The organism is Flavobacterium sp. XS2P24 (genome assembly GCF_030010285.1).
GTDB classification, from domain to species: Bacteria; Bacteroidota; Bacteroidia; order Flavobacteriales; family Flavobacteriaceae; genus Flavobacterium; species Flavobacterium algoritolerans.
Genome location: NZ_JASCRU010000007.1, coordinates 1 through 57,671 on the forward strand (window position 1 = coordinate 1; position 57,671 = coordinate 57,671).

The 57,671-nt window shown below is 33.7% G+C and carries 52 protein-coding genes, 1 tRNA gene, 1 other RNA gene and 1 pseudogene (1 of these 55 running past the window's edge); 21 read left to right on the top strand and 34 right to left on the bottom strand.

All coding sequences use genetic code 11. From position 1 onward, the window contains the following. Positions 1–258 precede the first annotated feature (258 nt). The 5 genes and pseudogenes from QLS31_RS07180 to QLS31_RS07200 all read right to left on the bottom strand — a co-directional run bounded on the left by QLS31_RS07180 (position 259) and on the right by QLS31_RS07200 (position 2,510). Entirely contained in the window at positions 259–732 is a 474-nt protein-coding gene (locus tag QLS31_RS07180) for a hypothetical protein (protein ID WP_282743294.1), read from the bottom strand. 31 nt (positions 733–763) lie between these two features. Further along, on the bottom strand, positions 764–1,075 hold the full coding sequence (locus QLS31_RS07185; RefSeq protein WP_282743295.1) for an ATP-binding protein: 312 nt from the start codon (positions 1,073–1,075) through the stop codon (positions 764–766). Continuing rightward, positions 1,030–1,500, bottom strand: a pseudogene (locus QLS31_RS07190) (ATP-binding protein). The gene QLS31_RS07185 and the pseudogene QLS31_RS07190 overlap by 46 nt, the downstream one beginning before the upstream one ends. Positions 1,501–1,517: 17 nt before the next feature. Next, the gene (locus QLS31_RS07195) at positions 1,518–1,976 is read right to left on the bottom strand and encodes a hypothetical protein (RefSeq protein WP_282743296.1); all 459 of its coding nucleotides are present in this window, start codon (positions 1,974–1,976) and stop codon (positions 1,518–1,520) included. Between the two features lie 30 nt (positions 1,977–2,006). After that, positions 2,007–2,510, bottom strand: a complete 504-nt coding sequence (locus tag QLS31_RS07200) for a hypothetical protein (protein WP_282743297.1) — start codon at positions 2,508–2,510, stop codon at positions 2,007–2,009. Between the two features lie 893 nt (positions 2,511–3,403). On the opposite strand from QLS31_RS07200, the gene QLS31_RS07205 reads away from it, so the two are divergent. The 4 genes from QLS31_RS07205 to QLS31_RS07220 all read left to right on the top strand — a co-directional run bounded on the left by QLS31_RS07205 (position 3,404) and on the right by QLS31_RS07220 (position 7,910). After that, entirely contained in the window at positions 3,404–3,643 is a 240-nt protein-coding gene (locus QLS31_RS07205) for a helix-turn-helix domain-containing protein (RefSeq protein WP_282743298.1), read from the top strand. A gap of 2 nt (positions 3,644–3,645) precedes the next feature. Then, entirely contained in the window at positions 3,646–3,960 is a 315-nt protein-coding gene (locus tag QLS31_RS07210) for a HipA N-terminal domain-containing protein (protein ID WP_282743299.1), read from the top strand. Continuing rightward, the gene (locus QLS31_RS07215) at positions 3,953–4,876 is read left to right on the top strand and encodes a HipA domain-containing protein (RefSeq protein WP_282743300.1); all 924 of its coding nucleotides are present in this window, start codon (positions 3,953–3,955) and stop codon (positions 4,874–4,876) included. Before QLS31_RS07210 ends, QLS31_RS07215 begins: the two co-directional genes overlap by 8 nt. A gap of 148 nt (positions 4,877–5,024) precedes the next feature. Further along, positions 5,025–7,910: a DNA methyltransferase gene (locus tag QLS31_RS07220; protein ID WP_282743301.1), complete on the top strand. Its 2,886-nt coding sequence runs from the start codon at positions 5,025–5,027 to the stop codon at positions 7,908–7,910. A gap of 42 nt (positions 7,911–7,952) precedes the next feature. Here the strand turns inward: QLS31_RS07220 and ssrA are convergent. Both ssrA and QLS31_RS07230 read right to left on the bottom strand, forming a co-directional pair. Next, positions 7,953–8,349: a transfer-messenger RNA gene (ssrA, locus tag QLS31_RS07225) on the bottom strand. Positions 8,350–8,460: 111 nt separating this feature from the next. Beyond that, complete coding sequence (locus tag QLS31_RS07230; RefSeq protein ID WP_282743302.1) at positions 8,461–9,660, bottom strand: serine hydrolase domain-containing protein; 1,200 nt, start codon at positions 9,658–9,660, stop codon at positions 8,461–8,463. Between the two features lie 249 nt (positions 9,661–9,909). Between QLS31_RS07230 and QLS31_RS07235 the strand changes: the two genes are divergently transcribed. Both QLS31_RS07235 and QLS31_RS07240 read left to right on the top strand, forming a co-directional pair. Beyond that, a complete protein-coding gene (locus QLS31_RS07235; RefSeq protein WP_282743303.1) occupies positions 9,910–11,112 on the top strand; it encodes an NAD(P)-dependent oxidoreductase in 1,203 nt (400 codons plus the stop codon). A gap of 172 nt (positions 11,113–11,284) precedes the next feature. Continuing rightward, positions 11,285–12,292: an LLM class flavin-dependent oxidoreductase gene (locus QLS31_RS07240; protein ID WP_282743304.1), complete on the top strand. Its 1,008-nt coding sequence runs from the start codon at positions 11,285–11,287 to the stop codon at positions 12,290–12,292. A gap of 180 nt (positions 12,293–12,472) precedes the next feature. Here the strand turns inward: QLS31_RS07240 and fumC are convergent, their stop codons facing one another. Then, entirely contained in the window at positions 12,473–13,870 is a 1,398-nt protein-coding gene (gene fumC, locus QLS31_RS07245; RefSeq protein ID WP_282743305.1) for a class II fumarate hydratase, read from the bottom strand. A gap of 259 nt (positions 13,871–14,129) precedes the next feature. Here fumC and QLS31_RS07250 point away from each other — a divergent pair, with 259 nt between their 5' ends. Further along, positions 14,130–14,294 (top strand): hypothetical protein, encoded by a 165-nt coding sequence (locus QLS31_RS07250; RefSeq protein ID WP_099716357.1) that lies wholly within the window; start codon positions 14,130–14,132, stop codon positions 14,292–14,294. Between the two features lie 120 nt (positions 14,295–14,414). On the opposite strand, the gene QLS31_RS07255 is transcribed toward QLS31_RS07250, so the two are convergent. Continuing rightward, positions 14,415–16,877, bottom strand: a complete 2,463-nt coding sequence (locus QLS31_RS07255) for a TonB-dependent receptor (protein ID WP_349238931.1) — start codon at positions 16,875–16,877, stop codon at positions 14,415–14,417. A 106-nt stretch (positions 16,878–16,983) separates the two neighbouring features. After that, on the bottom strand, positions 16,984–17,328 hold the full coding sequence (gene arsC / locus QLS31_RS07260) for an arsenate reductase (glutaredoxin) (RefSeq protein ID WP_282712843.1): 345 nt from the start codon (positions 17,326–17,328) through the stop codon (positions 16,984–16,986). A 108-nt stretch (positions 17,329–17,436) separates the two neighbouring features. On the opposite strand from arsC, the gene QLS31_RS07265 reads away from it, so the two are divergent. Both QLS31_RS07265 and QLS31_RS07270 read left to right on the top strand, forming a co-directional pair. Then, a complete protein-coding gene (locus QLS31_RS07265; protein WP_282743307.1) occupies positions 17,437–18,348 on the top strand; it encodes a CPBP family intramembrane glutamic endopeptidase in 912 nt (303 codons plus the stop codon). Between the two features lie 40 nt (positions 18,349–18,388). Beyond that, positions 18,389–19,435 (top strand): AMP-binding protein, encoded by a 1,047-nt coding sequence (locus tag QLS31_RS07270; RefSeq protein WP_282717162.1) that lies wholly within the window; start codon positions 18,389–18,391, stop codon positions 19,433–19,435. Between the two features lie 50 nt (positions 19,436–19,485). On the opposite strand, the gene QLS31_RS07275 is transcribed toward QLS31_RS07270, so the two are convergent. From QLS31_RS07275 to prfB, 6 genes are all read right to left on the bottom strand, one after another. Next, positions 19,486–19,908: a DoxX family protein gene (locus QLS31_RS07275; protein WP_099715723.1), complete on the bottom strand. Its 423-nt coding sequence runs from the start codon at positions 19,906–19,908 to the stop codon at positions 19,486–19,488. Positions 19,909–20,137: 229 nt separating this feature from the next. Further along, positions 20,138–20,770, bottom strand: coding sequence for a hypothetical protein (locus tag QLS31_RS07280; RefSeq protein WP_282743308.1), 633 nt, complete (start codon positions 20,768–20,770; stop codon positions 20,138–20,140). Between the two features lie 138 nt (positions 20,771–20,908). Further along, positions 20,909–22,537: a carboxyl transferase domain-containing protein gene (locus QLS31_RS07285; protein WP_282712840.1), complete on the bottom strand. Its 1,629-nt coding sequence runs from the start codon at positions 22,535–22,537 to the stop codon at positions 20,909–20,911. A 166-nt stretch (positions 22,538–22,703) separates the two neighbouring features. Continuing rightward, the gene (lpxD, locus tag QLS31_RS07290; RefSeq protein WP_282743309.1) at positions 22,704–23,702 is read right to left on the bottom strand and encodes a UDP-3-O-(3-hydroxymyristoyl)glucosamine N-acyltransferase; all 999 of its coding nucleotides are present in this window, start codon (positions 23,700–23,702) and stop codon (positions 22,704–22,706) included. Between the two features lie 66 nt (positions 23,703–23,768). Further along, the gene (locus QLS31_RS07295; protein WP_282743310.1) at positions 23,769–24,515 is read right to left on the bottom strand and encodes a hypothetical protein; all 747 of its coding nucleotides are present in this window, start codon (positions 24,513–24,515) and stop codon (positions 23,769–23,771) included. Positions 24,516–24,607: 92 nt separating this feature from the next. Beyond that, positions 24,608–25,703 (bottom strand): peptide chain release factor 2 gene (prfB, locus tag QLS31_RS07300; RefSeq protein ID WP_282743311.1). Its coding sequence is split into 2 segments (ribosomal slippage): positions 24,608–25,639 and positions 25,641–25,703, totalling 1,095 coding nucleotides; the frame shifts between segments, so codons are not numbered across the junction. Between the two features lie 188 nt (positions 25,704–25,891). Between prfB and QLS31_RS07305 the strand changes: the two genes are divergently transcribed. Next, entirely contained in the window at positions 25,892–26,914 is a 1,023-nt protein-coding gene (locus tag QLS31_RS07305; protein ID WP_282743312.1) for a GntG family PLP-dependent aldolase, read from the top strand. A gap of 85 nt (positions 26,915–26,999) precedes the next feature. On the opposite strand, the gene QLS31_RS07310 is transcribed toward QLS31_RS07305, so the two are convergent. Next, the gene (locus QLS31_RS07310) at positions 27,000–27,320 is read right to left on the bottom strand and encodes a YbaB/EbfC family nucleoid-associated protein (RefSeq protein ID WP_099715715.1); all 321 of its coding nucleotides are present in this window, start codon (positions 27,318–27,320) and stop codon (positions 27,000–27,002) included. Positions 27,321–27,390: 70 nt separating this feature from the next. Between QLS31_RS07310 and QLS31_RS07315 the strand changes: the two genes are divergently transcribed. Together QLS31_RS07315 and QLS31_RS07320 are read left to right on the top strand one after the other, a co-directional pair. Continuing rightward, positions 27,391–29,526 carry a S9 family peptidase gene (locus QLS31_RS07315; protein WP_282743313.1) on the top strand — a complete coding sequence of 712 codons (2,136 nt, stop codon included), beginning with the start codon at positions 27,391–27,393 and terminating at the stop codon, positions 29,524–29,526. A gap of 71 nt (positions 29,527–29,597) precedes the next feature. After that, on the top strand, positions 29,598–30,638 hold the full coding sequence (locus QLS31_RS07320) for a cysteine synthase family protein (RefSeq protein ID WP_282743314.1): 1,041 nt from the start codon (positions 29,598–29,600) through the stop codon (positions 30,636–30,638). A 206-nt stretch (positions 30,639–30,844) separates the two neighbouring features. Here QLS31_RS07320 and QLS31_RS07325 read toward each other — a convergent pair whose 3' ends face one another. The 4 genes from QLS31_RS07325 to gcvT all read right to left on the bottom strand — a co-directional run bounded on the left by QLS31_RS07325 (position 30,845) and on the right by gcvT (position 35,799). Then, a complete protein-coding gene (locus QLS31_RS07325) occupies positions 30,845–31,558 on the bottom strand; it encodes a YebC/PmpR family DNA-binding transcriptional regulator (protein ID WP_099715711.1) in 714 nt (237 codons plus the stop codon). 61 nt (positions 31,559–31,619) lie between these two features. Continuing rightward, the gene (locus QLS31_RS07330; protein ID WP_282743315.1) at positions 31,620–32,654 is read right to left on the bottom strand and encodes a hypothetical protein; all 1,035 of its coding nucleotides are present in this window, start codon (positions 32,652–32,654) and stop codon (positions 31,620–31,622) included. Positions 32,655–32,667: 13 nt separating this feature from the next. After that, positions 32,668–34,710, bottom strand: coding sequence for a S41 family peptidase (locus tag QLS31_RS07335; protein ID WP_282743316.1), 2,043 nt, complete (start codon positions 34,708–34,710; stop codon positions 32,668–32,670). Between the two features lie 6 nt (positions 34,711–34,716). Further along, on the bottom strand, positions 34,717–35,799 hold the full coding sequence (gene gcvT, locus QLS31_RS07340) for a glycine cleavage system aminomethyltransferase GcvT (RefSeq protein ID WP_282743317.1): 1,083 nt from the start codon (positions 35,797–35,799) through the stop codon (positions 34,717–34,719). 301 nt (positions 35,800–36,100) lie between these two features. Between gcvT and QLS31_RS07345 the strand changes: the two genes are divergently transcribed. The 3 genes from QLS31_RS07345 (at position 36,101) to QLS31_RS07355 (ending at position 38,188) form a co-directional block, all read left to right on the top strand. Next, on the top strand, positions 36,101–36,943 hold the full coding sequence (locus QLS31_RS07345) for an NAD(P)H-hydrate dehydratase (RefSeq protein WP_282743318.1): 843 nt from the start codon (positions 36,101–36,103) through the stop codon (positions 36,941–36,943). A gap of 89 nt (positions 36,944–37,032) precedes the next feature. Beyond that, positions 37,033–37,827 (top strand): HipA family kinase, encoded by a 795-nt coding sequence (locus tag QLS31_RS07350; protein WP_282743319.1) that lies wholly within the window; start codon positions 37,033–37,035, stop codon positions 37,825–37,827. After that, on the top strand, positions 37,805–38,188 hold the full coding sequence (locus QLS31_RS07355) for a DUF3037 domain-containing protein (protein ID WP_282716614.1): 384 nt from the start codon (positions 37,805–37,807) through the stop codon (positions 38,186–38,188). Before QLS31_RS07350 ends, QLS31_RS07355 begins: the two co-directional genes overlap by 23 nt. Before the next feature lie 82 nt (positions 38,189–38,270). Here QLS31_RS07355 and QLS31_RS07360 read toward each other — a convergent pair whose 3' ends face one another. From QLS31_RS07360 to QLS31_RS07370, 3 genes are all read right to left on the bottom strand, one after another. Beyond that, on the bottom strand, positions 38,271–39,461 hold the full coding sequence (locus QLS31_RS07360; protein WP_282743320.1) for a TIGR03862 family flavoprotein: 1,191 nt from the start codon (positions 39,459–39,461) through the stop codon (positions 38,271–38,273). A gap of 188 nt (positions 39,462–39,649) precedes the next feature. After that, positions 39,650–40,501 carry an EamA family transporter gene (locus QLS31_RS07365; protein ID WP_282743321.1) on the bottom strand — a complete coding sequence of 284 codons (852 nt, stop codon included), beginning with the start codon at positions 40,499–40,501 and terminating at the stop codon, positions 39,650–39,652. Positions 40,502–40,677: 176 nt separating this feature from the next. Next, a tRNA-Arg gene (locus tag QLS31_RS07370) sits at positions 40,678–40,751 on the bottom strand. 70 nt (positions 40,752–40,821) lie between these two features. Between QLS31_RS07370 and QLS31_RS07375 the strand changes: the two genes are divergently transcribed. Continuing rightward, positions 40,822–41,334 (top strand): adenine phosphoribosyltransferase, encoded by a 513-nt coding sequence (locus QLS31_RS07375; protein WP_099715253.1) that lies wholly within the window; start codon positions 40,822–40,824, stop codon positions 41,332–41,334. Here the strand turns inward: QLS31_RS07375 and QLS31_RS07380 are convergent. From QLS31_RS07380 to QLS31_RS07395, 4 genes are all read right to left on the bottom strand, one after another. Then, positions 41,331–41,471, bottom strand: coding sequence for an SsrA-binding protein (locus QLS31_RS07380; protein ID WP_091170625.1), 141 nt, complete (start codon positions 41,469–41,471; stop codon positions 41,331–41,333). The genes QLS31_RS07375 and QLS31_RS07380 overlap by 4 nt on opposite strands. A gap of 75 nt (positions 41,472–41,546) precedes the next feature. Beyond that, a complete protein-coding gene (locus QLS31_RS07385) occupies positions 41,547–43,325 on the bottom strand; it encodes a M56 family metallopeptidase (RefSeq protein WP_282743322.1) in 1,779 nt (592 codons plus the stop codon). A 43-nt stretch (positions 43,326–43,368) separates the two neighbouring features. Next, positions 43,369–43,737, bottom strand: coding sequence for a BlaI/MecI/CopY family transcriptional regulator (locus QLS31_RS07390; RefSeq protein ID WP_099715255.1), 369 nt, complete (start codon positions 43,735–43,737; stop codon positions 43,369–43,371). 271 nt (positions 43,738–44,008) lie between these two features. After that, complete coding sequence (locus QLS31_RS07395; protein WP_099715256.1) at positions 44,009–45,226, bottom strand: MFS transporter; 1,218 nt, start codon at positions 45,224–45,226, stop codon at positions 44,009–44,011. 281 nt (positions 45,227–45,507) lie between these two features. On the opposite strand from QLS31_RS07395, the gene QLS31_RS07400 reads away from it, so the two are divergent. The 5 genes from QLS31_RS07400 to QLS31_RS07420 all read left to right on the top strand — a co-directional run bounded on the left by QLS31_RS07400 (position 45,508) and on the right by QLS31_RS07420 (position 49,143). Continuing rightward, the gene (locus tag QLS31_RS07400) at positions 45,508–46,110 is read left to right on the top strand and encodes a DUF1684 domain-containing protein (RefSeq protein WP_282743323.1); all 603 of its coding nucleotides are present in this window, start codon (positions 45,508–45,510) and stop codon (positions 46,108–46,110) included. Then, entirely contained in the window at positions 46,110–46,766 is a 657-nt protein-coding gene (locus tag QLS31_RS07405) for a TatD family hydrolase (protein WP_282743324.1), read from the top strand. The genes QLS31_RS07400 and QLS31_RS07405 overlap by 1 nt, the downstream gene beginning before the upstream one ends. A 25-nt stretch (positions 46,767–46,791) precedes the next feature. Then, entirely contained in the window at positions 46,792–47,505 is a 714-nt protein-coding gene (locus QLS31_RS07410) for a tRNA threonylcarbamoyladenosine dehydratase (RefSeq protein WP_099715259.1), read from the top strand. A gap of 66 nt (positions 47,506–47,571) precedes the next feature. Further along, positions 47,572–48,246, top strand: a complete 675-nt coding sequence (locus QLS31_RS07415; protein ID WP_282743325.1) for an HAD family hydrolase — start codon at positions 47,572–47,574, stop codon at positions 48,244–48,246. A gap of 51 nt (positions 48,247–48,297) precedes the next feature. Then, positions 48,298–49,143 (top strand): DUF2911 domain-containing protein, encoded by an 846-nt coding sequence (locus QLS31_RS07420; protein ID WP_099715261.1) that lies wholly within the window; start codon positions 48,298–48,300, stop codon positions 49,141–49,143. 293 nt (positions 49,144–49,436) lie between these two features. Here QLS31_RS07420 and QLS31_RS07425 read toward each other — a convergent pair whose 3' ends face one another. From QLS31_RS07425 to QLS31_RS07450, 6 genes are all read right to left on the bottom strand, one after another. Continuing rightward, a complete protein-coding gene (locus tag QLS31_RS07425) occupies positions 49,437–51,161 on the bottom strand; it encodes a sodium:solute symporter (RefSeq protein WP_282743326.1) in 1,725 nt (574 codons plus the stop codon). Between the two features lie 122 nt (positions 51,162–51,283). Further along, positions 51,284–53,815: a PIG-L family deacetylase gene (locus QLS31_RS07430; RefSeq protein ID WP_282743327.1), complete on the bottom strand. Its 2,532-nt coding sequence runs from the start codon at positions 53,813–53,815 to the stop codon at positions 51,284–51,286. A gap of 139 nt (positions 53,816–53,954) precedes the next feature. Next, a complete protein-coding gene (locus QLS31_RS07435; protein WP_282743328.1) occupies positions 53,955–54,503 on the bottom strand; it encodes a hypothetical protein in 549 nt (182 codons plus the stop codon). A gap of 178 nt (positions 54,504–54,681) precedes the next feature. After that, positions 54,682–55,188, bottom strand: coding sequence for a hypothetical protein (locus QLS31_RS07440; RefSeq protein WP_282716449.1), 507 nt, complete (start codon positions 55,186–55,188; stop codon positions 54,682–54,684). Positions 55,189–55,364: 176 nt separating this feature from the next. Continuing rightward, positions 55,365–55,682, bottom strand: coding sequence for a hypothetical protein (locus QLS31_RS07445; RefSeq protein WP_282712666.1), 318 nt, complete (start codon positions 55,680–55,682; stop codon positions 55,365–55,367). A gap of 191 nt (positions 55,683–55,873) precedes the next feature. Next, a protein-coding gene (locus tag QLS31_RS07450; protein WP_282712667.1) for a hypothetical protein crosses the window boundary here: on the bottom strand, positions 55,874–57,671 show its 3' portion. It continues 23 nt past the right edge of the window; only the last 1,798 of its 1,821 coding nucleotides appear in the window; its start codon lies off the right edge, out of view; it ends in the stop codon at positions 55,874–55,876.

Genomic DNA, 57,671 nt, shown 5'->3' on the forward strand with positions numbered 1-57,671 from the left:
TGAAGTCTACAAGACTCTTCACTCCCAAAATTTGCTGTAAAATTGAATAGATTCATCGCTCTTTTTTTATCAAATATAAGCCTTTTATTTAATTATGGGTAATTGCGGACAATCAAAAAAAAGTATTAGGGTTTATGCAAACCCTAATACTTTTTTTACTTACACACTTTATGGGATACTACCACAAAAAATTCTCTATTTTAAATCACTTGTTTAAAAAAGATATAATCTTAATAATTAATGTTTGATTTTTTTCCTTTAAAACTCAGGCGAATTTTCTAATATGTTTTTTCGATGTACTTCTTTTACCACTTTTGCATATTTTTCCGTCATTAATTTTGACGTATTGCCATATAACTCTCTTAAACTATCTAATTCTAAGCCAGCTAATATCTTCATATTTGCTCCGTGATGTTTTAGGGCATACATATTCATTTGTATTCCCAAACCTTTCTTTACAATTTTTTCCCATCGTTTTGTCGCTGTATCTCTATTTATGTGAGTAGGACCAGGGATGAAATCTTTGTGTTTTCCAATATTGCCTTTACCTGGTTTTCTAAAGCTCCCAAATAAAAAATAATCTTTTGGTAAACGTTCAAAATTCATTTTTTTATAATGTACCATTAAGTGCAAATTCCAGTGATATTGACCACCCAATTCCAATTTAAAGTCAGCACCTGATTCCGGAGCAAAATGACACCTCCATTTTTCATTAAAAACTACTTTTTTCATCTGTTAATTAGTATTCAAATATACTTAAATATTAGCCTTTGTTTATCCCTCTTTTTTTTCTCATAGATTCTCCATGTAATTCGAGTCGATGGGATTGATGTATGAGTCTATCCAAAATGGCATCAACTATTGTTTTTTCCCCAATGATATTGTACCAACCTTGCACTGGGATTTGTGATGTTACAATTATAGAACCATTATTATGCCTGTCTTCAATGATCTCTAAAAGAGTAATTCGGTTATGACTATTTAATGCTTGGAGTCCAAAATCGTCCAATATAATGACATCTTGCCTTTCTATTTTGGCCAATTCTCGCAGATAAGAACCATCTGCTTTGGCCATTTTAATTTAGCAAACAACTTCGAAGTATTAAAATAACTTACTTTAAAACCTTGTATGCAGGCTTGGTAACCCAATGCAGTACCCAAATAACTTTTGCCTACACCTGTACTTTCTGTGATTAAAATGTTTTCATTTTTTTCTACAAATTCACATTCTGCCAGTCGCAGTACAGTGTTTCGGTCCAGATTACGGTTTTGGTCAAAATTGATAGTTTAAATGTTTGATTTGTAATGGAATCGGGCATTGGCGATACTGCGTGCAATACGCCGATTGTGCCTTTCATCCCATTCGGCATCAATAAGCATCGATACAAACTCATCGAGTGTGTAATGGTCTGTTTTTCCGCTTTCAATAGTCGTTTTAAAAGCATTATGCATGCCATAAAGCTTCATTTGTTTCATTTTTATTACTGTGGATTCATTCATGATTATTGGACTTTAATTTAATTATAATACTGTTTTCCTCTGATGTTACCGTGAATAGGGAGTTCTTGCTGGGGTTCTTGTTCAAAATCAATATGGTCTAAGTTGTTTTCTAAAATATTTTGAATGGTCTTAAAATTGTAAATCTTATAATCAAATGCCCGCCTGCAGGCATTTATTAATCGCTCTTTCCCTACCTTTTTCTCGAAGCCCTGTATTCCTAAACAACTCTTATAAGCCTGTTCAGTATGGTTTCTGCTTTCGATGATCTGCATCATATATTCTGCTACTGACTCATCAATGCTACTTGCCCAATCAATAAATCGAACAAGACTCCACTGGGCTACAAATTGATGTGTACTGGCTAAATGCTCTGGGATTGTGGTATAGATATAAGGTTTGTAATTCCTTGGATGAATAGCTATTCGATTGTATTTATAGTATATCTCTACAGTTGATTTGGTATACAATAGTTTCACTTTTTTCTTTATATATTGATACGGAACACTTTAATAATTTTTGTCTTGACTTAATTGAACATGTCCGTTTTGCATGACTGTTGCAAAGGATTGGTATTTAATTTCAAAGCGTTCTTGTGGTAGTGAGCGGAGTTTTTGTTGCTCATCTTCTAAAAATAATTCTACACGATAGTAAGGACGTCCTTTGAGTTTTCGACTATTATGAGCATCTAATATATCCCATATCTGCTGGTTTAATTCTTCCAGAGAAAAGAATTTAGTTTCTTTTAGATTTACATAAATCCTTCGGTACAATATCTTGACAGCTCCTTCAACCAATGTCTTATCTCTTGGTTTATAAGCCCTAGCAGGCAAAATTGTAGTTTGGTAATGCTCGGCTAAATCAGCTAAAGTTTCATTGATAGTAGGTTCAAAACGACTGCTTTTTATTACTGCCGATTTTAAATTATCGGGGACAATTGCCGCAGGAGTGCCTTCAAAAAAACGCATAGCATTTTCTACCGAAGTAACAAAATCTTCTTTTTGCTGGCTCATTGAAGCTTCGGCATAGGTGTATGGCTACAAAAAACTGTACTTCTTTGATTTCTCCCGTGTCTTTATCAATGAACGAGAGTGTTTTTCCAGCATAATCCACATCCATTTTATCACCCGCTTTGTGATTCATTTGCATCACTGGATTGACTCGTTTACCCCATGTTTTGTAATGATGGCCAAATTGTGAGCTCCTATAGCCATCAGGGTTTACAGCAATATATTGCTCCCACATATGTTGTACGGTAACTCCAACTTTTTTTAGTTCCCTTCCATTTTAGGAAAAAAATCATGAAGTTTCTGCAATTTGGGGCTAATGGATTCCACTGTAGTGTGTGAAAACAAAAGTTCTAACTCGGCATCTGTTTTTTTCGTTAATTACTTCAAAACTTAATCCTAGCACTTCAAATAAAGAAATATACTTCTTTACTGTATTTCTAGAAAGAGATAAGTACTTACTTGTGAATAACTTACTTTTCCCGTTACAGTAGAATTTAATTGCTTTTCTAATTTTACTCATGTCTGTTATTTTGTTTGCCATAATCCGTATTTTTTAACGAATGTATGGTGCTTACAACATGAAAAAGTCAGTAGTTTTTAATGTTCAATTTTACCCCAAAATCAGGTGGTCAATTTGAACTGGAATAGGGTGGTCAATTTGACCGGTTTTTCCAATATGGACACAGAAATTATGATAGATTATTCCATGCATTTAATTTCATAGAACTTAAAGGAAAAAGTAATAGAAAATAGATTTCTTAAAATTACCGCTATAGCGGTAAAATAGCTTTTTGTCCTCCTTATTTAGGTCTCTTTATTGTTATTTATATAAAAATTACTGCTATAGCAGTAAAAATATGTGGTTTTAGTTTAATTACTTGTGATTTACATAAAATTTGTTTATTTTTACTGTTAAAGCGGTAAAAATGAATGATTTTAATTTAGGTCTCTTCATAAAAGAGCATCGTAAGCAAGCAGGATTGACACAATTAGAACTGGCTAATCTGTCAGGAGTAGGGAAGACTACCATTTTTGATATTGAGAAAAATAAAGAAACAGTTAGTTGGAATAATCTTTTAGCTGTTCTAAAAGTACTAAATATTGAAGTTCAGTTTAAAAGCCCAATCAATAAATAATTATGAAAAAAGCAATCATATTTGTTCACAACAAAAGAGCAGGAATATTGAGTGAAAATACTACTGGAGGGTATGAATTTATTTATGATGACAAGTATGAGAACGAACCCGTATCATTGACAATGCCATTGAATACTAAAACATATTCATTTGCCAAATTCCCTTCTTTTTTTGAAGGATTATTGCCAGAAGGGATTATGCTGGAAGGGCTTTTAAAAATCGGTAAAATTGACAAAAATGATTATTTCGCACAACTAATTGCAACAGGAAATGATTTGGTAGGAGCAGTAACGGTAAAAGAATGGAAAGATGAATAGATGTCCAATAACTTACGAACTATGTGGCACTGAAAAATATAGTGAAAAGGGACTTCGAATGATTGCTCCTAAACTTACTACATTACATGATTTACCATTTACTGCCGCTGAACAAAGGCAAGAAGCGGCAAATCGTGCCAAAAAGTTGTCCATTCAAGGAGTTCAACCTAAATTAAGTGCTGTTATTTCAGTGGCAAATCAACAATTTGAAATTGTAGATCAGTTTGGTAATTATATTATAAAACCTCAAAATGACATCTTTCCTGAATTACCAGAAAATGAAGATGTAACTATGAAGATGGCAAAAGTGTATGGGCTTGATGTGCCTCTTCATGGATTGGTTTATTCAAAAGATGGGAGTCTTTCTTATTTTATCAAACGATTTGACAGATACAGCAAAGGAAAAAAATACGCTACGGAAGATTTTGCACAACTGACAGGAAGCTCAAGAGATACCAAGTATGATTATACTATGGAAAAGTTAGTCAAAGTAATTGACGAATACTGCACTTTTCCTGCTATAGAGAAAGCAGATTTTTTTAAACGAGTTTTATTCTGTTTCATAACGGGTAATGAAGATATGCATTTAAAGAACTTTTCAGTAATTACAAAAGCGGGAAAAACAACATTGACTCCAGTTTACGACTTTTTAAATTCTTCCATTTCTATTAAAAATCCGCAGGAAGAATTAGCGCTATCTCTCAAAGGTAAAAAGAGCAATTTCAAATCAACGGAATTAATAGAGTATTACGCAAAAGAACGTTTAGGACTTAATGATAAAACGGTTACCACTATTTTATCTGATATGAATAAAAGCCTGTCTAAATGGATTGAACTTGTAGAAGTGTCTTTTTTGTCTGATACTATGAAAGAGAAGTATCTCAAGGTATTGGATAATAGGATGAAGAGATTTTAAATCCTTTATAGTTTTACGGTTTTCCGTAAAATTATAAAGGATTAAGTATCTAAATTTGTTAATAATCAGGTATATCTACGTATAAATAATCGTGTTAAAATCATTTATATTTGGTAGGTTTGATAATTAACAAATTGCAATACGTACTATGGCTTTAAGCTGGAATGAAATAAAAGACCGAGCATTACGATTTTCTAAAGAATGGGAAAATACTACCAACGAAGAAGCAGATGCCAAACCCTTCTTAGATGCCTTTTTTGATGTCTTTGGTATTAGCCGAAAAAAGATTGGAACCTTTGAACATAGAGTAAAAAAACTTTCTGATGCGGATGGTTACATTGACTTACTCTGGAAAGGAACGATACTTGTTGAAATGAAAAGCCGGGGCAAAAACCTGAATAAAGCTTTTCAGCAAGCCATTGATTATACCCATGGATTAAAACAAAACGAATTACCCAAATACGTTTTAGTATGTGACTTCTATTATTTTAGATTGTACGATACAGAAGAACAAACTACAGTAGAATTTACTTTAAATGACTTAGTCCAAAATGTCCAAAGTTTTGGCTATTTGTTGGGTTACCAAAAGAAAACATACAAAGAACAAGACCCTGCCAATATAAAAGCGGCAGAATTGATGGGAAAACTGCATGACCGCTTGGAAGAAATTGGTTATGAAGGACACCCGCTTGAGGTTTATTTGGTTCGAATATTATTCTGCTTGTTTGCAGAGGATACTACCATTTTTGACAAGCAACAATTTCAAGATTTCATAGAAAATAGAACTGCCGATGATGGTAGCGATTTAGCAGGAAAAATTCAAGAACTGTTTCAAGTGTTGAATACACCCAAAGAAAAACGCTTTAAAAATCTGGACGAGCAATTAAATGATTTCCCGTATGTAAATGGGAAGCTGTTTGAAGAAGTATTGCCTTCTGCCAGTTTTGACACTAAAATGCGATTGGCATTATTAGATTGTTGTTATATCGATTGGAGTAAAATTTCGCCCGCTATTTTTGGTTCGATGTTTCAAAGTGTAATGAACCCTAAAGAACGTAGAAACTTAGGAGCGCATTACACCAGTGAAAGCAACATCTTGAAACTCATTAAGCCTTTGTTTTTAGACGAACTTTGGACAGAATTTGAAAGTATAAAAGGAAACAAAAACAAATTACCTGAATTTCATAAAAAAATCAGCCAATTAAAATTTTTAGATCCCGCCTGTGGTTGTGGTAACTTCCTTGTTATTACCTACCGTGAATTGCGGTTGTTGGAGCTAGAAGTATTACGGGCAACTTACAAATCTGGACAAGGTGTTTTGGATATTCGGGAGATTATGTGGCTCGATGTGGATATGATGTGCGGAATCGAGTATGAAGAATTTCCCGCACGTATTGCCGAAGTAGCGATGTGGTTGATGGATCACCAAATGAATATGATGATTAGCAATGAATTTGGACAATACTTTGCGCGTTTGCCATTGAAAAAATCAGCCAAAATTGTTCATGGAAATGCATTGAGATTAGATTGGAATAATCTTAAAAAGAATACGAGTATTGATATAAATGCTAGTGTTACTAACATATTTGAAGTGAATGAACCTGCTGAAAACTATGATGTGCTAAATATTTACTCTAAAAAAGTGAACATTAATCCAATTCATTCGATTCAAAATAATCAAAACCAAAATAGTAAATGTGATTATATAATTGGTAATCCACCTTTTATTGGAAAGAAGGAACAAAACAGTGTACAAAAAAGTGATGTTGAACTCATTTTTAAAGGAATTAAAGGTTTTGGTTTATTGGACTACGTTGCTTGCTGGTATGTAAAAGCTGCTCAATTAATAAAAAACACAAAAACTAAGGTTGCCTTTGTTTCTACTAATTCAATTTCACAAGGAGAACAAGTTAATATATTATGGAATTTATTATTTAATCATTATGGAATTAAAATACATTTTGCACATCAAACATTTAGTTGGAGTAATGAAGCGAAAGGTAATGCAGCAGTGCATTGTGTAATAGTTGGATTTGCAAATTTTGATGTTCCAATTAAGAGATTATTTGAATATGAAAATATAAAAGGAGAAGCTCACGAAATAAAAGCTAAAAATATTAATCCGTATTTAGTTGAAGGGAAAGATATGTTTATTAGCAGTAGAAGAAACCCTATTTGTAATGTTCCCGAAATAAATTATGGAAGTTTTGCTTTAGATGATGGAAATTATACTTTGTCAGAGGATGAAAAAGAAAGTATTATAAAAATCAATAAAGATTCTGAAAACTTAATTCGACCATTTATTGGTGGAAGAGAGTTATTACACTCAGAAAAAAGATATTGTTTATGGTTATTAGATGTTGATCCTAGTGATTTAAAAAAGAATTATTTGATAATTGAAAGAATTAATGCAGTTAAATATTGGAGGTCAAATAGCGATAGAGTTACAACAAAGAGACTTTCTGAAACCCCAACAGTTTTTGCAGAAATAAGACAACCAAAAAGTAATTACTTAGCCTTTCCGACTGTTTCTTCAGAAAATAGAAAGTATATTCCAATAGGGTTTTTAAATCCTACGACAATTCCTTCTAATCAACTTTATATAATTCCGAATGCAAATTTATTTCATTTTGGAATATTAACTTCTATTATGCATATGGCTTGGGTTAAGTTTGTATGTGGAAGACTTAAAAGTGATTACCGATATTCTTCAAGTATTGTATACAACAACTATCCTTGGCCAGAAAATCCAAGTGAAAAGCAAATAAAAAATATTGAAGAAAAAGCCCAAAACGTTTTAGATGTTCGAGCATTATTCCCTGCGAGTTCCTTGGCAGATTTGTACAGTCCGTTGACCATGCCGCCTATATTGGTAAAAGCGCATAATGAATTGGATAAAGCAGTTGATGCTGCTTATAGTAAGCAAACTTTTAGCAGTGAAGCCAAGCGTATGGAGTTTCTGTTTGAGTTGTATGAGAAATATACGGCTGGGTTGTTTGTGAAAGAAAAGAAAGCGACGAAAATTAAAAATTAAAACAAATAAAAAACCCTGTAAATCAATTATTTACAGGGTTTTTTGTGGAGTCGCCGGGAATCGAACCCGGGTCCAAACAAGCAACTAAAAAGCTTTCTACGCGCTTATTTCCTGATTAGGTTTTCGATAGTGTGCTAGGCCAGAAACAGCCACACAATACTTATCTTCTTAATTTCGAAATCCACCCGAAGCTTATGGAAATCTAGGTTTAAATTTACGATTCACCTTTATCGACCGCTATAAACCAAAGCTTTCGAGGTAAATCCTGCTTCCCTATCTGATAGGGACGAGGCTAATCTTACTATGATTCAGATTATGCAGCAAGAGCGTAGTTTCCTTCGCCGTGTATGTGTTTTGAAACCTTTTATTAACGAGAATTGTCCCAGTTCTCGACGTGCTTACTTCTCAATTCGACTTGCTGTCAAAACCAGTCGACCCCTTTTTTATTTCAAAATCCAAAATTTAAATTTTGAGTTTGCAAATGTACACTTTTAAACTTGAATTAGTACTGCTAAACTTCTAACTCTATTTCAAAAATCATTCCTAAATGCTATTCATCACTTAATTTAAACGGATAGTCTCCAAATAAAACTGCTAACTTCCTTACATCGTATGTTTTTCGGGTAAACTTATTGGATAACGCAATAATGGTAACACTTTCTTTTTTCAAGGTAATGTATGATGAGGTATTGCCATGCCACCAACCATTATGAAAATAAAAGTTTTGACCTGTCTCCCAATTGATCATTCTGATACCAAGGCCATAGTTTTTTGTCCCTTTGCGTTCATTGCTATATCCTTTATATACTAGACTTAGCAACTTTGGTTTTAGGAAAGCTGAACAATTTCTGGCTCTGTCAAATTTTAATAAATCACGAGGTGTGGAGTAGATATTCTTATCACCATAAATCGCATCTAAATAGTCTTTCCCAATTTCGACTTTATTACCTTTGTAAGAAGTAATAGCGGTGTCTTTATCTCTTTCATAATCAAAAACATAGGTGTTTTTCATGCCTAATGGTTCAAAAATGATTTGTTTCATGGCATCTTTGTAAGGAAGTTTTGTGATTTTTTCAATTATTAATGCCAACATGGCATAATTAGTATTGCAATAACTAAAACGAGTGTCTGTTTTGAATTCTAAGCCAATATCCTTTGTTGCCATGATAGTCAGGATATCTTGATTGGTAAGTATGTTGTGTCTATCCCAGATGGTTTTATCACGATCCGTAAAATAAGCATAATTACGCATACCACTTCTGTGATTCAACAATGTTTGTATCGTAACATCAGGATACGGAAACTCTTTCAAGATAGTATTCACCTTTTGATCTAAGTCAAGTCTTTTTGCATTTATTAGTTTTAAAATAGCCGTTGCCGTAATTACTTTACTCACAGATGCTATGTGGAGCGGAGTAGATTTAGTAATTAATGTTTTATCTCTAAAATTGGAGTAACCTTCATATTTTTCATAAATAATTTGACCATTTTTAGCAACCAGAAAACTTCCGTTTGCACTATTGTTGGGCCAGTTTTTTTTATAAAAAGAGTCAATGGATATTTTTTTTGAATTAATGTATTGGGCAGTTAGTTTTGTCTCCGGTTCGCGTAACGGCTTCATCTTAGGTAATGTACTCTTTGGGAGTTGCGCATCATTTAATTCTATTTTCTTTTTCTCTTTATTGCAAGAACTTAAAACCAAAAAGAGGAGGAATATATGTAGTATATTTGTTTTTTTTATAAAATTCATTTCAGTAGGGCTTGAAGGGCAAATATAATAGAAACAATGCGCTTTGATGAGGTTTTTTATGAAACCTTAACACTATTTTATCAGTACAAGAGAACACCATTTTTGTATTATTTTGGGTCTCAGCTTATAGTAGTTTCTTGCTGTTTTTTTTTATGAAAAAAATAAATTGAATTTCGTTTAAATTGTTATATTTGTAACAAATAAACCAAATAAAGTTATAATAAAAACAAATCAAAAGCATAAAAAAATATGAAATTCGGAATTTTAAAAGAAAGAAAAAACCCGCCTGACAGAAGAGTTATTTTCTCACCTGATGAATTGGCCAGATTAAAACAACTGTATCAAGGTGCTTCTATAAAAGTAGAAAGTTCCGATATTCGGGTTTTTACGGATGAACAATATAAAAATTTAGGAATTGAAGTAACCAATGATATTAGTGATTGTGATGTTTTATTTGGGGTAAAAGAAGTTCCGGTAGAAAATTTGATTCCTAATAAAGCATATTTCTTTTTTTCGCATACCATAAAAAAGCAACCTTACAATAGAAAATTATTACAAGCCGTTTTAGAAAAAAACATTGATTTATACGATCATGAAACCATTGTAAATTCTCATAATCACAGGTTAATTGGTTTTGGACGTTATGCTGGAATTGTGGGTGCGTATAATAGTATAAGAGCTTTTGGAATAAAATTCGAATTGTTTAAATTGCCAAAAGCGGAAACACTTTCCGGTAAAGAAGCCTTAATCGCACATTTAAAACGATTGGTTTTACCTCCATTAAAATTTGTGGTTACTGGTACAGGAAAAGTAGGGAATGGGGCAAAAGAGATTTTGGACGCCATAAAAATAAAAGAAGTTTCAGTTGAAAATTATTTAACAAAGAACTATACACAACCCGTTTATACTCAGATTGATGTATTAGAATACAACAAACGTAAAGACGGACAAGTGTTGGATTTCACAGATTTTTATGATAATCCACAAGAATACGTTTCTGATTTTGAACGATTTACTAAAGTCTCGGATATTTATATTACAGGACATTTTCATGCCAATGAAGCTCCAGTAATTCTGACCCGTGAAATTCTTCAGTCTAATGATTGTAAAATTAAGATTGTTGCCGATGTTTCCTGTGATGTTAATGGTCCAATAGCCTGCACGCTCAGATCATCAACAATTGCGGAACCATTATACGGATATTTACCAAGTGAAGATAAGGAAGTTGATGTTTTTCATCCGGCTGCAATTGTGGTGATGGCAGTAGATAATTTGCCTTGTGAATTGCCAAAAGATGCCAGTGAAGGATTTGGAGAAATGTTTATGGAGCATGTAATTCCTGCATTTTTCAATGGAGATAAAGATGGAATCTTACAAAGAGCCAAAATTACTGAAAACGGAAAACTGACTCCAAGATTTAGTTATTTACAAGATTATGTCGACGGGAAATAAATACAGTTTCTTTAAAAATAGATAGACCTGCAATGTAAAGTTGCAGGTTTTTTTATGGAAATTTTCTTGGTTAAAAAATTGCTTCTTTTTAAAATATTATAAATCAATTAACACCTTAAAATTTAATGAGTTTGTGTAATTGCCTAATTTTGTTCAAAATCTGAAATTTATAATGACTAAAAATATTCCAATTTCCCTACTTGAATTAGCGATAATTACCGAAAATAGCAATGCAAGCGAAACATTACAAAAAACAAAAGCACTGGCACAACTGGTTGACAGTTTAGATTACAACCGTTTTTGGTTAGCCGAACATCATAATATGGCGCACGTAGCGAGTACTGCTACGGTAGTTTTGATTGGTTATATTGCCAGTCAAACCCAGAATATCCGTGTAGGTTCCGGTGGTATTATGTTGCCCAATCATGCCCCGTTAATTATTGCGGAACAATTTGGTACACTTGAAACACTATATCCCAATCGGATTGATTTAGGATTAGGAAGAGCACCAGGAACGGATGGTTTAACCGCACAAGCGATTCGGAAAGATTTCTTCGAACAATCGCAGCGATTTCCTCAAAATGTTGCCGCACTACAGGAATTTTTCTCAGAGGATAATGCTACTGCAAAAGTGCGTGCTTTTCCTGCAGAAGGAACTAATGTTCCCATTTGGATTTTAGGTTCCAGTATGGATAGTGCTGCTTTGGCTGCTGCCAATGGATTACCGTATGCCTTTGCAGGACATTTTGCGCCAAAACAAATGTATCAGGCATTTCAATTTTACCGAGATAACTTTGAGCCTTCAAAATATTTAGACCAACCCAAAACAATGGCTTGTGTAAACGCAATAGCTGCAGATACAGATGAAGAAGCGGAAAAATTATCCACGAGTTTAACTCAAATGTTTCTTAATTTGATTCGGAATGATAGAAAGCCTTTACAACCGCCAGTTGATTCGCTCGATGGAATTATGCGTGAAGAAGAACATTTTCATGTAAACCAAATGACTGCTTGTTCGTTTGTAGGAAGCAAAGAAAAATTAGTTACCGAATTGAAGCAATTTATTGAATATACGCAAATTGATGAATTGATGATTACGAGTCCGATTTTTAATCATGAAGATAAATTGAAAAGCATTCGAATCATGAAGGAAGTAATGGATTCAATTAATAAGAAATAGAATTTCGGATGTTTTTTAAACTAAAATTAACTTATTTTTTGATGAATTTAAACCATATAAGTCATGTAAGTTCATCTAAGAAGCTCAATTATTTAAAATAGATTAAATTAAAAACCCTACAACTTACATTGCAGGGTTTTTTAATTTATAACTCATTAATAATTAACAATTCATCATTGATTATTTAAGGCTTCCAACCATATCTTCCGGTTTAACCCAAGCATCAAAATCTTCAGGAGTTACATATCCTAAACGAACCGCTTCTTCTTTAAGCGTTGTCCCGTTTCTGTGTGCAGTTTGAGCAATTTCAGCTGATTTGTAGTACCCAATTTTAGTATTCAAAGCCGTAACTAACATCAATGAATTGTCAACCAATTCTTTGATACGTTTGTAGTTAGGTTCAATACCTTGTGCGCAATGTTCGTCAAAAGATAGACAAGAATCACCAAGTAATCTAGCTGATTGTAAGAAGTTTGCAGCCATCAATGGTTTGAAAACATTCAATTCATAATGACCTTGCATTCCACCAACAGAGATTGCAACATCATTCCCCATAACTTGTGCACAAACCATAGTCAATGCTTCACACTGTGTTGGGTTTACTTTTCCTGGCATAATTGAAGATCCTGGCTCATTTTCCGGAATAAGGATTTCTCCAATTCCTGAACGTGGTCCAGAAGCTAGCATACGCACATCATTGGCAATTTTATTCAATGAAACCGCCAGTTGTTTTAACGCACCGTGTGTTTCTACGATAGCATCGTGTGCAGCCAAGGCTTCAAATTTGTTTTCGGCAGTTACGAACGGATGTCCTGTAAATTCAGCAATATATTCTGCTACTTTTACGTCATATCCTTCTGGAGTATTTAATCCTGTTCCTACTGCAGTTCCTCCTAAAGCTACTTCTGATAAGTGTGCCAAAGTATTTTTAACCGCTTTCAAACCGTAGTTCAATTGCGCTACATATCCTGAAATTTCCTGTCCTAATGTAAGTGGCGTAGCATCCATTAAATGCGTACGACCTATTTTAACCACATTATTGAATTCAACCGCTTTGGCATGAAGTGTATCTCTTAATTTTTCAACACCGGGAATCGTAACTTCTACAACTGCTTTATACGCTGCAATGTGCATTCCTGTAGGGAAAGTGTCATTTGAAGATTGTGATTTATTCACATCGTCATTGGCTTTAATGAATTGTTCGCCTTCGCCAATATTGAATCCTTTTAATACTTGCGCACGATTTGCAACTACTTCGTTTACGTTCATGTTACTTTGTGTACCTGAACCCGTTTGCCAAATCACCAATGGGAATTCGTTATCTAATTTTCCAGCTAGAATTTCATCACAAACAGCACCAATGGCATCGCGTTTTTCGATTGGCAAAACACCTAAATCACAATTGGCATAAGCCGCTGCTTTTTTAAGATAAGCAAAACCTTCAATAATTTCTTTTGGCATAGAAGCCGATGGACCTATTTTGAAGTTGTTTCTTGAACGTTCTGTTTGTGCGCCCCAATATTTATCAGCTGGAACCTGCACTTCACCCATGGTGTCTTTTTCTATTCTGAATTTCATTTCTTGTTATTTAAAAATAATTATGTCGTTTAATACGTTTTAGCCCCGATGATCCCGAAGCTTCGGGAGAAATCCTTTTCTTTTTGCTGCCAAAAAGAAAAGATTAGAGTGAACAGCGGGAAACAGCTCCAAATTCTGAGCTCAAAAATACGGATAATTCCTTTTTTATAAAAATTGATTGGTAGTTTTTATGTTTTTTTATTGGTAAGAAAAGGAATTAAACTTACATTTGTGGCTACATTCAAAAATTCCGGAAAACATGTTTGAATTTTCACAGTACTTAGGCTTTTTACTTTTCTTAACCATTCTTACTATAGGATTTTGGTTAATGTTTTTTCTTGTAGGTTTCGTTCAATATTGGATTGGTGGAGCTTTATGGGAAAGATATAAAGAAAGAAAAGCGAAGAAAGAACAATCAGTTTAAACTTTTTGTTAAATAAAAAAAGGACTCATTTTATGGGCCCTTTTTTTTATGCTTTATACTCTGCTATTTTACTTTTTGTCTAAAAAGAAAAAGGACCCGTTTTCACGAGTCCTTATTTTTTTATCCTTGAAAATCACCTTCATTTTCATTTTGATTTCGCTTAGGTTGTTGTTCTCTTTCGTTTTTCTGTTTGTTAAAACGATACGTGAACGATAAGCTAAACTGTCTTTCTCTCCATTGCATTTCGCTGTACGAACTTACAATTCCTGGAAGATTACTTTCCATGATTCTTTTTCTGGAATTGAATACATCACTTACGTTGAATGAAAGTGTTCCTTTGTCTTTTAATACGTCTTTACTGAATGCAATGTTTGCTGCAAAAATCCCTAAGCTTCTTCCTTGTGCATTATTTTGTGGACCATTATAGGTTGCATTAGTCTGCCAGTCGATTTTGTATGGCAATGTGATTTTTGAAGTTAATCTTGTTGACCAAGATGTCGCTACGTTATCAAAATTTTGTACAATTTCATTATTGTTAAAATCTGTATAGGTAAAATCTCCTTGCGTTTCGTTTCTGAAGAAATTGAAGTTACTGTTTAATTTCCACCATTTGTATGGAGAATAGTTTAATGTAAATTCAAATCCTGTTCTATATTCAGTTGCCAAGTTGATAGGAGAACTGATTAAGATTGGTGTTCCGTTAACGAAATCTCCTGATTCTCTTCTTGCAAATTGAAAAACATCTGTTGTTTTATTTACATATAAGGAAGTATTGAAAGTTAATTTTTCCCATCTTTTGATGTAACCAAAATCAATAGCATCTGAAAACGCAGGATCTAAATCTGGATTTCCAACAAAAATATTGATGTTACTCGACAAGTTGCTGAACGGATTCAACATTCTTCCTCTAGGTCTTTGAATTCTTCGGCTATAGCTTAAAGAAGCGCTGCTTTTGTCTGATATTTCATAAGTGAAGAAAGCACTTGGAAAAAAGTTGTTGTACTTTTTAGTGTTGAAATCATTAGTTGCTAATTGATTGATTTCAATATTTGAATCCTCAAAACGCAATCCGAAAAGGGCTGAAAATTTATTAATTTTTACACCATATTGAGTGTAAAGCGCATTAACTTTCTCCTTGTATTCTAATGTATTTGTGAAGTTGTTATTGATTACTCCATCATTTTCTACTCTGTAATCAGTAAGTAATTCTGAGAAATCACCACGGTATCCTGCTTCAAACTGGCTTCCTTTCCCAATAGGTAAAACATAATCCATTTGAAGTAAATTTCTGCTTTGAGTTTGATTGTTGATAGTGTTATCAAATTTTATCACACTTGTATTTGTAGCAGTGTCTGTAATTAACGCATCGTTGATGTCATCATTAGTAGAAAAGGAACCGTCAATGGTTAATTTATGACCGTCTTTTTTAAATTTCTTAGTGAAGTTTGTTGCAAACTCTACGTTTTCACTGTCGCTATTTTCTAAATTGATACGATTACGGGTATAGTCATAATTAAATCCTGAATCATAATTATTTTGGAAAACGTTATCAACGTTGATACCATTACTTTTTCTATAGTTAAAGGTATTGGTCCAAGAAAGGCTTTCACTTAAATACCATTCCATTCCAAAATTCCCATTATACCCTTTATTATCTCTTTCGTTTTCTCTAGTTTCATTTACATAATTTCGAGTTGTATTATCAGCATTTAAATATCTTGAATCTGTAAATGCATTTCCGGGATTACTACGGTCATTGTATCCTTGAGTTGTAAAAAGATTAAAGTTTTTTGATTTATAGTTTAAGGTACCGCTTAAACCGTATGTTTCAGGATATCCGGTTGAAGCTATAAAAGTTCCGTTTAAACCTTGATTTTTACCTTTTTTCAAGATAATATTTAACAAACCTCCACCACCTTCGGCATCATATCGTGCAGATGGATTGGTAATAACTTCTACTTTGTCAATCGCATCGGCTGGAATTAATCGCAATGCCTCAGCAATATTAATAGCATTTGAAGGCTTTCCATCAATAAGAACTCTTACATTTTCATTTCCACGAAGACTTACATTTCCTTCAACATCAACAGCAACAGAAGGGATATTGTCTAAAACATCACTAACAGTTCCTCCTTTTACCATAAGGTCATTCCCTACATTGTATACTTTTTTGTCTAATTTTATTTCAACAGTTGTTTTTTCAGAACGAATAACAACTTCATTCAATTGATTCGCATCTTCATCTAAACTGATTAAACCTAAACTCGTACTTTTTTGAAGGTTCTTTTGTTTAATTTCGTTTATTTTAAAAGATATAAATTCAATTTTTATATCATAAACACCCGGTTTAACCTCAATTTCAAATTCCCCATTTGGATTTGTAATTCCACCAGCAACTGGTTTTGGATTGTTTGGAATTAAAAAAGTAATTGTAGCGTATTCAAGAGGTTGTTTACTTATTTTCTCAATTACCTTACCTGTTATTTTAATTTTTGGAACTGCAGGACCTTGTTGAGCTTGTGGAGCTTGAGCAAAACTGAACAGGGTCGTAAAAAAGAGAACAAGAATTAAAACGGATTTCATTTTTTTCATTTTTTAAAAACTTTGGTTACAAACTTTAGATTGCAAAAGTAGGATTTGGTTTAATACTACAAATCACAAAAAAATGTTAATTAAAACAACCGTGTTTTTATAAAATAAAAGAGGCCACTTTTTCTAAATCACGTCCTATAATAGCCGAGTTTCCATCGATTACAATTGGTCTTTCAATTAGAATTGGATGCGAGATCATAGCTTGAATAATTTGTTCGTCATTCAATTTTTGATCTTTAAAATTTTCTATCCAAATTTTTTCTTTTTGGCGAACTAATTCAATGGGTTTTATGTTTAATTTTTGAATAATAGCTGACAACTCTTCAAATGAAGGTGGGTTTGTCAAATAATTGATGATTTCAAACTCTTTTTTTGAGTTTTCCACAAATGCGAGGCAATTTCTGGATTTTCCACAGCGTGAATTATGGTATATTTGTATCATAGTTAATACTATTGGGTTATTATAAATGGGTATTTCAAGGATAAGTATTGATGTAACAAAAATAGCATTTGCTAAACTAATTAAGTATAAAAATAAAACGAAAATTATATGTTTATAGAACAGGGAATAAAATCAGAGAATCATTTTTGGAAGTATATTTTAGGTTCAATAATAATAATTTGCGCTTCATTTGTGGGTCAGTTGCCACTTTTAATAGGAATATTGTATGAAACAATTTTTAATGGAAAACCTTATCCAACAGATAATGAATCGGTAATGCGTTTTTTTGATTCAAATCTGACTTTGTTTTTAATACTGATTTCGTTCGTTTTTATTATGCTTGGGATTGTGTTGGTAGTTCGTAATTTACACGGACAAACGATGCTTTCTGTAACAACATCAAGAGCTAAAATAGATTGGAAAAGAGTTGGATTTTCTTTTATAGTTTGGTCCGTTTTTACAATTGTATCCACTTTGCTATTCTATTTTTCTAATCCCAACGATTTTGTAATCAATTTTAAACCAGTGCCATTTGCAATTTTAGTCGTAATTGGTGTAGTGCTAATTCCAATTCAAACCAGTTCAGAAGAATATATTTTTAGAGGATACTTAATGCAGGGATTTGCTAATCTTGCCAAGAATAAATGGTTTCCCTTATTGATGACTTCGGTTATCTTTGGAGGAATGCATATTTTTAATCCTGAAGTGGCTAAAATAGGGTATATAGTACTTGTATATTATATAGGAACGGGGCTTTTACTGGGAATTATTACATTGATGGATGAAGGAATGGAGCTGGCTTTAGGATTTCATGCTGCCAATAATTTAGTAGGTGCTTTACTTGTTACTTCTGATTGGTCTGCATTTCAAACCAATTCTATTTTTAAAGATATTTCGGAACCTTCAGCCGGATTAGATGTTATAGTGCCGGTGGTTCTTATTTACCCAATACTTTTATTTATCTTTAGTAAAAAATACAATTGGACCAATTGGAAAGAAAAACTAACTGGAAATATTTAATCATTAAAACTGTTCAATAATTTAAAATAAACCTATCATGATTGATACAATAACATATCATAATGTCCACAATCTCTTTAAGCTAAATGGGTTTCATCTGAATCGAAATGATTTATGCAGAGTAGCGTACAGTTTTATAAAAGAAGGAGACGAATTCGAAAAATCAGTGGGAGATTTTGTACTCGATTGGTTTGATAACAAATCGTATATAGAAATGAATACTTCCGGGACTACTGGAACTCCAAAATTGATTCGTGTCGATAAACAAGCGATGGTCAATTCAGCAATTGCTACGGGTGATTTTTTCGATTTAAAACCTGGAGACAAAGTATTACATTGCTTACCTACTAAATATATTGCAGGAAAAATGATGTTTGTGAGGGGTTTTATTCTGGGTCTTGATGTTGATTTTGTTGCGCCAAGTTCTCATCCTATGTTGCAAAACGATACCAAATATGATTTTGTAGCGATGGTTCCTTTACAAGCTCAAAACTCTTTATCAGAGTTGAAGAATGTAAAAAAGATGATTGTTGGTGGTGCAAAAATGAACAATACTCTTGAAAAAGGACTTTCTAAATTGAAAACAGAAGTGTATGAAACCTACGGTATGACGGAAACCATTACTCATATTGCAGCTAAGAAAATAGGAGAGGAGACTTTTTCAATTTTGCCAAATATTAAAATTAGCCAAGATGATAGAAATTGTCTGGTGATTGATGCTTTAAAAATTTCTAATGAATCTATTGTCACAAATGATTTAGTGGAACTTGTAGGCGAAAATCAATTTCTTTTTTTAGGTCGTATTGATAATGTAATAAACAGCGGTGGAATCAAATTGATTCCTGAAAAAATTGAAGATAAGTTATCCGATAAAATTAACTCAAGATTTTTTGTAACCGGAAAACAAGATGCTGTTTTAGGTGAAAAATTAGTTATTGTTATAGAAGGGGAACAACAAATATTGGACGACAGTATTTTTGATGGTTTGGACAAATATGAAAAACCAAAAGAAGTTTTTTATGTTTCTAAATTTTCTGAAACCGAAAACGGGAAGATAAAACGCAAAGAAATTATAGAAAGTATTTAAATTGTTTTAATAAAAAAGCTTCCGTTAATTTTGGAAGCTTTTTTATTTAATTATTGCTCCATTTTAAAGTAATAATCAGCTGAATTTTTCCCACTTCCGTAGAATAAGAAAAAGATACAAATTCCTAATATCAGTAATGCCAAAAGTAAATTTTGGGAATGCATTTCTCCCATAAAATTTACTACGATAGCACCTATTAATATAGGAAGTTGTGCTATTATTGCCCATCTAGTCAATAAACCAAAAGCAATCATTATGCCGCCAACCATGTGCGCCGGAGCAATATAATGAACGAGAAACATTCCACCGCCAATTCTGTCAATTGGAGATATCAGATCATTTAAATATTGGATATTCGTTATAAAAGAGATTCCTTTCATAAACAAAAATACTCCAAGTGCTATTCGTACCAAATCCACGGTTAAATAAGTGTGCGTATTCGCCCATTTGTTTAAATTTTTGACGCTGTTCATAATACTATAGTTTTAAAAATGTAGTACTAAGTTACTGATTTTTAATTAAATAATTTATAATTGTTAAAGAAAACTAAACTTTGAATGTTTTCTTCCTTCAAAAGAATTGTACGGTAGCTTTGCAAATAAATTACTAATAATGGTGTCTTAATTTATAAGTACAGCGAGAGTAGAGAAGTTAAATTTTAAAAAGGATTGAGTAATTTTTAATAATTTGAAATACTTTCATTTACTTTAGGAATAGGTAATTTATTCGCAAACCAAGGCTATTTTCAGCATGGCCAAGAGCTAAAAATTGAGTAAAATTAAGAGATAAACTGATTTTGTCTTTATTAGAACCAATGTCAAATGATTTTCCAAAATACAGACCTGAACACAATCCAAATTGTTGGTCACTGGCATATTCAGATACAAAACCCAATCCAATTTTACTATCTTCATCAGAAAGAGCATATCCTAAACCGGTTTCGACACCCAAAAAATAATTTGAGTTTAAATTGAACTGAATATTTGGTTTAATACTGAATAAACTAAAATTACTATGTAAAGCTCTTTCTGTCAATGTGCTTTCGGGAGTCAGTATTCGACTGCCTTTTCTAATGAACCTATAATCATAATCAAATCGGATTCCGAGTTCTAATTTTCTAGAAATTATTTTTCCAGCTCTGGCATTTATTCCTAGAGCAAGTCTATGACTTCGATACATTTGTATGTGTACAGGCAGCGATGCGTTGATACCCGTTTCGAGATAAAAAGGTTTTTTATCCTTTGACAAAATAGTATTTTCAGTTTTATTTTGTGCATATGTAAACTGCCCCACTAACAATAAAAGTGTTGTTAGTAAAACAAAAATCTTTTTCATTTCTTTTAATTTTAGATAATTAAATGAATTAGGTTAAGATTTTTTAGGGATTATAACTGCTTTTAGGAACCATTAATATAGTTCCTAAAAGCATTATAAATATACAAAATATAGAGTTAAATTGCTGTAAATGAGTGGTTAAACTTGAATTACTCCTAAGTTAAATTTTTTCTCAATAGGCGAGTGGTTTGCCGCTTCAATACCCATAGAAATCCAGGTTCTGGTGTCTAAAGGATCGATGATTGCATCAGTCCATAATCGTGATGCTGCATAATAAGGCGAAACCTGTTCGTCATATCTAGCTTTGATTTTATCAAACAATTCTTTCTCTTTGGTTTCGTCAACCAGTTCGCCTTTTGCTTTAAGCGAAGAAGCTTCAATTTGTGCCAATACTTTCGCAGCTTGCGTTCCGCCCATAACGGCTAGTTCAGCACTAGGCCAAGCAAAAATTAATCTTGGGTCATACGCTTTTCCACACATGGCATAATTTCCGGCTCCATAGGAATTTCCTACGATAACCGTGAATTTTGGTACAACTGAATTGGATACAGCATTTACCATTTTGGCACCATCTTTAATAATTCCGCCATGTTCAGATTTGGATCCAACCATAAAACCGGTAACATCTTGAACGAATACCAAAGGAATTTTCTTTTGGTTGCAATTAGCGATAAAACGGGTTGCTTTGTCAGCGCTATCAGAGTAAATTACGCCACCAAACTGCATCTCGCCATTTTTAGTTTTCACCACTTTTCGTTGGTTGGCAACAATTCCCACTGCCCAACCGTCAATTCTGGCATAACCGGTAATAATGGTTTGACCGTAACCGTCCTTATAGGCTTCAAACTCGGAATTATCAACCAGACGATTGATGATTTCCATCATGTCGTACTGTTCATTTCGGGCTTTTGGTAAAACACCGTAAATTTCTTTTTCGTCTAATGCTGGTTTTTCTGATTTAATTCGGCTATAGCCAGCTTTGTCAAAATCACCTATTTTGTCAACAATATTTTTTATTTTATCTAATGCGTCTTTATCATCTTTGGCTTTGTAATCTGTAACGCCCGAAATTTCACAATGTGTAGTTGCTCCGCCTAACGTTTCGTTATCGATGCTTTCGCCAATGGCAGCTTTTACTAAATAACTTCCGGCTAAGAAAATACTTCCTGTTTTATCCACAATCATAGCTTCATCGCTCATAATTGGCAAATAAGCACCACCAGCAACACAACTTCCCATTACAGCAGCGATTTGAGTAATTCCCATGCTGCTCATTTGAGCATTATTTCTAAAAATGCGACCAAAATGTTCTTTATCCGGGAAAATCTCATCTTGCAAAGGCAAATAAACGCCTGCGCTATCCACTAAATAGATGATTGGAAGGCGATTTTCCATTGCAATTTCTTGCGCACGCAGATTTTTCTTTGCGGTTATAGGAAACCATGCACCCGCTTTTACAGTCGCATCATTGGCCACAACAATACATTGTTTTCCTCTGATATATCCTATTTTCACAACAACTCCACCAGAGGGACAGCCACCATGTTCTGCATACATTCCTTCACCAACAAACGCCCCAATTTCGATGCATTTTGCTTTTGGATCCAATAAATAATCAATACGCTCGCGTGCTGTCATTTTGCCTTCGCCATGTAGTTTTTGGATGCGTTTTTCACCACCTCCTAATTTGACTACGCTTAATTTTTGTCGCAATGCTGAAAGTAAAAGTTTATTGTGGTCTTCGTTTTTGTTGAAGTTCAAATCCATGATGAAATAGTGTTAAAAAAATTTTGTGCTAAAATACAAAATCCAACTAAATAAATTTTATTATTTTAATTGGATTTTGATGAAAATCGAATATATGTTTACTATTAAAACAAAAAAACAGAAGTTTATCTCTGTTTTTTTATGAATTTAATAAAAAAGTAAGTGTTTATTTTTTTGACTCATTAACTAGTCTTTTCAAAATTGCCCATTGTTTTAATGCATCACGAGCTTCAACAGCTGGATATCCTAACATGGTTTTTCCCGCTGGAATATCTCCTGTAACACCGGAACCTGCACCAACAATGGCACCATCGCCAATAGTGGTGTGGTCTTTTATCGAAGCGCTTCCGCCAATGATTACACCATTTCCTAACGTTACTGATCCAGCTAATCCGCTGTTTCCAGCCATAATACAGAATTTCCCCAATTTACTGTTATGACCTATTTGAACTAAATTATCAATTTTGCAACCATCTCCTAAAACGGTTGAACTGAATTTTCCTCTATCAACACACGAGTTAGCACCAATTTCTACACTGTTACCAATAATAACATTTCCAATTTGTGGAATTTTCACCAAACCTCTTTGTGGATCAGGACGAAAACCAAAACCATCGGCACCAATTGTTGCGTTAGGATGCAAAATACAATCATTCCCAATATGACAGCGTTCTCTAATAACTGTTCCTGACCAAATCACGGTGTTTTTACCTATTGTACATTCGTCAAGTATAGTCACATTTGGATAAATAGTTGCATTGTCTCCAATTATAACTTTAGGTCCTATATAACATCCTGCACCAATTCGGGCACCATTACAAATAGTTGCTGTTGAATCGATTACTGCTGTTGGGTGAATGTCAATTGTAAATATTGGTGTTGGAGGTGCAAAAAGTTCCAATACCTGAGACATTGCTAAATCAGCATTTTTTACTTTTATGAAAGCCCTATCTTCTCCAGGTTCTATAGATATATCTTCGTTGACAACCGCTACACAAGCCTTGGATGCAGACCAAAATTTTTCGTATTTTTTGTTTCCAATAAATGAAATTTCAGATTCATTAGCGGCTTCAAGTTGTTCAGGCGCAGTAATACTTTGAAAAGTATTCCCGATTATTTCTCCTTTTAGAATCTCATTTATTTCTTGAATTGTGTAGGATTTCATTGAAAAACTGGATGTTTTTGAGTTAAATATTTTTCAAATAAAAGAATTTACCCGTAGTTATCCTAATTAATACTCCATTTTAGTTCTACCAATCTTTTTTTGTTTTCCTTCAAATGCATGTAAGGTAATCGGAAGTTTGTGCTTTGTTACGATTGTCTTACCATCAATTTTTCCAGGTAGCCATTTTGGACTTCTTACTAATGTCTTGATCACTGCTAAATCAATTTCTTTGTTCACGCTTTTTATTACTTCAAAATGATTTAAAGTACCATCCAATTCTACTGAAAACCCAATTATAACTTGGCCAAAACTATTATTTGGTTTTTTAAAATCAGAGGCAATGAAGTCATAAAATGCTTTTTCTCCTCCAGGGAATTCTGCTTTTATGTGGTAAGGGTAAAACGCTATCTCTGTTTCGTTTTCATCAAAACATTTTCCATCAACAAATTCCCCATTTTTATAATTCTCAACTCTTTTAATTTTTCCAGACTCGTAATAACGTGTTTGTGGACCCTCTTGTTTTCCTTTTACATAAATCGCTAATGATTCTTTTTTTCCGTTAGGGTACCATCGTTCTGATGTGCCATCAATTTCCCTCTTTTTATAGTTTGAGAAATAGTCCTTAGAATACATACTATCGTTGATGTAAAAAGTAGTTCTGATCGTTCCTTTGCCATTTAGTTCATAAATAGTATAATAAATCGCATTATCTGCAGAAGGTAACTCTTTAAAGTCTTCAGTAAAGTATACTTTTTTCTGAGCATAAAAAATTGTGGAGTATAACAAAACGAATAATACAAGTAATTTTTTCATGGTAACGTGATGATTTTGGAACAAAAGTAACAAAAAAATCCTACAATATAGCTTTAGCTTACTGTAGGATTAAATTTAATAGTAGAATATTTTTACTCTTCTTTTTGTCCCATCATCATGAGATATGCTTTAAGGAATTCGTCAATTTCTCCGTTCATAACGCCATCAACGTTACTGGTTTCATATCCGGTACGAACATCTTTGACTAATTTATAAGGTTGCATCACATAATTTCTGATTTGCGAACCCCATTCTATTTTCATTTTCCCGGCTTCAATATCAGCGCGTTGTGCCTGTTTCTTTTTTAACTCAATTTCGTACAGTTGAGAGCGTAACATTTGCATCGCTCGTTGTCTGTTATCTTGTTGCGAACGTGTTTCAGAACATTGTATCTGAATCCCAGTTGGTTTGTGAAATAATTGTACTTTAGTTTCTACTTTATTTACATTTTGTCCTCCCGCACCACTGGATCGCGAAGTGGTAATTTCAATATCAGCGGGATTAATGTCAATTTCGATACTATCATCTACAAGCGGATACACATAAACGGATGCAAACGAAGTATGGCGCTTGGCATTACTGTCAAACGGTGATATTCGAACTAATCGGTGTACGCCGTTTTCGCCTTTCAAATAGCCAAAGGAATAATCGCCTTCAAATTCGAGTGTTACGGTTTTTATTCCAGCTGCTTCACCTTTCTGGAAATTCAGTTCTTTGATTTTATAGCCGTATTTTTCGCCCCACATCATGTACATGCGCATTAGCATTTCGGCCCAATCACAACTTTCCGTTCCACCAGCACCGGCAGTTATTTGCACAACAGCACTCAATGTATCACCTTCATCCGAAAGCATATTTTTGAATTCGATTGCTTCAATATGAGCTTGAGTGGCGTTGTAATGTTCGTCTAATTCTTCTCCGGTAAGTTCTCCTTCTCTGTAAAAATCATAGGCGAGTTGCAATTCGTCCGTCATTTCGACAGCTTTATTGTAATCTTCAATCCATTTTTTCTTGTTTCTAAGATTTTTTACAATGAGTTCCGCTTCTTTTGCATTGTTCCAAAAGTCGGGAGCAAAAGTTTTCTCTTCTTCATTAGAAATCTCAATTAGCTTGGCATCAACGTCAAAGATACCTCCTCAACGCACCAAGGCGCTCCACAATACCTTTAATTTGTTCGGTAGTTGTCATAAAATTATATTAATTTGATAGGTCTGTTTTCAATATTTACAAAAAATTCCGTTGTGTAATATATTTAGTTTAGTTTTAACTGAACTAGTTTGAATTAACAAACGGTATTATGTAAATTTGTGGCACAAAAATAGAAAAATTTTACGAAGGGACAATTCGAGAATTGCCCGTACTGATAATAAAAAAATATGGAAATAAATTTAATTAGCGATACCATCACAAAGCCTTCTAACGAAATGTTGCAATATATGTTCAAAGCAGTTGTAGGTGATGATGTTTACAAACAAGATCCTACAGTTATTGAATTAGAAGCAAAAGTTGCAGCGATGTTTGGCATGGAGGCAGGACTTTTCTTCCCTTCAGGAACAATGGCTAATCAAACAGCTATAAAATTACACACACAGCCCGGAGAACAATTAATAGCGGATAAATACGCACACGTTTATCATTATGAAGGTGGTGGAGTTTCCTTTAACAGTGGTGTGTCGTGTTGTTTATTAGATGGAAATCGCGGAATGATTACTGCGGAACAAGTTGCTGGAGCAATTAATGACCCTGAATTTTACCACAGTCCGTTAACGAGTTTAGTTTGTGTGGAAAACACTACCAATAAAGGTGGTGGTGCTTGTTATGAACTGGAAGATTTGCAAAGAATAAAACAGGTTTGCGATGTTAATAATTTGAAATTCCACATGGATGGCGCCCGAATTTGGAATGCATTGGTAGCCAAAAAGCAAGATCCAAAAGCATTTGGGAGACTTTTTGATACGATTTCGGTTTGTTTATCCAAAGGATTGGGAGCACCAATTGGTTCTGTTTTGTTGGCTGATAAAGCGACTATTCACAGAGCGTTGCGTGTTCGAAAAATATTTGGTGGCGGAATGCGTCAAGTAGGATATTTGGCAGCAGCCGGAATTTATGCTTTGGATAACAACATAGAACGCCTTGCTGAAGATCATCGTAGAGCTAAAGAAATTGCCGAAGTATTGAAAAAGTTAAGTTGGGTTGCTTCAGTAGAGCCAGTTGAGACTAATATTTTGATTTTTTCATTGGTACCAAATTGTAATGAGAAGAATTTAATTGAAGTTTTAAAACAAAAAAACATTTCAATCAGCTCGATGGGACATGGAAAATTGAGAATTGTAACGCATCTTGATTATAGAGAAGTGATGCATACTTATGTTTTGGAAACACTCCAAAAATTAGTATAATTCTGTTTGGAAAATTTGTTTAAAGTTTAAGGTTTAACGTTTTTATCGCGATGAAAAAACAGTAAGCCTTAAACTTTAAACTTTTTTATTTAAAAAGATTATCCATTCCTGGAATCATTGGCATATCCATTTTTGCAACAGCATCAAGTTCAGCTTCATTTACTTTAGTAGCTTTTTCGATAGCTTTGTTTAGTACCAAAATCATATAATCTTCTAATTGTTCTTTGTCTTCCAGCAAAGAATCGTCAATAGTAATTGATTTAATTGAGCGATTGGCAGTCAGTGTCACTTTCAATAAACCATCGGTACTTTGCTCATCTATCAGGACTGTGTCTAAACGTTTTTTAGTGTCTTCTATCTTTTGTTGGGTTTCTTTAAGTTTGCCCATCATTCCCATTAAATCCATGTTTTAATTTTTTTAAATTAATTGAATCACAAAATTAGTATATTGCATAGTCATATTCAACAAAATATTCATGAAAAATAGACTCATCATAACTTCTCTTTGTGTTATTTTTGTAACTTCATTTACTAATACAAAAGCACAACAAATGTTAAAAAAAAGTCCAATTCCAGTAGCTAAAATAATTCCTAAATCATTAGAAAAACATAATGAGACAAGAATTGATAATTACTTCTGGTTAAATGACAGAGAAAATCCCGAAGTTATTGATTACCTGAATAAGGAAAACAAATATTATGATGCAATGACTGCTCATACTAAAGATTTTCAAAAAGAATTGTTTGAGGAAATGAAAGGAAGAATTAAGGAAGATGATCAGTCAGTTCCTTATTTATATAACGGCTATTACTACATCACCCGTTTTGAAAAAGGGCAGGATTATCCCATTTATTCGAGAAAAAAAGGAAGTCTTTCTGCCAATGAAGAAATTTTATTCAACTGCAATGATTTGGCCAAAGGACATTCGTACTTCCAATTAGGAGGTTTGAGTGTGAGTCCTGACAATAAATTTGCAAGTTTTGGAATAGACATTGTTGGAAGAAGAATTTACACCATACAGATAAAAAATCTTGAAACGGGAGAAATTCTTTCGGATAAAATCGAAAATGCCACAGGGAACTCCGTTTGGGCAAACGATAATAAAACTATTTTTTATACCAGACAGGACAAAGTTACCTTGCGTTCAGATAAAGTTTTCAAACATAAATTAGCCACTGATGCTGCCGATGATGTTTTGGTTTTTAATGAAAAAGACGATACGTTCAACGTCTCGGTAAGTAAAGAAAAATCAAGAAAATACATTGTCATTGGTTCCGGAAGTACATTGACTACTGAATATAGAATACTTAATTCAGATACTCCTGACGGTGAGTTTGTGGTTTTTCAACCAAGAGTTCGTGGTTTAGAATACAGTATTTCTCATTTTGGAGATTCTTTTTACATTCTTACCAATAAAGATAAGGCGACTAATTTCAAGTTGATGAAAACGCCTGAGAACGCTACTGCAAAAGAAAATTGGAAAGATATAATTGCGCATAGAAAAGACGTTTTGCTGGAAGATATTGAGATTTTCAGAAACTATTTGGTTGTTGAAGAACGTTCGAATGGATTGAATCATATCAGGATTATGCCTTGGAGTGGAGCAGGAGAGTATTACTTGCCTTTTGGAAGTGAAACGTACAATGCCTATACAACTACAAATGTTGATTTTGACACGGATATTTTACGTTATAGCTATCAATCATTAGCAACACCATCTTCGGTTATTGATTTTAACATGAAAACTAAAGAGAAAGAAATCAAGAAAGAGCAAGAAGTTATTGGAGGCAAATTTGATAAAAATAATTATATAGAAGAACGCGTTTGGGCTACGGCTACCGATGGTACAAAAGTGCCTATTTCTTTGGTATACCGAAAAGGATTAAAGAAAGACGGTAACAATCCTTTATTGCTTTATGCGTATGGTTCTTATGGAGTTACTATGGATACTTATTTTTCATCGACACGCTTGTCTATTCTGGACAGAGGATTTGTGTTTGCTATAGCACACATTCGCGGTGGTGAAGATTTAGGGAGACAATGGTATGAAGACGGAAAATTATTGAAAAAGAAAAACACATTCACTGATTTTATCGATTGCTCTAAATTTTTAATTCAGGAAAAATATACTTCTCCTAAACATTTGTATGCCGAGGGCGGTTCAGCAGGAGGATTGTTGATGGGAGCAGTAGTAAATATGGCACCTGAATTATACAATGGAGTGATTGCTCAAGTTCCTTTTGTGGATGTAATTACTACGATGCTTGATGATACTATTCCGCTTACAACTGGAGAATATGACGAATGGGGAAATCCAAATGTTAAAAAATATTACGATTATATGTTGTCTTATTCCCCTTATGATAATGTAAAGGCTCAAAAATATCCTAATATGTTTGTTTCTACTGGACTTCATGATTCGCAGGTACAGTATTGGGAACCAGCTAAGTGGGTTGCTAAATTGAGGACAAAAAAAATAAATGACACCGTTTTGTATTTAAATACGAACATGGATGCGGGTCATGGTGGTGCTTCAGGGCGATTTGAAGCTATTAAAGAATTAGCAAAGGAATACAGTTTTTTGTTAGATTTAGAAGAAATTAAAAACTAATTAGATTTTTTTTGTTAAATTTGCAACGTTCGTGGTTAAATTAAAAATTGCCCACGACTAACTATTTTTTTATGAAAAAAGAAATAAACGCTTACAATAATGTCTTAGAATTAATAGGTAATACTCCACTTATTAAGCTAAATAAAGTCACGGAAGAGTTAGAAGGTAATTTCTACGCAAAAGTAGAAGCTTTTAATCCGGGACATTCCTCAAAAGACAGAATAGCATTATATATTATAGAAGAAGCCGAAAGGAAAGGAATTTTATTTCCAGGTGATACAATAATCGAGACTACATCAGGTAACACTGGTTTTAGTTTGGCAATGGTAAGCATCATAAAAGGATATAATTGTATTCTGGCGGTTAGTTCTAAGTCGTCTAAAGATAAAATAGACATGTTACGCAGTTTGGGAGCAAAAGTTTATGTTTGTCCTGCACATGTTTCCGCTGATGATGAACGTTCCTATTATAATGTTGCCAAACGTTTGCATGAAGAAACAAAAGGTTCTGTTTATATCAATCAATATTTTAACCAATTGAATATTGATGCACATTATAAATCTACAGGACCAGAAATTTGGAAACAAACTAACGGTAAAATAACACATCTTATCGCTTGCAGTGGAACTGGAGGAACGATTTCCGGAACTGCAAAATATTTAAAAGAACAAAATCCTACTATTAGAATTCTTGGAGTGGATGCTTTTGGGTCTGTATTGAAAAAATATCATGAAACTAGAGAATTTGATAATGACGAAATTTATCCATATAGAATAGAAGGTTTAGGAAAAAATTTAATTCCATCAGCTACTGATTTTGATCTTATTGATAAGTTCATGAAAGTTACGGATGAAGAAAGTGCCCATTCTGCCAGAGAAATTACTAGAAAAGAAGGTTTATTTGTAGGATATACATCGGGAGCAGTACTGCAAGCCATAAAACAATACGCTGAAGAAGGAGAATTTGATGAAAACAGTAATGTAATTGCTATTTTTCCAGACCACGGTTCGCGTTATATGAGTAAAGTATTTAGTGATGACTGGATGAACGAACAAGGTTTCTTTGACAGCATCAACGAAGAAGAAGCTCAAAAAATTGAATTTATTAAATAGATTTTCTTAGATAGTCAGATAATTAGACTTCTTAGATTTTTAGACATAAAAATTAGTAAAACTCCAGAAAACTCTGGAGTTTTTTTATTTAAATAATCGTCTAACAAAAAAAAGACTTCAAAGCAATGCCATGAAGTCTTTATTATATATCCTTTCTCTTTTCTAAGAAAGTCTGGTAATCTAAGAAGTCTAAGAATCTAAGAAATCTATTCCTCTTCCATAGTATGATATACGTTCATCACATCATCATCCTCCTCTAATTTTTCAATTAGTTTTTCTACATCAGCGACTTCAGCTTCTGTAAGTTTTTTGGTAATTTGAGGGATTCTTTCAAATCCGGAAGAAAGAATTTCAAGTCCTCTATTTTCTAATTCTTTTTGAATGGTTCCAAAACTGCCAAAAGGAGCATATATTAAAATACCATCTTCATCTTCAAAAATCTCTTCAGCACCAAAATCGATTAATTCTAATTCTAATTCTTCAGGGTCGATTCCGTTTGCCGGAATTCTGAAATTACACGTGTGATCAAACATAAATTCAACAGAACCTTGAGTTCCCATAGTTCCATTGCATTTGTTAAAATAACTTCTAACATTAGCAACAGTTCTGTTATTATTATCTGTAGCTGTTTCAACTAGAATTGCAATTCCATGAGGCGCATATCCTTCAAATAAAACTTCTTTATAGTTGGCGGTGTCTTTATCAGTAGCTTTTTTAATGGCACGTTCTACATTTTCTTTTGGCATGTTTACTGCCTTTGAATTCTGGATTACGGCTCTTAATCTTGAATTGGCTTCAGGATTTGGTCCGCCTTCCTTTACAGCCATTACAATATCTTTACCAATTCTGGTAAATGCTTTGGCCATTGCTGACCAACGTTTCATTTTTCTACCTTTTCTAAACTCAAACGCTCTTCCCATTTCTATTTTTTATTTTGAACTGCAAAAATACAGTTATTAGTTATTTTTTCAAAAATTTTTATTAATCAATTGGCACGTGCTTTGAAATAAAAGTATCACCGGTTACATTCCAAAAATTGATTGTATTTGCACGCTCTGAATTGAATTTATTATTGTTAGCATTATAATTCCCAACTTCTTTATTCAACTCGTTTACCAATTTATTGAAATTATCCACTTCTTCCTTTGATCTGGAAGCGACTGATTTGTTATCCATTATTTTTTTAGTCTCTTGAAATTTCTGATTGAGCATCATAAAAGCAACTACTTTAGGACTAAATTCTAACGCTTCTTTTTTACTGAATTCCAATACTTTTTTGGTAGCATTTACCAGTATTAAATCATTATTGTAGGCTTTAAATGTTTTTAGTTTATCCAAACCCTCATTCGAATATTGTTCTAATGCATTGCTGTTTTGTTGAATAGCATTCAAATTGTTTTCAGCAATAGCATTCATCAAAAGAGATTCTGTGAAATTTACTTTGAAAAAAATCAGAAATAATTGGGTATGATTTTCAAAAACTTCATTGGAGATTTTCATTTTTTTACCCAATTCACTTTTATCTTCTCCAATTTGGATTCCATATTTAGTTGCAAATATTTTTTGGTTAGCATTCAATTTATCCACTTCTTCATTGATTTTAGTATTGACCAAATCTCTTGCCAAAATAAAAGCTTCCATAAAATCATAGGATTGTTCCGCCACTTCCTGCATGTTTATGATTTTTTCATATTCTTGATTGATTTGTTTTTCAGAAATTGATAAATAAGCTAGTAGTTGGTCTTTATATTCAACATCACCTTTATATCCATCTTTTAAAGCTTCTATTTTTTTAGTGGCATTTTGGATACTTTTTACCAATGTTTTACGCGTTACATCAATTCTTCGGGCATTTTTACTATGTGCAACAGCCGAAGTGTATTTCCATGTTGTTCGAGAAATAGCATCAGTTTCTTTGCCAATGTAATTCAAATAGTCAACAGGAGTTTTGAATTCTTGCGCATTAGAAAAGGTAATTGTAATTAAAAATAGGAACGAAGTAAAGGTTAGTTTCATTTTTTTTGGTTGGTTATTTATTTAAATTCTTATAATCGTTTATTATAGCAATTGCTTCTTCTAAATAAGGATTGTTTTTTACCTCTTTGATTTTATAGCGATTAATATCTTGTTGAAAAACATCAAATTTTAATTGCTCCAAATCAAAGGAATTATTCGAAATGGTACTGTTACTTTCGCTTTCCACAATTTTTTTGACTTTTTTCCAAAGCGAATCAATTTCATGAATATCATTGAATACATCTTTAAAAACTAAGCGAGTCGGTTTTTTTGGATTGTTATAAAGTGCATTTATCTGCTTGTTGGCCAAACTAATTTCATTGAAACGAGAGGCGTTTTTCACTCTTGAATTACTTAATTCGACTATTTTGGGGAAATAGGTTTTTGAAAACGGATTAAATCTTGCTTTTGTGGTAATCATATCATATTTAAAAGCAGTTTTAAAACTTATTTCTCGCTGAATGATGCTGTCAAATAAAACCGGTACCGCAATATCTGGAACAATCCCTTTTATCTGGTGGCTGTCGCCGGTAATTCTGTAGAATTTTTCAATAGTTAGTTTTACAAAACCCTGTTGATTGTTTTCGTCCAATGGTAGAATAGTTTGCATGGAAGCTTTCCCCAACGATGTACTGCCAATGATGATTGCCCGGTTATAATCCTGCATTGAGGCTGCAAAAAACTCGCTTGCCGATGCTGAATTTCCGTTGATTAACAGCACAATTGGGCCATTGTATGCGCTGCCACGATTCCCGTCTTTTAAAATAGTTTGCTTGTTTTTATTATTAACCAAAACTGATACTGGAGCAATATCTAAAAACATTCCGGCTAATTTAATGGCTTCTTCCATTGATCCACCGCCATTGTCTTGAAGATCGATTACTAAACCTTCAACATTGTCTTTTTGAAGTTTCACAATTTCTTTGGCAACATCATCAGCGCAACCTTGAATAGAATATCCGTCGAAATTAGAATAAAAACTAGGAATATTGATGTACCCAATTTTAGTTTCCGCTTCGGCAATGTAACTGAAAACAGCATTTTCAGTGGCTTTCATTACTTGCTTTCTCAGGCGTACAGATTGTATTGTTCCATTTTTTTTCTGAATGGTCAACTCAATTTCTATATTCGAATCAGAAAAAATCAATTCTCCAATTTTTTCTATGGATGAGCAGGAAACAGAATATGCATCTCCTTTGTTATTAGACACTTTCAGGATTACATCATCTTTTTCAAACTTATCCGTTTTGGCTGCTGGACCACCAGGGATAATTTCTTCGATGATAATTTCCTCTTTTTCATTAAATCCAATATTTAAACCCAATGAAAGATTGCTCGTTGATAAACCCGACATAAAACTGGATTTAGCATCCATTGAAAAATAATTGGAATGAGGATCAAAATAGGTGCAAAAAATATTTAAAAAATTATTTTGAAGGTCATTTTCTAATCTCTTAGTGTCTCCAAGAATACTATTTACTTTGCATAAGTTGGTGTCAAATATTTTTGCTTTAGAAGTTTTTTCGAGCTTTGAAAAATTCTGCGTCAGTGAATCTAAATTAGAACTCAATTTAGAAATGTCTTCCAGAATATCATACTTAATTCTCTTTCTCCAAACTCTTTCGATATCTGTTAAAACCGAATCGAAAGGGAAGTTTTTCTTCGAAAATTTAACGGAGTCATTCGTATTGTAATCAAAAGTCTCCTGTTGTATTTTTTCTAAAATTTTCTTTTTTCGAACTAAAGCCAATTTATAAACAGCAACAAAATCACTCATAAAAGAACAATTATTCTGTAAGATATAATTGTCCAGTTGAAGTCTATGCTCACATAGTTTTTGATATTCAATCTTGGTAAACAAGTTTCGGTTAGAGTCCAAAACATCCAAAAAGCTATCAAAAACAAAAACCGATAAACTGTCGTCTACCGGTTTAGGTTGGTAATGTTCGCGTTGTATTAACGCATTTATTTTAGAAAGTGTTTCACAAGTTTTTGCATCATTTTGACCCAAAAGTGAAAATGTAGTCAGCAACAATACAAGTGAAAGTTTCTTCATTTATTATTATTTCTTGTAAAAAGGTAATTTCACCACTTTTGCAGGAACATCATTTTTACGGATTCTTATAAAAATGTCACTTTCCAAAGCACTGTTTTCAACAGTTACATAACCCAAACCAATTCCTTTGTTCATGGATGGAGACATTGTTCCCGAAGTTACAATTCCGATTACATTTCCTGAAGCATCCACAATTTCGTAATCATGTCTTGGCACTGCACGTTCTTGCATTTCAAAAGCGACTAATTTTTTAGTAACTCCTGCTTCTTTTTGTTTTTTTAGATTTTCTGAATTCGTGAATTCTTTAGTGAACTTCGTAATCCATCCCAAACCAGCTTCCAGTGGTGAAGTCGTATCGTTGATGTCATTTCCGTACAAACAGAAACCCATTTCTAATCGCAATGTATCACGAGCCGCAAGACCAATTGGCTTGATGCCAAAAGGGGCACCTGCTTCAAAAACTTTATTCCAAATTTGTTCTACTTCTGAATTTTTACAATAAATCTCAAAACCTCCAGAACCAGTATATCCTGTGGCCGAAATAATTACGTTTTCGATACCGGCAAAATCTCCCACTTCAAAATGGTAATATGGAATCGCAGATAAATCCTTTGACGATAATGATTGCATCGCTTCAACCGCTTTTGGTCCTTGAATCGCCAATAAAGAATAATCATCTGATAAGTTTTTTATCTCCACACCCAAGTCATTTTGAGCCGAAATCCAATCCCAATCCTTGTCAATATTCGAAGCATTTACCACTAATAAATATTGCTCGTCTTTCATTTTATAAACAATCAAATCGTCTACAATTCCACCGTCATTGTTCGGTAAACAAGAATATTGCGCTCTTCCTATTGTCAAAGTTGAAGCATCATTCGAAGTCACTTTTTGAATCAAAGCCAATGCATTTGGACCCGTAAGCAAGAATTCACCCATGTGAGAAACGTCAAAAACACCCACGGCATTACGTACCGTTTCATGTTCTGCATTCACACCTTCATATAAAATGGGCATATTGTATCCGGCAAACGGAAGCATTTTTGCTCCCAAACTCTCGTGTATGTGCGTAAGCGCAGTATTTTTCATTGTGTTTTAATATAAAATTTGAAGTCGCTAATTTATTGATTTTATTTCGGGTGACAAAGGCGGAGCGAAGCAAAGTTTAAAGTTTCAAACGTTTTCGGAATAATTCGTGCTGTAGGATTTATAGTCATTTTTTTTAGGAGCTAATTCCTGCTATTCGCTCTATCTTTAATTAAAGCTTCCAGCCTTCAAAAGGCTAGAAGCTTTAATTAAAGGATGCCGCTGCTATCAGGGCTAGGGAATTTAGGTCCAATTAATGAATTTGTTTCCTATTAAATTCGTAATTTTAAACAAACAAATTTCAATGACGAATCCCATTTACATCAACCAAAAAGAAATCCTGAAACACTACAAACAGCCAGATAAGCATACTCACAAAGGAATTCAGGGACACGCTTTAATCATTGGCGGAAGTTATGGAAAAATAGGAGCAGTAAGTTTGTCTGCCAAAGCTTGTTTGAAAACAGGTTGCGGATTAGTCACCGTTTTTATTCCGAAATGTGGCTACACAATTCTGCAAACCGCCATTCCCGAAGTTATGGTTCTTACAGATATTCAAGAGGAAAAAATTTCTAATATCACTTTCGACTTTACACCACAAGCCATTGGAATTGGTCCCGGTTTAGGTCAGGAAATTGAAACCCAAAATGCAGTACATCAGTTTTTAAAAACAAATAAAAGCCCTTTGGTAATCGATGCCGATGCGTTAAATATTGTATCCCAAAACAAAGAATGGCTTTCTTTTGTACCGCCTAAAACAATCTTAACGCCACATCCCAAAGAACTGGAGCGATTAATTGGAAAATGGCATTCCGAAGAAGAAAAAAGGAGTAAAGCAGTTTCTTTTTCAAAACAGTACGATGTTATAATTGTGATGAAAGGTGCACCAACACACATAATTGATGGAGAAACTCTCTTCGAAAACACCACTGGAAATGCCGCTTTGGCAACCGCAGGAAGTGGCGATGTTTTAACGGGAATGATTACCAGTTTATTGGCACAATCCTACGAACCCATTAGTGCCGCAATTCTTGGAGTATATCTTCACGGATTAACTGCCGATATTGCATTACCCGAAACCGGATATCAATCTTTTATCGCTTCAGATGTTATTGCAAATATTGGGAAAGCTTTTTTGAGTTTATAAAAACTGTAGTAAATAGTACTCATAAATGAATTTTACCCTACTTATTTGTAAGTTTGTATCCAAGCAAAATTGCTTTATCCAATTCGATTATGGAAAAAACACCTCATCTTAGAACCGTAAATGTTACGCGATACATCACTCCTTTGCGGGAAGGCGGTTCTTTGCCTGCGCTCGCTGAAGCCGATGATGATTTTAAATATGTATTGAAATTCAAAGGTGCCGGACACGGTGTAAAAGCCTTGATTGCCGAATTAATTGGCGGAGAAATTGCCCGTGTTTTAAAGTTAAAAATGCCGGAACTCGTTTTCGCAAATCTCGACGAAGCTTTTGGACGTTCAGAAGCTGATGAAGAAATTCAAGATTTACTTCAAGGCAGTCAAGGACTCATTTTGGCGATGCATTATTTATCGGGAGCCATAAATTTTGATCCTGTTGTCACTTTGGTTGATCCAAAATTAGCGTCCCAAATTGTTTGGTTAGATGCTTTTATCACAAACGTGGACAGAACGTTTAGAAACACCAACATGTTGATTTGGCATAAGGAATTGTGGTTGATCGATCACGGTGCCAGTCTTTATTTTCATCATTCGTGGACCAATTGGGAAAAGCATGCACAAAGCCCTTTTGCATTGATAAAAGACCATGTATTGTTGCCTCAGGCTTCCTTGTTGCCAGAAACAGATGTGATATTTAAAAAAATATTGACTGATGATGTACTGCAAAATATCGTGAATCTGATTCCAGAGGATTGGTTGCAATGGGAAGATACCGATGAAGCTCCAGAAGCCATTCGAGAAGTCTATTTCCAGTTTTTATCCATACGTTTGAACCATTCCGAAATTTTTATAAACGAAGCACAAAATGCAAGAGAAGCACTTATATGAGTATGCCGTAATCCGGGTTGTGCCAAGGGTAGAACGCGAAGAATTCCTCAATGTGGGTATTATTCTCTTTTGTAAAAAAGCGAAGTTTATAAAAGTGCTTTGCTCGATGAACGAAGCCAAACTGCAACTATTCTCAGCCGATTTAGATCTAGAACAATTGCATTTAAACTTACAAGCATTTGAGAAAGTGGCGCATGGCGAAAAATCAGGTGGACCAATAGGACAATTTGATATTCCATCGCGTTTCCGTTGGTTAACAGCACTTCGCAGCTCTGCTATTCAAACCTCAAGACCACATCCAGGATTGTGTGATGATTTGGAACAAACAACGCAACGCTTGTTTGAAGAAATGGTATTGTAAATAAATTTGAAAAGGAAAAACTGTTGGAAAGTCATTTCGCAAACAAAACACTCTTTTGGAGTCAACAATAGAATATTAAAAATTAAGAAATACTATTCAGGTGACGTGCAAGATGCATGCCCATACTAAAGCAAGCCTGAAGAAGATAGCCGCCGGTGGGTGCATCCCAGTCCAGCATTTCGCCAATACAATAATTACGATTTTTGTTTTTCAATTGGAAATTTTCATCCACAGCATTCAGTTGAATACCGCCTGTTGTGGATATCGCATCGTTCAATAGGGCAGAACCTGTGATTTCGATACTCAGTTTTTTAATGTTTTGTGCTAATAATTCTGGATTCAGGTAGGTTTCTTTCGAAAGGTATTTTTTCAAAAGACCAACCTGTGCAGGACTCAATTTAACTTCTTTTTGTAGTGTTTCGCTCGTCTTTTTAAAAGTTGATTTTCTAATCTTTTCGAGCAAATCATCATACCGCAATGTTGGTTTCATATCCAGAAAAATTGTTGCCTTGTGTTGGCTTTCCAATTCCTTTCTAATCTGTGGACTCAGGGCATAAATCGCATTTCCTTCTAAACCGAAACGTGTGATTACCGCTTCGCCTTTTTGTCTTTTATTCAAACAGCTTATGGCAATATTTTTAAGCGGACTGCCTTCATGTTCCAAAATAAAATCTTCCGGCCAGTTCACACGATACGCACAATTGGATGATTGAAAAGGAACAATAGCAATATCTTGCTTTTCGAACAAGTCTAGCCAAGTGCCATCAGAACCGGTTACTTTCCAGCTTCCACCGCCAAGGGCAAAAATGGTATAGTCTGATTGTATTGCTGTATCCGTATTGAAAATAATAGCATTGTCGCTGGTCCAACCTTTCCAAGTATGTTGGTATTGAATAGCAACACCTTGTTTAGTCAAAACATCCAGAATTGCGTTGAGCACTGTTATGGGTTTAATGCCACTTTCAGGATACACGCGTTTGCTGCTGCCGATGTATGTTGGAATACCGATGGTATCAATCCATTTCCGAAAATCGTCGTTGTCAAAATCAAGGAGTGCTTTTTCCAGAAAATGAGGTGGCGTATAGCGCGCAATCAATTCCGCTATGGGCTCCGAATGGGTGAGGTTAAATCCTCCTTTTCCCGCCACCAGAAATTTTCTTCCTAGTGTTTTATTTTTTTCGTAGACGGTAACGGTAAATTTCTTGCAATCGAGTAATGCAGCGAGTATAAGTGCTGCGGGTCCTCCTCCAATAATTGAAACTGATTTCTTCACGCTGCAAAAATACGGTTTGTTTTACCCATTAACCTTGATATGGGGTTTTATATTAGCTATTGTATTTGTAAAGCAAAAAAAAGGCTGTCCAAAATCATAACGAGACGGGTTTTTTGTGCTTTTTAGTTAAATATTAAAGTGGTATTGTGTCCAAAATTAATTTATTAGACTTAAGAAATGGATTGGTTTTACTGTTGTGAGAGCACAATTAAAACAATCGCTATTAAAGCTAAAAACAGCCCTGTAAAATTCATTTTGCTCAGTTTTTCTTTAAAAATTAGAACGCCTACAAGACTGCCGACGACAATCACTCCCATATTCATACCAGCAAAAACGGTTGAAGGGTTTTTTGAAAATTCCTGATGTGCCTTAAGGTAGAAAAGAATATTTCCAAAATTGAAAATACCCACTAAACCGCCAAAAAGAATGTTATGGATATTTATTATCACTTTTTTTAAAATTACTTCGTAAGCAACCACAGTAATCATAATAGTCATCGCTATTCCTAAAATTACAAATAATGAAGTAGTATAAGGCAAACTGGTATAAGTAGCAATTTTTTTGAAGAGGATATCTATAACTCCAAAGCCAATCAAAACTACCGCTGGATAACCCCATTTGTTTTTAGTGTTTTCGGTATTTTTTGTAAGAATAAGCAACAGTGCTGGTATTGCCAATACAAAAGCCGAAATTTTCAGTATATTAAATTCTTCTTTGAAAAGTAACCATGCCGCAAGAACAGGAATGAACAATGAGAGCCTCTGGGCCGCATCTGTTTTTACTATTCCCATGTGTTTGATGGATGCCGCCAAAAAAAGAAAAATGGAAGGTAATAAAATTCCAATAGTAATATAAAGCCACCATGGCGCTGTAGTTTCAACAGTATTTAAATCTGGACTAAATGCCACATAGCAAAGTATGCATGCAAACAGGTAATTCCAAGCGACTATCTGGGTGTGGCTGATGGTATATTTACGAGCGACTTTAAATATCACGCCCACGGTCACACTGCAAATAATACTTAAGATTAGAAATAACATAGATTTATATATTTATGCTGTAAAATTACTATTTATATGCTTGGATTGCCCATCCATCTTTTGAAAAGGACTCATATTTATTTTTTGATTTATTTTTTTTAAATTGGCAGTACTAAATGCAGTAAGAGTATTGGGAGTATAACCATAAAAAAACCCCAACGTTTGTTGGGGTTTTGTGACCTTGACTGGATTCAAACCAGTAACCTCTTGAGCCGTAATCAAGTGCGCTATTCAGTTGCGCCACAAGGCCTTTATGCGGGTGCAAATATAGATATAATTGTGTAATTTGCAAGTCTAAATTTATAAAAAAATAAAAAAATATGCCACTAAAGAATTATATACGTGATATTCAGGGATTTCCTAAAGAAGGAATTTTGTTTAAAGACATAACTCCGTTGCTAATTGAGCCCGAAGCAAGGAATAAATGCCTTGAAATATTGGTTTCATCCTTAAAAGATAAAAAAATTGACAAGGTAATAGGAGTAGAGAGCCGTGGATTTTTCTTTGGAATGTTGATTGCACAGGAATTAAATGTTGGTTTTATTCCGGTTAGAAAACCTAACAAGTTGCCTTACGAAACAATTTCTGCAACGTATGATTTGGAATATGGAACGGATACTTTAGAAATTCATACCGATGCGATTCAAAAAGGTGACCGAATTCTGATTCACGACGATGTTTTGGCAACTGGAGGAACGGCGAAAGCAGTTTGTGAATTGGTAGAACGATTGGGTGGCGAAATCGTGCAATGCAATTTCCTTATGGAATTAGCTTTCTTGAATGGAAGGGCGAAAATCAAAGGGAATGAAATTTTTGCCGCAATTACGTATTAATCCAGCGCACGTGTGGTTACATAATACCTAAAACCAATAATTGCCATTTGCCATTTCTTGGCTTTCGCCAAATCCAATCGCTGTTTGGTAAAACTAGGTAAAATGACTTTGTTGATTTGTGCCAGGATTTTATACATACCGTTTTGTTTTGGACAAAGATATAAAAAAGACGGTCTTGATGAGGACCGTCTTTTGGGGTTATTTATGGGAGTTTATTTTTTTTTAAATTCTTTTGTTTCAATTTCAATAATTCCATTTATTGCTTTTTCTCCGTATTTCTTAATCATCGCAATTTTTCTAGCTTCTAGATTAGTTGAAATTTTTTCAACACTCATATTGTCAATTTCCTCTGGTTTTAATTTATCGAAAGCTTGATAATCACTAATTTGTCCATTAATAATAATGACTGCTTTTTTGTAATCTACATTCTTATCATTCTGGATTCTCGTAATATTGTCTTCTGGTGCAAATGTTCCAAAACTAACCCCCCAACCTTTATTATCCTTTGTAATAACTTCTACTGCTCCATGAATAGCCTGTTCACCATATTTATCAACTGCATTTTTATCCTTTAAAACATTTACAGTAGCTATAGTATTTGGGTCAATTTCATCTAAATTTAGGCTAGGATTTGCTTTTTTGCCATTTATGATTATCAACGGTTTTTCACTTTGGTTATTTGTATTAAATACTTTTGCGTTTGGAGGTGTGGGAGGAACTGGAATTTCTTTAACTTCAGTATTGGGTGCTACTTCATCTTTAGGAGTATTGAGAGCATTTACATGATCAAAATGATTTTTTAAATGTGCATTGTCTTTTAGATTAGCACTAAAACCGAAGTTTAAATTATTATTTATATCATTTTCTGCAAAAATGGTAAATGACTTTATAGGAGTTTCTTCTGAAGTTTGATATATTTTTTGAGATCCTTTTTTGTCTTTTAGTTTAACTTTTATGGCAATAATTTCGTCATTCTTGTTTGTTTTGATCCCTGAAAAACTTATTTCTAAATCATTTTCATCTTTAAAGAATTTTTTTATTGAGTTAAGTTCTTCAGTCGTAGATTTTGATGTAATATGAAATTCTGTTTTTACCGAATATTTTTCTATTTTAATTTCATTTTTTTCTTGTGCAATAGTTTTTATTTGAAATAAAAGGACAAAGGCAATTAATGCAGGAAGTACAAGCGCGTACTTCCAAGAATTCGATTTTTTTGATTGATTTTTGTTTAACATAACGATTCGTTTTTTGATTAATGATTGATAAAAATGATTGGTAATGGCAACACAATTCTCGTGTGTTGTTATTTTTAAAAGCGTAAACTGATACGCTTTTTTGTCGGATATCTTTTTCGTGGCTTCGTTATCGGCAATGAATTCCAAGTTTTGTAAAATCGCTTTTTTATACAACCAAATTAACGGATTGAACCAAAAAAGAATACAAAATAGTCTTGAAATCAATACATCTACAGTATGATTTTGATTGCTATGCACTTTTTCGTGTTCCAAAATATTCTCTAATTCGGAGCTGCTGTATAAGGACGAGTTGTAAACGATAGTATTAAAATAAGAAAATGGAGCAACGTTTTCAGTGGTATCGATAAATTTAAAATCAGCTTGATTTTGGATGGTTTTTCCTTTCAAAACGGTATTTAAACTATAAAAATCGAACACAAATTTTCCCAGAAATAAAATTATTCCAATTGCGTAAACAATTCCAGATATTAAATACCAATTTATTTCAAAAGCTTCGTTTTCGATACTATTTGTTATTGGAATTCTTGACCAATCAATATTCTTGGAGCTTGATTCTACCAGTATTATTTTGGTATAAACCACTAACGGCAAAACCGCAGAAGTGAATAAACCCAATAAGAGAAACCAACGATTACTGGTAAAAAAGGTTTCTTTTCGCAACATAAAATAATAAGCCAAATAAAACAGTGCGATCAACCCACTGGATTTGATAAGGTAAATGTATAATGCTTCCATACGATTATTGATTTTATTCTGGAGTTGTTTTTTTAAAGAAGGATTATTTTTCTTCTTTTTGAGTTTCTATCATTGCCAAAATCTCACGTAATTCAGCTGCTGAAATTTTCTCTTCTTTGGCAAAATGGGAGACCATGTTTTTATAGGAGCTATTGAAATAATTATCGATTGCCGTGTTCATGAAGCGTTTTCTATAGTCTTCTAAACTCACGATAGGATAGTATTGGTGTGTGTTCCCAAAGGCATTGTGCGATACAAAACCTTTTTCTTCCAGATTCCGCACAATAGTAGAAAGCGTGTTGTAATGGGGTTGCTCTTCTGTGATTTCTGCCATGACTTCTTTTACGAATGCTTTTTTGAGCTTCCATAAAATGTGCATGATTTCTTCTTCTTTGTTCGTCAGTTTTTGCATGATTTTTTTATTTGAATCAAACTTACAACTATTTTTCTAGTTACACAACTAAAAATATAGTTAATTAACTAAAAAAACAGGTTTCATGCCAAAATCAATTTTTTTTAGCACTAAAACATCAAAGTCAAACAAGTTTATTTAGGAACTAAGTAACAACCATTATATTACGTCGTGTTTAAAAACTAGGCAAAATGACACAACAGATTGATTTAAAACTACTGTTTACAATATTGCGCCTTTTGACTTTATGACATTTAAACTTTTGACTTACTTATTTGTTTTCCTGTTGGATTAATTTTTGCAACCAAATGCAACCGACAACCGAAAGAATTCCTAAACTTCCCATGACAAACCAATTGGTTTGGTAACCAAATACTGCAATGATTTCCAGTCCGGTTTTGGAACTCGCAATATGCGCTAAGCTGAAACTCATTGTAAACAAAGCCATATATCGTCCTTCGTGACCTTTTGGTGCTCGGCTTAAAGCGAAAGAATTGGAAAAAGGGAAGATGAACATTTCTCCAAAAGTGATAAAAAGAATACTCACAATTAATATTCCCGCCCAAATATTAATCATTAAAACATAGAAACTAATAGACATTAGCAGCGAACCCCAAAGAATAATTTTGAGTTTATCGATGTTTTTTCTTTGGCTGATACTCACAATTGGCATTTCCAGAAAGAAAATCAACAGTCCGTTTAATGATAATAAAAGTCCGCTTTGAAATTCAGTCAGCCCAAATTTTTCATTGTGATACAATGGCAAAGTGGTAAAAAGTTGAAAGAAAAGCATCGCCGTTATAAAACAGATAAAGAGAAAAATCCAGAATATCTTGTCTTTGAAAACGGAAGCAGGTATTTCGGTTTCGCTATCTGCCGTATTCAAATCGGCTGGTTTTTTGCGTTCTTTTACCAATAATGTAAAAATCAAAATAGATACAATGCAAGAACTTCCATCTACCCAAAATAATCCGCTGTAGCCTAAATTCATAATAATTAATCCTCCCAAAGCTGGTCCTGCAGTAAATCCTAAATTAACTGCTAATCGAACTAAAGTCAATGCTCTGGTACGGTTTTCAGGTTTCGCATACGTGCCCAGAGATACAAACATGGCGGGACGAAACATATCGGCAACGGTCATAATGAAGAACATTGCAAAACACAATCCCCAAAAAGTTCGTACGTATTGTACTAAAAACAGCAATATTCCGCTGGTGAATAAGCTGAAAACCATGATTCTGTAAAAACCTATTTTATCGGATAATTTTCCACCAAGCCAAGATCCTAACATAGAACCAAAACCAAAAGCGACCATAATCCATCCGACTTGAGCATAGGAAAAATTTAAATCTTCTTTTAAATATTTGGATAAAAAAGGCAAAACCATCGTACCGGCACGATTGATAAAAGTAATCAGTGTAAGAATCCAAACTTCTCTTGTAAATCCTCTGAAATTATTTATGTAGCGTTGAAAAGCAGTTTTGAGCATATCTAAAGTTATAATTTCACAAAGGTAGAAAACTTTGTACCGATGCGTCTTTGTGTCCTAGTAACTTTTAAACTATTTTTGCATAAAATTATATATGATTGTCCGCTAAGCAGAGAAAAATTTTTATTTTATTTTTCAACCATTAAGAAATTAAGAAAATTAAGTTTTTTATCCTTAATGAACCTTAACTTCTTAATGGTTCAAGAGAAAATAACTTTATTTTTTTAAGACCAACAAAATTTCGATTGTTATTAATAACGGATAGTCAAAAAATTATAAATATGAGAACGCTATTTACTTTATTGCTTTTGGTACAATTGAATTTTGGCTTTGGCCAAGAACAATTTGACGTTTCGGCTGTGGCCAAATTTCAAAAGGAATTAAATACAGAATATGCGGATGCAAAGACAAGTCCTTTGACTGCAGAAGATTTAGCGGAATTCAAAACTCTTGATTTTTATCCTGTTGACGGGAAGTTTTTTGTGACAGCTACATTTGTCAGAACAGAAAACGAGAAGCCTTTTGAAATGAAAACTTCAACGGACAGGAAACCATTGTATGTAAAATATGGGGAACTTTCTTTTACAATTGATGGTCAGGATTTGAAACTGAATGTGTACAAGAATATCGAGCTTTCGAAAAAAGAAGAATATAAAGACTATTTATTTCTGCCGTTTTCAGATTTGACTTCAGGTAAGGAAAGCTACATTGGCGGTAAATATATCGATTTAAGAATCCCAAAAGGAGATACGATTGTGATTGATTTCAATACATCGTACAATCCGTATTGCGCTTATAATCATAAATATTCCTGTCCAAAAGTACCATTGGAAAACGATTTGAATATCGAGATAAAAGCTGGGGTTAAAAAGTTTCACGACTAATGGAATTCTTTAATCTGCATACGCATAAATGGACCAATCAGCCCAATGTGTTGGAATTAGTAAATCAATATCCACAGGAATTTGATGCCACAATTCCGTATTATTCTATCGGGATTCATCCGTGGTTTATCGTTGAAGAACGACTAGAAGCTGATTTGGCGATAATCGAAAGTAAATTACAAGAGGCAAATTGTCTCGCTGTTGGCGAATGTGGATTGGACAAACGCATCGAAGTTCCAATGGAATTGCAACAGTTAGTTTTCGAAAAGCATTTGCTTTTGGCGCAGCAATATCAAAAACCAGTGATGATACATTGCGTTGCGGCTTTTCAGGAAGTGATTGCCATTAAGAAAAAGATGAATATTACGGTTCCAATGCTGATTCATGGGTTTTCAAAAAATGCTCAAGTTGCGAAACAATTACTGGACAATGGATTTTATATTTCGTTTGGAAAATATTTATTGCTAAATAAGGAATTAGAAACGGTTTTTAAAAGCGTTCCTGATAATCGATTTTTTTTGGAAACAGATACAATTGAAGAAGGAATTGAAGCTGTTTATGAATTGGCAGCAAAATACAAAGGAGTTTCTGTCAAAGAAATACAGAAACTAGTGAGTAGTAATTTTAATACTGTTTTTAATCAAATAAACAGATAACCAAATAAACAAATAAACTTTTATTATGGCAGAGTGGACAGAAAGAGCCGAACTTTTATTCAAAAAAGAAGGTTTAGATAATTTGAAAAATGCAAATGTATTGGTTGTAGGATTGGGCGGTGTTGGTTCTTTTGCAGCTGAATTTTTGGCAAGAGCAGGAGTGGGAACCATGACTATTGTAGATGGCGATGTAGTTGATATTACCAATATAAACCGACAATTACCCGCTTTACATTCGACCGTAGGGCAACCCAAAGTGACTATTGTCGGTGATCGATTAATGGACATCAATCCAGAATTGAAATTGACTCGCGTGCAGGAATTTCTTTCGCCGGAACGTGCTTTCGAAATTGTTTCAGAGGAATTTGATTATGTTTTGGATTGCATTGACAGCGTGACTCCAAAGTTGAATTTAATTATTGGCGCCAAGCGAAAAAGAGTAAAAATCATCAGCAGTATGGGAGCTGGCGGAAAAATGGAAGCTTCTAAAGTAAAAGTGACGGATATTACCAATACCGTGAATTGTTACTTTGCTAAAACCATCAGAAGACGATTGAAAGAAGTGAAAATTGATAAATTGAAAGTGGTTTTTTCTTCTGAGATTCAGGACGAAACGAGTTTGAAAATGACTGATGGATCCAATTTTAAAAAATCATTTTACGGAACAAACAGTTATATGCCAGGGTTATTTGGTTTGTATGCCGCAGAAACCGTGATTCGCTATTTACTTAAAAAATAGGGGTCAGAATTCAGTTCTAAAAAATAAACAGCCTTAAAATCTAAAAAGTCTAATAATCTAAAAAAAATGATACAAACCGTAATTTTTGACATGGATGGTGTAATTGTCGACACTGAACCCGTACACCGTTATGCTTATTTCAAACAATTCGAGGAATTAAATATTACTGTTACAGAGGAAATGTATACTTCATTTACCGGTTTTTCTACTCGAAATACGTTTCAGAAATTGAAAGAGGTTTTTGTGATTGAACACGAAGTTGAAGATTTGATTCAAAGAAAACGGAATATCTTTAATGATGCTTTTGACAGTAAAGCTGATTTAGAATTATTGCAAGGTGTTGAAAATCTTATTAAAGAATTGCATCAAAATGGTATGCAGTTGATTCTGGCTTCTTCTGCATCCAAAGTTACCATTGAACGAGTGTTTTCTAGATTTAAGTTACATGACTATTTTACGCATGTGGTAAGTGGGGAAGATTTTCCTAAATCGAAACCACATCCTGCTATTTTTGAACATGCAGCAAGTTTATCAATTGCTCCAAAAGAAAGCTGTATCGTCATTGAAGACAGCACGAATGGGATAAAAGCGGCGAAAGCTGCCGGAATTTTGTGTGTGGGTTACAACAGTATTCACTCTGAGTCGCAAGATTTATCAGAAGCAGATTTTGTTATTAATCATTTTAATGAATTAGGTTTTGATACTGTTAAGAATATTGATTCTAAATTAAGGAATAATTAACATTTGAAAGCCACTGAATTTGTAAATTTGGAAATCATAAAAATTTAAAACATGAAAAAAATAATCATTGTATTTGCGATTATTATAGCAAATTTCACCATTGAGGCACAAGTGAAAACACCTCAGTCAAGTCCAAAATCGACAATCATGCAAGCCGTAGGTTTGACAGATGTTGAGATTAATTATTCAAGACCAAGCGCAAAAGGAAGAGCTGTTTTTGGTAACTTGATTCCTTTTGGAAAAGTATGGAGAACTGGAGCTAATGAAAATACAACCGTATCTTTTAGCGACGATGTTGTTATTGATGGTAAAACCTTGAAAAAAGGAAAATATTCTTTGTACACTATTCCAAAAATAGAAAGCTGGGAAATAATATTTTATAAAACTACTGATAACTGGGGGAATCCAGAAGAGTGGAAAGAAGAAAATGTTGCGCTTAGAGCAACTGTTAAACCAGAAACTTTGAATAAAAGTGTGGAAACTTTCACTATTGGAATTGGAGGTTTAGACAACAATTTTGCATTTTTAGAAATTTACTGGGAGAACTCATATGCAGCTGTAAAATTTGAAGTACCTACTCAACAAAAAGCAACGGCTAATATCGAGAAAGCATTAGCGGGACCAACTGGAGCAGATTATTTTTCTGCTGCTCAATTTTTGTTTCAATCGAATGGAGACAATGCAAAAGCATTGGTTTATGTAAACAAAGCATTGGATATGTCTAAAGACAAACCATTTTGGTACAACAGATTGAAGTCTTTGATTCAAGCTAAACTTGGAGATAAAAAAGGTGCTATCGAAACGGCTAAATTATCTCTTGCAGCGGCTGAAATTGCTAAAAACCAAGACTACGTAAAAATGAATAAAGACAGTATTGCAGAGTGGAGTAAAAACTAATTATTCTAACTGTTTTACAAAAACATCCCGTCTTGATTATCGAGACGGGATTTTTTTTTGAACTTTTAGACTGTGTAATTTATTAGATGGTTGCGTATAAAGTATTCATAGAATTATCATTGCTTCGCCAGTTCGCTATCGCTCACTTCCGAAGTAGAAGAGATTTTTACGTAAGAACATTTAGAAATTAAAAAAACAACCGCAGATTCACAGATTAGCAATATAAAAATCTGTGAATTTGCGGTTAATAGTTTTTAAAAACTAAAAACAATAATTTGTTTTACTATCCTTATTTAAGCTGTAATCGCTTTCTGTTTTCTGAAAATAGTCCATTGTAACAGCAACGAAATAACTATCGTTAACATTGCTCCAATGAAATTAAGCCATAAATAACCCAGTTTTTCTTCTCCGCTTGGGAAAATATAAATAGCGTAATAGTAAATGATAAAAATAGTGATCTGACTTACTACGGCGCTGTAAAAAATAGCTTTGGATTGTACCTTGTGTATGTAAAAACCAACCAGAAAGATTCCCAATACAGTTCCGTAAAATATGGATCCAATGATGTTTACCAATTGAATTAAATTTTCAAACAGCGTTCCAATACACGCAAAAAGTATTGCAATAACTCCCCACAATAAGGTAAAGAATTTTGTAGCATACAGATAATGTCTTTCTGATTTTTCTTCTTTTACATTCCGTTTGTAAATATCAATTGCGGTTGTAGATGCCAATGCATTCAGTCCTGAAGCGGTAGAAGACATGGCAGCTGAAATGATAACGGCCAGCAATAAACCAATAAGTCCTTTGGGTAAATAATTAAGGATAAAGTGGAAAAAAACATAATCTTTATCATTGGTTTCACTGTTGCTATCGGCTTTCAGGATTATTTCTTTAGCCCGATCTCTTAAATCTTTTTCTTTATTGGACAAAGCCACTAATTCTTTTCGAAGGATGGGATTGTCATAATCTTGATTGAGCTGATCAATATACAACAGATTAATTACTTTTTTATCTTCGGATAAATCGCCTAATTTTTTCTCCAAAGCATTGTATTCGCCTTTGTAAGCCGATTTTTCAATCATGGCTTTGTTGTTTGGATTAAAATTTAACGGAACAGGATTGAATTGGAAAAAAACAAAAACCATAACTCCGGTCAATAAAATGAAGAACTGCATCGGTACTTTTAAAAGTCCGTTCATGATTAGTCCCATTTGACTTTCCCGAACTGATTTCCCTGATAAATAACGCCCTACTTGCGATTGGTCAGTTCCAAAATAAGCCAATGCTAGGAAAAAACCTCCTGTAATTCCGCTCCAAAAAGTATATTTTTCCTCTGGGTCAAAAGAAAAATTGACAATATTCATTTTGTCATTTGCGCCAGCGATATGCAACGCACTGGTAAATGTCATATCATTAGGTAAATAATGCAATATCAGAAAAAAGGTGATTAGCATTCCCGACATAATCACAAACATTTGTTGTTTCTGAGTTACATTGACCGCTTTTGTTCCTCCCGAAAAGGTATAAATGATAACCAATACACCAATAATAATATTCATGTACGTAAGATTCCAACCCAAAATTGCCGACAAAATAATTGCTGGTGCATAAATGGTCAATCCGGTTCCTAAACCTCTTTGGAACAAGAAAAGAATGGCAGCAAGGGAGCGGGTTTTTAAATCAAATCTTTTTTCGAGGTATTCATAAGCCGTATATACTTTGTATTTGTGGTATAAAGGGATAAAGGTGACGCAAATTACCACCATAGCAATTGGCAATCCAAAGTAGAATTGCACAAATCCCATTCCGTCATGATAAGCTTGTCCTGGAGTGGAAAGAAATGTAATTGCACTTGCTTGTGTTGCCATAACAGAAAGTCCCACAATGTGCCAAGGTGTTTCATTACTACCCAGAATAAAGTCTTCAACATTTTTACTTCCTTTAGTTTTCCAAGCACCGTAAATTACGATGAACAGTAAAGTAACTATGAGTATAACCCAATCAAATAATTGCATAATTTAAGAGTATAATTTCATGATGAGACAAAAGATCAGGATGTATATTGCATTGGCTACAAGTACCCAGGTATAATTCTTCTTCCAGGTTTTTATTTTTTTTGTTTCCATTTTATATTGGGTTAAGGCTTGATTTTTTGTGGAGGAATAGTTTCAGATGATTTTAGTGAAATGATATTGGAAATTAATTTATACGCACCGGTAACGCCTTCGGGTAATTCTCTAAAAAAGCTTAATCCCGTATAAATATAGTGTCCTTTTCCGTAAGGAGCAATTAGCAACGCACCATTTTTTGGTGTTTCTCCTTTATCATTTGAGGATAAAATAGGAGTGAAGGCTTTGTCGTACTCACTTGGGTAATACAACCCTTGTTCTTGTTTCCAACCTTGAAAATCTTTAGAAGTGATTTTGTTTGGGAAATTCAAAACGGGATGGTTTGGTGCTAAAAATCGAACTTCAGCATCTTCTTCGGTTACACGGTCGCGGGACAGTTTTAATGGATAAGGTGCAATGTTTTCGGTTATAAGATCACCTGCAGTATTGTACTGAACTAGCATTGTTTTTCCACCTTTTACAAAGTCAAAAAGTATCGTTTGCTTATTTGCTAATGCTGTAACAGTATTGTAGGCACGAACACCAGTCATCACGACATCAAAATTTTCTAATTTTTCGGGTGTTATTTCTTCGGGTTTGATCAGTGTAACGGTGTATCCCAACTGAGTCAAGCTACTAGGAACTTCGTCTCCGGCACCCATAATATATGCAATTCTTTCTTCATTCGTTTTTAAATCTGTTTTGATGCATTTGGCTTCAGCTGATTTTAAAACCTGTTGTTTGGTGATGTGGTCATAATTAATGATGATTTGTTCTTTGTCAAATCGCTTGTTGTCAATTATCGCCACGCTTTTGGCCACAGCTTCTTCAGATTTATTTGGCGCAGTTACTTCAAAATAAACAACTTGCTCAGTTCCCTTTTTTTGGATGTTAAAAGGAATCGATTTTGGAGAAACACCCCAGTTTTGAGGCAGTTCAAGCTGCAGATTTCCTTTTACGGCATCTTTACCCGCTTTAATTTTTACGCCTACATATTTAATTTTGGTATCTTTAAAAAGCAATACTTTGTCCAAAATTGAAGTGGTAACATCAGGAACAATGTCGAGATAATTATACACTTCGCCTTTTACATCGTCATTGTATTTATAAACTACAGTTCGCTCAAATGGGATTTCGATTCCGTTGATTTGAACGTTAAATACCACTTTTGCTTCCCGAATAATATCTGGAATTCCTATATTTTGCTGCTGATTTACGGCGTACATGCCAATGGTTCCGTTTTCTCTTAACCAATACGGTTGTGTGTAGTTAATTGATTCGGGTAACTTTAAATCTAAGTTGATGTTGTTTAGAACATTATTTTTTAATTCGCGGTTTTGAGGAGTGCTTATTTGTTCGGGTAAAGTGGTCACACTCACTAATTGTATTGGCGCTGAACTTCTGTTAATGGCTTCAAGTTTCAGTTTTATAGTGCTACCGGGAGTCGCTTCCTGATTTTGGGCTACGGCTTCAAGATACAAACCGGAACAGGCTGCTATAATTTCTTTTATGGCTGCGGATTTCAGTGGTGCCCAATGATTTTCATCCAAAGCTTTCATCATAGCGTAGGCTTTCGCCAAATTTGGAATACTTGCCGAAGGATTATTGTGGTTGAACTCCGCTGCAATAGTTGTTAATAATTCTCTTATGGCTTTTCCTCCTTTTACTCGGTTCCAAGAGGTGTCAATTCCTTCAAAAAGAGATTTTTTTTCTTTTAAAGCATCTCCATTTATAAACTCTAAATATTCTGTTTCTTCACCACGCGCTCCTGTGCTTCCAAAACCTTGCGATTGATGACGGCTGCGGCTTAATGCTGCTATTTCTTGATTTGATTTTCCTAATCCAGCATAATAAACTCCAGTTTGCAGGGCAATTAAATTCTTTTTATCGGCAGCATTAAATTTTTCGATAGTTCCATAAAACCACCAAGAAGTATTAAAAAACTGGCGTTTGGTTTGCCAAGGTTTTACAAATTGTAATTGTTCCGGAAAAATAGTTGGATCGTTGGCCAGTTCAAAGCTTTCAACACTCAACATTGCCGATGAAGTATGATGACCGTGTGTAGTTCCTGGAGATCGATGATCAAACCTGTTGACAATTACATCGGGTTGGAATTTTCGGATGGCCCAAATAACGTCTGCCAATACTTTTTCTTTATCCCAAATGGCTAATGTTTCTGTTGGGTTTTTCGAAAATCCAAAATCATTGGCACGAGAAAAAAATTGTTCTCCTCCATCAATTTTTCTAGCTTCGATAAGTTCTTGGGTTCTTATTACACCTAATAATTCGCGTAATTGTGTCCCTATTAAGTTTTGACCACCATCACCGCGAGTCAAAGACAAATATCCCGTTCGGGCTTTTTGCTCATTGGATAAATAAGAAATTAATCGGGTATTTTCATCATCAGGATGTGCTGCAATATAAAGTACCGAACCAAGAAAATTAAGCTTTTGGATTTGATTGTAAATTTCAACAGAATTTGGTTTTTGGGGTTGTTGCGCAATTGTTATTTGGCAACATAAAAGAAAGATTAGAATAGCTGATACGTATTTTTTTTGCATTTTTTAAAATTTAATTTGCAGTAACTTCAAATGTAGGAATTAAATAATTTCTTCTGAAATGTTTTGGGTTTTCTTTAATAATAAAAAAGAGAGAGAAAAACCCATTTAGGTTCCCTCTCTCTTTTAAATAATATTGTGATTAATCTCTATCACGTCCGTTTCCGTTACCACGACCATTTCCATGTCCGTTTCCATGTCCATTTCCGTTATTTCGGTTATCATGTTTTTTATATTCTCTACGGTCATCATTATCATATCTTCTATGATTATCATTTCCTCTTTGGTTTACATATACTCTACGGTTATTGTTATACCCTATATTTCTTTGTTCTCTTCCATGATATCCTCTGTAATATTTTACTTTATGATTCTTAAAGTGGCTATACGGTCTTGAACCATGATAATCGTTTAGTACTACTTTGTATCCACCATATAAATCATAGTTTCTATATTGGTTTGGTAGGTATCTTGAACGTATCCATCTTCCTCCACCAAAATAAATAAACTGTGTGGCTCTTACGTCATAATAAGCTTCTACATCTGGTAAATAATAATATTCTGCTTCTGCATATCCTACCGGTCCCCAAGATGGAGCAGTACCTATGTTTAAACTTACTGAGACTTGTGCATGTATAGTACTTGATGCAAAAAGTATAATTCCTACGGCGATTAGTTTTAATGTTCTCATTTTTTCAAATATTTAATTAGTAATAATTTTTTTATAATAGCTCGTTATTACGATGCTTTTTGAATAAAACCAACAACTGTGCCAAAACGAAAAAGTTAACATTTAATTAAGGATTAACATGCTAAAAAAAAAGAGCCTCATTGCTGAGACTCTCTTTATTAATGATATGAAATCAGGATTAATGTTTTCCATTTCCATTATTTCCTTTTCCACCTTTGTTCCCGTTTCCGTTCCCATTATTTCCGTTTCCGTTATTCCCTTTATTCCCGTTACTTTGGTATACTTTGTTATTATTCCCACGATTAGAACCGATAGCTTTTTGTGGTTTACCTTTGTATCCTTTGTAATATTTTACTTTATGGGTATTAAAGTTACTGTATGGTCTTGAACCATGATAATCGTTTAAGACTACTTTGTAACCATTGTACAAGTTATAGTTTCTGTATTGATTAGGTAGATTTCTGGAACGAATCCATTTTCCTCCACCAAAATAAATAAACTGTGTGGCTCTGATATCATAATAAGCTTGAATATCCGGTAAATAATAATAATCTACAGCTGAATAACCAGCGGGACCCCAAGCTGGTGGAGTACCTATATTTACATTTACTGAAACTTGTGCTTGCATCGTATTTGCGGATGCAAAAAGTATAATTCCTGCGATGATTAATTTTAATGTTTTCATTTTTTAAAATTTTAATTAGTAATTAATAGATAGTAATTTTTAGTTACTATTTTATCTCTTTATGATAAAGCCAACAATTGTGCCAATATCATGTATTTAACATTTTATTGTGTTATTTTACTTCATAAAAAAAGGAAACGAAGGCTCGTTTCCTTTTTCTACAGTTATAAATTTATTTACAATAAAAGGATCAATAAAAGAATAACTATTATAATTGCACCTACAGATAAGTATACACCGTTTCCTGTAGATTTTAATTCGGCTTTAATGGCACGTACTTCTTTTCTTAATTCTTTTTTCTCTGAAGAATTTAAAGAAGATTTATCCATTGCTTTTATTTCGTCTAGACGATTAAGCAATACTTTAACTTCAGCAGGAACTTCTTTAGGGTTGTTTGAAACCGAAGTCGGATTTTTTTCTGCAGCTAACATTTGAGTTGGAACAACACTTAATGATAATACCATCATCATTAAATAAAAGGTGATTTTTTTCATTTCTTTTAGAGTTTTAGTTATTAATTTAATACATTATAAAAGTAAGCAATATTAACAGATGAAGTCTTATATAATTATGATATTAAATTATATAATTTACACTATTGAATTATTTTTTTTGCTTTAATGTTTTCAAAATTAGTCCTTTAAAATTGTTTTGTTCAAAATTAAGATTGCCGGACTCGCCTTTGTTATTTGAAAATAACCGTACGTGGCTTGGCTAACTCAAAATCCTGAAAGCCAAAATCAGTAGTTTCAAAAGAGTTGGTTTTGAAAATATTTTCACCATTACCCGGTATGGACGGATAGTAGGAAAGTGAAATTTGGAAAGAGCTAAATACTAAAAAATCATTGTTTATAATTAATCCAATCCCAATTTTGGAATATGCTTTATTTTCTAATAATCCTTTTTCGGGATTTCCTAGCATAGCAATTGAATAGTTAAAATAGGGGTTTAGTCGAAATCCCCAAAGATTCCACGGTGCATAGGCTTGAGTTTGCAACGTTAGGATTGCTTTTTCGGTTCCATAATTAGCACTATTAAATCCTTGAATTCCGTAATTTTCATTAATATTAAGTTGGTCACCAATAACATTTACACGATTGGAACCAATAATTAATTGAGGTTTAACAAATTGTCGTAATTTCCATTTTCCAATACTCATCAAATTAGTAAAGTAATTAGCTTGAAAAGAAAAAGCATTCTGTTTCGTGTTTGATTTTTCAAAAAAAGTACCCAGCTCAAAATTGGCACTTAGAAATCCCCATTTGTAAAAATTTCCAAAAGCTGCCCGAGCTCCTAGATAGTAACGTTCTTGATTATTTTTATGTTGATAGCCCGAAGTTATTCCAAATATTTTTCCAATGGGTACATCTTCTATAATTCCATTCTTGAAAATATAGCTGTCTTGAACGAATTTTCGGGAGGTGATTCCAATTCCGATTAGCGAAAATTTTTCATCAGAATAAAAATCATTGGGATCGTAATCAATTGTTGGACTCTCCAGGTATTTTACATTCAAAAACCGACCGGCAACTACTAAGTTTGTAGTTCTGTCGCTCTCCGTATTACTTTTAAAAATCCTAAAGGCACGACCAAACCATACATCCTGTGAGTTGTATTTGAAATTTTGGTAAGCAAAAGCGGCATTACTATCAGGAAGTGTATCTTTTCTAAACTGTTTGTCAAAATAGATTCCGCCAGCCCATTTTGTAAATGGAGAATAGAACAGGCGTTCAATATTGATACTTTTACCATAATAATCGTCGAAATCTATACGATAATTTACAGTGGTTTTAATGAATGTATTTTTGAAATTCGGAATCGTGTACGCTACGCGATAAGCATTTTTTCCATCACTGAATCTGTTTCTGAATTCATTATTAAATTCATGACCGGAACCCAGAATGTTTCTGTCGTTCAGTTCAAAACTGCTTCTGGAACTTGATATGGAACCTTTTGGAATTATACTCCACGAATCCAAAACCCGAATGTAAATATCTACGGAATCCTTATTGTTTTGAATCAATTGCGGGCTTACATCCACACGGCTGATATAGCGTTGTGTTCTTATCAAACGTTCAGATTCTTTTACCAATAAGGAATCTAAATGCTTGTTTTTTTTGATGAGCAATAAATTCTTAATGGCAAGTCTGTTCGTTTTAATGTGAATTCTGTTTCCAGTTCGCTCAGCCCAATTCCTAGCTTTTTTTGTAGTATCAATTTCGGAATAACCAAATGGGTCTAATGTAACAATATTGATGTTCCGGATAATTTTCCCTTCAAAGTCTTTGAATTTTTTTGGAACTATTTTTTTCTTTTTGGTTTTTACATTAACTGGTCTGAAAACTAATTTATGAAGAAGTTTTGTAAATTTATTTTTCTTGGAATAGGTCTGGATTTGTTTATACATCCCTGAAGAATCTTTTTCCTTTTTGTCTACTTGAGAAAAAGAAATCTGATGGCAGCAGAAAATCAAAATAATTAGA

Excerpts from the sequence above, each read along its gene's own strand:
- QLS31_RS07180 (WP_282743294.1), bottom strand. The coding sequence starts at position 732 with ATGAAAAAAGTAGTTTTTAATGAAAAATGGAGGTGTCATTTTGCTCCG.
- QLS31_RS07185 (WP_282743295.1), bottom strand. The coding sequence starts at position 1,075 with ATGGCCAAAGCAGATGGTTCTTATCTGCGAGAATTGGCCAAAATAGAA.
- QLS31_RS07200 (WP_282743297.1), bottom strand. The coding sequence starts at position 2,510 with ATGAGCCAGCAAAAAGAAGATTTTGTTACTTCGGTAGAAAATGCTATG.
- QLS31_RS07210 (WP_282743299.1), top strand. The coding sequence starts at position 3,646 with ATGAAAAAAGCAATCATATTTGTTCACAACAAAAGAGCAGGAATATTG.
- QLS31_RS07215 (WP_282743300.1), top strand. The coding sequence starts at position 3,953 with ATGAATAGATGTCCAATAACTTACGAACTATGTGGCACTGAAAAATAT.
- QLS31_RS07220 (WP_282743301.1), top strand. The coding sequence starts at position 5,025 with ATGGCTTTAAGCTGGAATGAAATAAAAGACCGAGCATTACGATTTTCT.
- QLS31_RS07230 (WP_282743302.1), bottom strand. The coding sequence starts at position 9,660 with ATGAATTTTATAAAAAAAACAAATATACTACATATATTCCTCCTCTTT.
- QLS31_RS07235 (WP_282743303.1), top strand. The coding sequence starts at position 9,910 with ATGAAATTCGGAATTTTAAAAGAAAGAAAAAACCCGCCTGACAGAAGA.
- QLS31_RS07240 (WP_282743304.1), top strand. The coding sequence starts at position 11,285 with ATGACTAAAAATATTCCAATTTCCCTACTTGAATTAGCGATAATTACC.
- fumC (WP_282743305.1), bottom strand. The coding sequence starts at position 13,870 with ATGAAATTCAGAATAGAAAAAGACACCATGGGTGAAGTGCAGGTTCCA.
- QLS31_RS07250 (WP_099716357.1), top strand. The coding sequence starts at position 14,130 with ATGTTTGAATTTTCACAGTACTTAGGCTTTTTACTTTTCTTAACCATT.
- QLS31_RS07255 (WP_349238931.1), bottom strand. The coding sequence starts at position 16,877 with ATGAAATCCGTTTTAATTCTTGTTCTCTTTTTTACGACCCTGTTCAGT.
- arsC (WP_282712843.1), bottom strand. The coding sequence starts at position 17,328 with ATGATACAAATATACCATAATTCACGCTGTGGAAAATCCAGAAATTGC.
- QLS31_RS07265 (WP_282743307.1), top strand. The coding sequence starts at position 17,437 with ATGTTTATAGAACAGGGAATAAAATCAGAGAATCATTTTTGGAAGTAT.
- QLS31_RS07275 (WP_099715723.1), bottom strand. The coding sequence starts at position 19,908 with ATGAACAGCGTCAAAAATTTAAACAAATGGGCGAATACGCACACTTAT.
- QLS31_RS07280 (WP_282743308.1), bottom strand. The coding sequence starts at position 20,770 with ATGAAAAAGATTTTTGTTTTACTAACAACACTTTTATTGTTAGTGGGG.
- QLS31_RS07285 (WP_282712840.1), bottom strand. The coding sequence starts at position 22,537 with ATGGATTTGAACTTCAACAAAAACGAAGACCACAATAAACTTTTACTT.
- lpxD (WP_282743309.1), bottom strand. The coding sequence starts at position 23,702 with ATGAAATCCTACACAATTCAAGAAATAAATGAGATTCTAAAAGGAGAA.
- QLS31_RS07295 (WP_282743310.1), bottom strand. The coding sequence starts at position 24,515 with ATGAAAAAATTACTTGTATTATTCGTTTTGTTATACTCCACAATTTTT.
- QLS31_RS07305 (WP_282743312.1), top strand. The coding sequence starts at position 25,892 with ATGGAAATAAATTTAATTAGCGATACCATCACAAAGCCTTCTAACGAA.
- QLS31_RS07310 (WP_099715715.1), bottom strand. The coding sequence starts at position 27,320 with ATGGATTTAATGGGAATGATGGGCAAACTTAAAGAAACCCAACAAAAG.
- QLS31_RS07315 (WP_282743313.1), top strand. The coding sequence starts at position 27,391 with ATGAAAAATAGACTCATCATAACTTCTCTTTGTGTTATTTTTGTAACT.
- QLS31_RS07320 (WP_282743314.1), top strand. The coding sequence starts at position 29,598 with ATGAAAAAAGAAATAAACGCTTACAATAATGTCTTAGAATTAATAGGT.
- QLS31_RS07325 (WP_099715711.1), bottom strand. The coding sequence starts at position 31,558 with ATGGGAAGAGCGTTTGAGTTTAGAAAAGGTAGAAAAATGAAACGTTGG.
- QLS31_RS07330 (WP_282743315.1), bottom strand. The coding sequence starts at position 32,654 with ATGAAACTAACCTTTACTTCGTTCCTATTTTTAATTACAATTACCTTT.
- QLS31_RS07335 (WP_282743316.1), bottom strand. The coding sequence starts at position 34,710 with ATGAAGAAACTTTCACTTGTATTGTTGCTGACTACATTTTCACTTTTG.
- gcvT (WP_282743317.1), bottom strand. The coding sequence starts at position 35,799 with ATGAAAAATACTGCGCTTACGCACATACACGAGAGTTTGGGAGCAAAA.
- QLS31_RS07345 (WP_282743318.1), top strand. The coding sequence starts at position 36,101 with ATGACGAATCCCATTTACATCAACCAAAAAGAAATCCTGAAACACTAC.
- QLS31_RS07350 (WP_282743319.1), top strand. The coding sequence starts at position 37,033 with ATGGAAAAAACACCTCATCTTAGAACCGTAAATGTTACGCGATACATC.
- QLS31_RS07355 (WP_282716614.1), top strand. The coding sequence starts at position 37,805 with ATGCAAGAGAAGCACTTATATGAGTATGCCGTAATCCGGGTTGTGCCA.
- QLS31_RS07365 (WP_282743321.1), bottom strand. The coding sequence starts at position 40,501 with ATGTTATTTCTAATCTTAAGTATTATTTGCAGTGTGACCGTGGGCGTG.
- QLS31_RS07375 (WP_099715253.1), top strand. The coding sequence starts at position 40,822 with ATGCCACTAAAGAATTATATACGTGATATTCAGGGATTTCCTAAAGAA.
- QLS31_RS07380 (WP_091170625.1), bottom strand. The coding sequence starts at position 41,471 with ATGTATAAAATCCTGGCACAAATCAACAAAGTCATTTTACCTAGTTTT.
- QLS31_RS07385 (WP_282743322.1), bottom strand. The coding sequence starts at position 43,325 with ATGGAAGCATTATACATTTACCTTATCAAATCCAGTGGGTTGATCGCA.
- QLS31_RS07390 (WP_099715255.1), bottom strand. The coding sequence starts at position 43,737 with ATGCAAAAACTGACGAACAAAGAAGAAGAAATCATGCACATTTTATGG.
- QLS31_RS07395 (WP_099715256.1), bottom strand. The coding sequence starts at position 45,226 with ATGCTCAAAACTGCTTTTCAACGCTACATAAATAATTTCAGAGGATTT.
- QLS31_RS07400 (WP_282743323.1), top strand. The coding sequence starts at position 45,508 with ATGAGAACGCTATTTACTTTATTGCTTTTGGTACAATTGAATTTTGGC.
- QLS31_RS07405 (WP_282743324.1), top strand. The coding sequence starts at position 46,110 with ATGGAATTCTTTAATCTGCATACGCATAAATGGACCAATCAGCCCAAT.
- QLS31_RS07410 (WP_099715259.1), top strand. The coding sequence starts at position 46,792 with ATGGCAGAGTGGACAGAAAGAGCCGAACTTTTATTCAAAAAAGAAGGT.
- QLS31_RS07415 (WP_282743325.1), top strand. The coding sequence starts at position 47,572 with ATGATACAAACCGTAATTTTTGACATGGATGGTGTAATTGTCGACACT.
- QLS31_RS07420 (WP_099715261.1), top strand. The coding sequence starts at position 48,298 with ATGAAAAAAATAATCATTGTATTTGCGATTATTATAGCAAATTTCACC.
- QLS31_RS07425 (WP_282743326.1), bottom strand. The coding sequence starts at position 51,161 with ATGCAATTATTTGATTGGGTTATACTCATAGTTACTTTACTGTTCATC.
- QLS31_RS07430 (WP_282743327.1), bottom strand. The coding sequence starts at position 53,815 with ATGCAAAAAAAATACGTATCAGCTATTCTAATCTTTCTTTTATGTTGC.
- QLS31_RS07435 (WP_282743328.1), bottom strand. The coding sequence starts at position 54,503 with ATGAGAACATTAAAACTAATCGCCGTAGGAATTATACTTTTTGCATCA.
- QLS31_RS07440 (WP_282716449.1), bottom strand. The coding sequence starts at position 55,188 with ATGAAAACATTAAAATTAATCATCGCAGGAATTATACTTTTTGCATCC.
- QLS31_RS07445 (WP_282712666.1), bottom strand. The coding sequence starts at position 55,682 with ATGAAAAAAATCACCTTTTATTTAATGATGATGGTATTATCATTAAGT.